General features: G+C 60.7%; 46 protein-coding genes (1 of these 46 running past the window's edge). 23 read left to right on the plus strand and 23 right to left on the minus strand.

Annotated elements, in window-relative coordinates:
* Together ACQ5BM_RS26155 and ACQ5BM_RS26160 are read left to right on the plus strand one after the other, a co-directional pair.
* A partial coding sequence (locus ACQ5BM_RS26155; protein ID WP_429817663.1) for an SIS domain-containing protein occupies positions 1 to 682 on the plus strand: 682 nt, incomplete at its 5' end.
* A gap of 167 nt (positions 683 to 849) precedes the next feature.
* Complete coding sequence (locus tag ACQ5BM_RS26160) at positions 850 to 1602, plus strand: DUF6270 domain-containing protein (protein WP_429817665.1); 753 nt, start codon at positions 850 to 852, stop codon at positions 1600 to 1602.
* 103 nt (positions 1603 to 1705) lie between these two features.
* On the opposite strand, the gene ACQ5BM_RS26165 is transcribed toward ACQ5BM_RS26160, so the two are convergent.
* On the minus strand, positions 1706 to 2506 hold the full coding sequence (locus ACQ5BM_RS26165; RefSeq protein WP_429817667.1) for a methyltransferase domain-containing protein: 801 nt from the start codon (positions 2504 to 2506) through the stop codon (positions 1706 to 1708).
* A 628-nt stretch (positions 2507 to 3134) separates the two neighbouring features.
* Here ACQ5BM_RS26165 and thiD point away from each other — a divergent pair.
* Positions 3135 to 3944: a bifunctional hydroxymethylpyrimidine kinase/phosphomethylpyrimidine kinase gene (gene thiD / locus ACQ5BM_RS26170; RefSeq protein WP_429817669.1), complete on the plus strand. Its 810-nt coding sequence runs from the start codon at positions 3135 to 3137 to the stop codon at positions 3942 to 3944.
* 155 nt (positions 3945 to 4099) lie between these two features.
* On the opposite strand, the gene ACQ5BM_RS26175 is transcribed toward thiD, so the two are convergent.
* The 9 genes from ACQ5BM_RS26175 to ACQ5BM_RS26215 all read right to left on the minus strand — a co-directional run bounded on the left by ACQ5BM_RS26175 (position 4100) and on the right by ACQ5BM_RS26215 (position 17006).
* Positions 4100 to 5401 (minus strand): glycosyltransferase family 4 protein, encoded by a 1302-nt coding sequence (locus ACQ5BM_RS26175; protein WP_429817671.1) that lies wholly within the window; start codon positions 5399 to 5401, stop codon positions 4100 to 4102.
* Entirely contained in the window at positions 5398 to 7617 is a 2220-nt protein-coding gene (locus ACQ5BM_RS26180; protein WP_429817673.1) for a hypothetical protein, read from the minus strand. The genes ACQ5BM_RS26175 and ACQ5BM_RS26180 overlap by 4 nt, the downstream gene beginning before the upstream one ends.
* A gap of 8 nt (positions 7618 to 7625) precedes the next feature.
* Positions 7626 to 8357 carry a hypothetical protein gene (locus ACQ5BM_RS26185; RefSeq protein ID WP_429817675.1) on the minus strand — a complete coding sequence of 244 codons (732 nt, stop codon included), beginning with the start codon at positions 8355 to 8357 and terminating at the stop codon, positions 7626 to 7628.
* A gap of 113 nt (positions 8358 to 8470) precedes the next feature.
* Positions 8471 to 9733: a glycosyltransferase family 4 protein gene (locus tag ACQ5BM_RS26190; RefSeq protein ID WP_429817677.1), complete on the minus strand. Its 1263-nt coding sequence runs from the start codon at positions 9731 to 9733 to the stop codon at positions 8471 to 8473.
* Positions 9730 to 10575 carry a class I SAM-dependent methyltransferase gene (locus tag ACQ5BM_RS26195; RefSeq protein ID WP_429817678.1) on the minus strand — a complete coding sequence of 282 codons (846 nt, stop codon included), beginning with the start codon at positions 10573 to 10575 and terminating at the stop codon, positions 9730 to 9732. The genes ACQ5BM_RS26190 and ACQ5BM_RS26195 overlap by 4 nt, the downstream gene beginning before the upstream one ends.
* The gene (locus ACQ5BM_RS26200) at positions 10572 to 12824 is read right to left on the minus strand and encodes a glycosyltransferase family 2 protein (protein WP_429817680.1); all 2253 of its coding nucleotides are present in this window, start codon (positions 12822 to 12824) and stop codon (positions 10572 to 10574) included. Before ACQ5BM_RS26200 ends, ACQ5BM_RS26195 begins: the two co-directional genes overlap by 4 nt.
* A gap of 68 nt (positions 12825 to 12892) precedes the next feature.
* Complete coding sequence (locus tag ACQ5BM_RS26205) at positions 12893 to 13552, minus strand: calcium-binding protein (RefSeq protein WP_334198563.1); 660 nt, start codon at positions 13550 to 13552, stop codon at positions 12893 to 12895.
* Positions 13553 to 13845: 293 nt separating this feature from the next.
* Positions 13846 to 15264 carry an HlyD family type I secretion periplasmic adaptor subunit gene (locus tag ACQ5BM_RS26210; protein WP_429817682.1) on the minus strand — a complete coding sequence of 473 codons (1419 nt, stop codon included), beginning with the start codon at positions 15262 to 15264 and terminating at the stop codon, positions 13846 to 13848.
* Positions 15261 to 17006 (minus strand): type I secretion system permease/ATPase, encoded by a 1746-nt coding sequence (locus ACQ5BM_RS26215; RefSeq protein ID WP_429817684.1) that lies wholly within the window; start codon positions 17004 to 17006, stop codon positions 15261 to 15263. The genes ACQ5BM_RS26210 and ACQ5BM_RS26215 overlap by 4 nt, the downstream gene beginning before the upstream one ends.
* A 232-nt stretch (positions 17007 to 17238) precedes the next feature.
* Here ACQ5BM_RS26215 and ACQ5BM_RS26220 point away from each other — a divergent pair, with 232 nt between their 5' ends.
* The 7 genes from ACQ5BM_RS26220 (at position 17239) to ACQ5BM_RS26250 (ending at position 27098) form a co-directional block, all read left to right on the plus strand.
* A complete protein-coding gene (locus ACQ5BM_RS26220) occupies positions 17239 to 17811 on the plus strand; it encodes a MarR family transcriptional regulator (protein ID WP_429817970.1) in 573 nt (190 codons plus the stop codon).
* Between the two features lie 45 nt (positions 17812 to 17856).
* Complete coding sequence (locus tag ACQ5BM_RS26225; protein ID WP_429817686.1) at positions 17857 to 19110, plus strand: glycosyltransferase family 4 protein; 1254 nt, start codon at positions 17857 to 17859, stop codon at positions 19108 to 19110.
* A gap of 176 nt (positions 19111 to 19286) precedes the next feature.
* The gene (locus tag ACQ5BM_RS26230; protein WP_429817688.1) at positions 19287 to 20759 is read left to right on the plus strand and encodes a DUF6212 domain-containing protein; all 1473 of its coding nucleotides are present in this window, start codon (positions 19287 to 19289) and stop codon (positions 20757 to 20759) included.
* Positions 20746 to 23427: a glycosyltransferase gene (locus ACQ5BM_RS26235; protein WP_429817690.1), complete on the plus strand. Its 2682-nt coding sequence runs from the start codon at positions 20746 to 20748 to the stop codon at positions 23425 to 23427. The genes ACQ5BM_RS26230 and ACQ5BM_RS26235 overlap by 14 nt, the downstream gene beginning before the upstream one ends.
* A gap of 38 nt (positions 23428 to 23465) precedes the next feature.
* A complete protein-coding gene (locus ACQ5BM_RS26240; protein ID WP_429817692.1) occupies positions 23466 to 24644 on the plus strand; it encodes a polysaccharide pyruvyl transferase family protein in 1179 nt (392 codons plus the stop codon).
* 152 nt (positions 24645 to 24796) lie between these two features.
* The gene (locus ACQ5BM_RS26245) at positions 24797 to 25969 is read left to right on the plus strand and encodes a polysaccharide pyruvyl transferase family protein (protein ID WP_429817694.1); all 1173 of its coding nucleotides are present in this window, start codon (positions 24797 to 24799) and stop codon (positions 25967 to 25969) included.
* Positions 25970 to 25976: 7 nt separating this feature from the next.
* A complete protein-coding gene (locus ACQ5BM_RS26250; RefSeq protein ID WP_429817696.1) occupies positions 25977 to 27098 on the plus strand; it encodes a glycoside hydrolase in 1122 nt (373 codons plus the stop codon).
* 37 nt (positions 27099 to 27135) lie between these two features.
* Here ACQ5BM_RS26250 and ACQ5BM_RS26255 read toward each other — a convergent pair whose 3' ends face one another.
* Positions 27136 to 27378 (minus strand): hypothetical protein, encoded by a 243-nt coding sequence (locus ACQ5BM_RS26255; protein ID WP_429817697.1) that lies wholly within the window; start codon positions 27376 to 27378, stop codon positions 27136 to 27138.
* Positions 27379 to 27735: 357 nt separating this feature from the next.
* Between ACQ5BM_RS26255 and ACQ5BM_RS26260 the strand changes: the two genes are divergently transcribed.
* Positions 27736 to 29190 carry a TrkH family potassium uptake protein gene (locus tag ACQ5BM_RS26260; RefSeq protein ID WP_429817699.1) on the plus strand — a complete coding sequence of 485 codons (1455 nt, stop codon included), beginning with the start codon at positions 27736 to 27738 and terminating at the stop codon, positions 29188 to 29190.
* A 108-nt stretch (positions 29191 to 29298) separates the two neighbouring features.
* On the opposite strand, the gene ACQ5BM_RS26265 is transcribed toward ACQ5BM_RS26260, so the two are convergent.
* The 9 genes from ACQ5BM_RS26265 to ACQ5BM_RS26305 form a co-directional block, all read right to left on the minus strand.
* Positions 29299 to 31662, minus strand: coding sequence for a polysaccharide biosynthesis tyrosine autokinase (locus tag ACQ5BM_RS26265; protein ID WP_429817701.1), 2364 nt, complete (start codon positions 31660 to 31662; stop codon positions 29299 to 29301).
* Positions 31663 to 31735: 73 nt separating this feature from the next.
* Positions 31736 to 32641 carry a UTP--glucose-1-phosphate uridylyltransferase gene (locus ACQ5BM_RS26270; protein WP_334198551.1) on the minus strand — a complete coding sequence of 302 codons (906 nt, stop codon included), beginning with the start codon at positions 32639 to 32641 and terminating at the stop codon, positions 31736 to 31738.
* 4 nt (positions 32642 to 32645) lie between these two features.
* Positions 32646 to 33662 carry a glycosyltransferase family 2 protein gene (locus ACQ5BM_RS26275; RefSeq protein ID WP_429817703.1) on the minus strand — a complete coding sequence of 339 codons (1017 nt, stop codon included), beginning with the start codon at positions 33660 to 33662 and terminating at the stop codon, positions 32646 to 32648.
* On the minus strand, positions 33662 to 34588 hold the full coding sequence (locus ACQ5BM_RS26280) for a glycosyltransferase (protein ID WP_429817705.1): 927 nt from the start codon (positions 34586 to 34588) through the stop codon (positions 33662 to 33664). Before ACQ5BM_RS26280 ends, ACQ5BM_RS26275 begins: the two co-directional genes overlap by 1 nt.
* A complete protein-coding gene (locus tag ACQ5BM_RS26285) occupies positions 34585 to 35583 on the minus strand; it encodes a glycosyltransferase family 2 protein (protein ID WP_429817708.1) in 999 nt (332 codons plus the stop codon). The genes ACQ5BM_RS26280 and ACQ5BM_RS26285 overlap by 4 nt, the downstream gene beginning before the upstream one ends.
* Positions 35580 to 36785: a glycosyl transferase family 1 gene (locus ACQ5BM_RS26290; RefSeq protein ID WP_429817710.1), complete on the minus strand. Its 1206-nt coding sequence runs from the start codon at positions 36783 to 36785 to the stop codon at positions 35580 to 35582. Before ACQ5BM_RS26290 ends, ACQ5BM_RS26285 begins: the two co-directional genes overlap by 4 nt.
* A 100-nt stretch (positions 36786 to 36885) precedes the next feature.
* Positions 36886 to 37668 (minus strand): glycoside hydrolase family 16 protein, encoded by a 783-nt coding sequence (locus ACQ5BM_RS26295; protein WP_429817712.1) that lies wholly within the window; start codon positions 37666 to 37668, stop codon positions 36886 to 36888.
* Positions 37669 to 37670: 2 nt separating this feature from the next.
* The gene (locus tag ACQ5BM_RS26300; protein ID WP_429817972.1) at positions 37671 to 38753 is read right to left on the minus strand and encodes an acyltransferase family protein; all 1083 of its coding nucleotides are present in this window, start codon (positions 38751 to 38753) and stop codon (positions 37671 to 37673) included.
* 449 nt (positions 38754 to 39202) lie between these two features.
* Positions 39203 to 40687, minus strand: coding sequence for a lipopolysaccharide biosynthesis protein (locus tag ACQ5BM_RS26305; protein ID WP_429817714.1), 1485 nt, complete (start codon positions 40685 to 40687; stop codon positions 39203 to 39205).
* Between the two features lie 122 nt (positions 40688 to 40809).
* Between ACQ5BM_RS26305 and ACQ5BM_RS26310 the strand changes: the two genes are divergently transcribed.
* From ACQ5BM_RS26310 to ACQ5BM_RS26320, 3 genes are all read left to right on the plus strand, one after another.
* A complete protein-coding gene (locus ACQ5BM_RS26310) occupies positions 40810 to 41775 on the plus strand; it encodes a glycosyltransferase family 2 protein (RefSeq protein WP_429817716.1) in 966 nt (321 codons plus the stop codon).
* Between the two features lie 89 nt (positions 41776 to 41864).
* A complete protein-coding gene (locus ACQ5BM_RS26315) occupies positions 41865 to 42812 on the plus strand; it encodes a polysaccharide pyruvyl transferase family protein (RefSeq protein ID WP_429817718.1) in 948 nt (315 codons plus the stop codon).
* Between the two features lie 414 nt (positions 42813 to 43226).
* Complete coding sequence (locus tag ACQ5BM_RS26320; RefSeq protein WP_429817720.1) at positions 43227 to 43667, plus strand: hypothetical protein; 441 nt, start codon at positions 43227 to 43229, stop codon at positions 43665 to 43667.
* A gap of 58 nt (positions 43668 to 43725) precedes the next feature.
* On the opposite strand, the gene ACQ5BM_RS26325 is transcribed toward ACQ5BM_RS26320, so the two are convergent.
* Together ACQ5BM_RS26325 and ACQ5BM_RS26330 are read right to left on the minus strand one after the other, a co-directional pair.
* The gene (locus ACQ5BM_RS26325) at positions 43726 to 44745 is read right to left on the minus strand and encodes a glycosyltransferase family 2 protein (RefSeq protein WP_429817722.1); all 1020 of its coding nucleotides are present in this window, start codon (positions 44743 to 44745) and stop codon (positions 43726 to 43728) included.
* Between the two features lie 218 nt (positions 44746 to 44963).
* Positions 44964 to 45236, minus strand: coding sequence for an exopolysaccharide production repressor protein (locus tag ACQ5BM_RS26330; RefSeq protein WP_429817724.1), 273 nt, complete (start codon positions 45234 to 45236; stop codon positions 44964 to 44966).
* A gap of 740 nt (positions 45237 to 45976) precedes the next feature.
* On the opposite strand from ACQ5BM_RS26330, the gene ACQ5BM_RS26335 reads away from it, so the two are divergent.
* The 4 genes from ACQ5BM_RS26335 (at position 45977) to ACQ5BM_RS26350 (ending at position 50320) form a co-directional block, all read left to right on the plus strand.
* Positions 45977 to 46657, plus strand: a complete 681-nt coding sequence (locus ACQ5BM_RS26335) for a sugar transferase (RefSeq protein WP_429817726.1) — start codon at positions 45977 to 45979, stop codon at positions 46655 to 46657.
* A gap of 74 nt (positions 46658 to 46731) precedes the next feature.
* Positions 46732 to 48003: a polysaccharide biosynthesis/export family protein gene (locus tag ACQ5BM_RS26340; protein WP_429817728.1), complete on the plus strand. Its 1272-nt coding sequence runs from the start codon at positions 46732 to 46734 to the stop codon at positions 48001 to 48003.
* 8 nt (positions 48004 to 48011) lie between these two features.
* Positions 48012 to 49295, plus strand: coding sequence for an O-antigen ligase family protein (locus ACQ5BM_RS26345; protein ID WP_429817730.1), 1284 nt, complete (start codon positions 48012 to 48014; stop codon positions 49293 to 49295).
* Positions 49295 to 50320: an acyltransferase family protein gene (locus tag ACQ5BM_RS26350; RefSeq protein WP_429817732.1), complete on the plus strand. Its 1026-nt coding sequence runs from the start codon at positions 49295 to 49297 to the stop codon at positions 50318 to 50320. The genes ACQ5BM_RS26345 and ACQ5BM_RS26350 overlap by 1 nt, the downstream gene beginning before the upstream one ends.
* Positions 50321 to 50371: 51 nt before the next feature.
* On the opposite strand, the gene galE is transcribed toward ACQ5BM_RS26350, so the two are convergent.
* The gene (gene galE, locus ACQ5BM_RS26355) at positions 50372 to 51358 is read right to left on the minus strand and encodes a UDP-glucose 4-epimerase GalE (protein ID WP_429817734.1); all 987 of its coding nucleotides are present in this window, start codon (positions 51356 to 51358) and stop codon (positions 50372 to 50374) included.
* 336 nt (positions 51359 to 51694) lie between these two features.
* On the opposite strand from galE, the gene ACQ5BM_RS26360 reads away from it, so the two are divergent.
* The 5 genes from ACQ5BM_RS26360 to ACQ5BM_RS26380 all read left to right on the plus strand — a co-directional run.
* Positions 51695 to 53335 (plus strand): TIGR04028 family ABC transporter substrate-binding protein, encoded by a 1641-nt coding sequence (locus tag ACQ5BM_RS26360; protein ID WP_429817736.1) that lies wholly within the window; start codon positions 51695 to 51697, stop codon positions 53333 to 53335.
* 75 nt (positions 53336 to 53410) lie between these two features.
* Positions 53411 to 54355, plus strand: a complete 945-nt coding sequence (locus ACQ5BM_RS26365; protein WP_429817738.1) for an ABC transporter permease — start codon at positions 53411 to 53413, stop codon at positions 54353 to 54355.
* Entirely contained in the window at positions 54352 to 55236 is an 885-nt protein-coding gene (locus ACQ5BM_RS26370; protein ID WP_429817740.1) for an ABC transporter permease, read from the plus strand. The genes ACQ5BM_RS26365 and ACQ5BM_RS26370 overlap by 4 nt, the downstream gene beginning before the upstream one ends.
* A complete protein-coding gene (locus ACQ5BM_RS26375) occupies positions 55233 to 56876 on the plus strand; it encodes a dipeptide ABC transporter ATP-binding protein (RefSeq protein ID WP_429817742.1) in 1644 nt (547 codons plus the stop codon). The genes ACQ5BM_RS26370 and ACQ5BM_RS26375 overlap by 4 nt, the downstream gene beginning before the upstream one ends.
* Before the next feature lie 29 nt (positions 56877 to 56905).
* Positions 56906 to 57671, plus strand: partial view of a putative FMN-dependent luciferase-like monooxygenase gene (locus tag ACQ5BM_RS26380; protein ID WP_429817744.1) — the 5' portion only. Its footprint extends 281 nt past the window's final position; 766 of the gene's 1047 nt are visible here — the first part of the coding sequence; it begins with the start codon at positions 56906 to 56908; its stop codon lies beyond the right edge, outside the window.

Genomic DNA, 57671 nt, shown 5'->3' on the forward strand with positions numbered 1-57671 from the left:
CGATGCGGTGTTCCCGATCCTTGCCGGTCCGGAGATCGGCGTCGCCTCGACCAAGGCCTTCACCTGCCAACTCGCGGTGCTGGCGTCGCTGGCGATCGGCGCCGGCCGCGCCCGCGGCATGGTCAGCGCAGAGGAGGAGCAGACGCTGGTTCGCTGCCTCGCCGAGATGCCGCGCATCATGGGCCAGGTGCTGAACGCCATCCAGCCGAAGATCGAGCAACTGTCGCACCAGCTCGCCAAGTACGACGACGTGCTCTATCTCGGCCGCGGCACCAGCTTCCCGCTGGCGATGGAAGGCGCGCTGAAGCTCAAGGAAATCTCCTACATCCACGCCGAAGGCTATGCCGCCGGCGAGCTGAAGCATGGGCCGATCGCGCTGATCGACGAGAACATGCCGGTTATCGTCATCGCGCCGCATGACCGCTTCTATGAGAAGACGGTTTCCAACATGCAGGAAGTGGCCGCGCGCGGCGGCCGGATCATCCTGATCACCGACGAGAAGGGGGCTGCCGCCTCGAAGCTCGACACCATGGCGACGCTTGTGCTGCCTGACGTGGACGAGGTCATCGCACCGATGATCTTCTCGCTGCCGATCCAGCTTCTCGCCTATCATACGGCGGTGTTCATGGGCACCGACGTCGACCAGCCCCGCAACCTCGCCAAATCGGTGACCGTCGAATGAAACATAACCCGAAGCATTTTCGCGGGCAAAGCTTCGCGAGAACGACTGGATTGGAAGCGAGGTTTGCGCCTGACACTAAATGTGGGTTGATATTCTTTAGCCGCACGTCTTAGTAAGTATATCTAACTATATTTGCACAATTGTAGCGAAATATTTTCAGGTGAATTTTGAGTAGGTCTATTTTTATCCTCGGAAGCTGCGTATCTCGTGATGCCTTTGAGTATCCCAGCGGGGAGCTATTTTTTATTTCCAAATATTTAGCAAGAACTAGCCTTGCTTCGCAGATCCTGAAAAAATTCTCCGATGAAGATGCGCTGCAGAGAATTCCCTCGAAATTTCAGAGAGATGTCGTCTTCGCAGACATGGAGAAAATTCTGTTTCGCTCGATCTGGGAAATACCATTTGACGCCCTCGTTATCGACTTTATTGATGACAGATTCCCCCTGTTGGTGTCAGAATGCGCTGGATTGACCGTGTCATCGGAATATGCCGATGCGAAAAGACGTGACGATGGAATAGTCGCGCTGCCCAGCGGAACAATCCTAGAGGGAAGATCCGGACCAAAGCTGGAGCTATGGCAGAAAGGGCTTGATCTACTTCTAGATGTGGTCTCAAGGGCAAGGCCAAACGCGCACGTCATTGTCAATCGAGTATACTGGGCGAGTGAAACCTATAGCGGGGAATCGCTGCCAAGTTGGATGGGGGATTGGAAGGTCGAAAATGCATTTCTGGATGAGTTGTATCGGCGCTGTGCACTTTTTCCCCAAGTGAAATTCATCGAATATGATGTTCCGTTCCGATCAGACCCCAATCACGTTTGGGGTCTGTCACCATTTCATTATGGTGCGCCGGTCTACATGGCGTTTCTAAGCCGCTTGCATAGCATGTTTGGTGACCAAGCAACTTTCAGCTTCCAGTAGAAGGGAATTTCGAAGCAACTGCAAATACTAGTGCCCCTTCAAGATGCGTCATGCTGGATTTAGGCAGATTTTTTCATCGTAAAGGCATTGTAATTAACGCATGTCATGGATTTCTATTCGTGGACGGCTTCTGTATACTTACGAACCGGCGGTCTACTTCGTGAACCACATCGTCCGCCACAATCTCAAATCCTGCTTCTGCGACCAGCGATGCAATGCTCTCGGCGCTGAAATAATACACACAACTGGCCTGTTCTTCAGAAATTTCACCCATGCCGTCACGAATAGTCGCGCGATGGCTGTTGTCTTCGGGCGGATGCAGCCAAAAATCTAGAACGGCTTTCCCGTTTGCGTTTAGAGCAAAATAAAACAACTGAAGAAGCCAGCGTACATTTTCCGCATTCTGGTGAATGAAGAAATGTCTCGATACAACCGTATCGATCGACGATTCGAGTTTTCTGATTCCATCTATGTTTGTTAGTTGAAGGTACGCAGTATTGTCTGGCGAAACGATTTTTGCCACGTGAAGGGCAAGGGGGGAATAGTCTATGCCAGTGTAGAAACTGGCTATCTTTGCGGCGGCCTTGCCAAATGCGCCCGGTCCACAGCCCACCTCTAGAATATGTTTATCAACGATGTCGGCCCCAGCTGTCCACGTCTCGAAAGCATACTCTCCAAAAGCCGACGCAAAATAGAAATCACGGGGCGAGTAACGCCGGAGCTCGTCTCTATCGATCCACAAATTTCGATCTCCACCCCTCATGTGTATGAAGAATTTATGCGCATAAGGCTCCTGAAAATACTCACACCATTCCCGATCCCATTTTGTCGCCATCCGAATCGCGTCGTTTCTAAATTTCCTTGTTTCGACTTTTAATTGTTTCGTTGTGGCTTTTTCAATCATCTCGCTCCCCCGTTACTACACCTCAATAGATGGATAGTCGGTTTGAGGCAGTGCGACAAGCGCGCTCGTCACTCCTACTCATAGGCCCTGTCGATTGAACTTCAATGCTCTTGTGCGGAGTGTTGGCGCTGTGCTTTGCGCAATGTTGCGTCGGGAACCGAGGCGATCGGGTAGCAATCCCATTCGGCTTCGCCCTTGAATCTTCTTCGATTCCGCATCAATTCCGGGTATTCGCAGTCGCTAGGCTCGCGCAGTTGACATCCGATCTCACGCCCTAATAGCATACATTCCGCCGAGGGGCGCACTTGACGGTGTTGAGGTGGCGATGAGCCAGACGCTTGAACCAGATCCGGCGTAGGAACGGCACGGGTATCCCCGCCATCCCCGCGTCTCCGCCGTTCATCTGGATCACCGCGATTTGGTTTTAGGAGAATCGTGGTGCCTGCATATAGTTTAGAATGTCGCGACGTAGAATTCCGGAAAGCGAGCCATCAACGCCCTCGCTCGATCATTCGGTTTCCTCGCTGATGACTGGAACACGCTCGGGAACAGGCGCGTGCCTGGGCGTCTGGCTGGTGAGCGCATTTGTCTACCTTGAGCGTACCTCTGATTTCCGGTGGAGCCAGACATGACAGCTATCGCCGTCACTATCGCAGGCTCGGATTCCGGTGGTGGTGCCGGCATCCAGGCGGATCTGAAGACGTTTTCAGCGTTCGGCGTTTATGGTGCGAGCGTGATTACCGCCGTCACGGCGCAGAACACACGTGGGGTCACCGCAGTCGAGGATATCTCTCCAGTTGTCGTCACAGCCCAGATCGATGCCGTGTTTTCGGATCTTGCAGTTGGCGCGGTGAAGATCGGCATGGTGTCGCGCCAGGAGACCATTGCTGCGATCGCGTCCGGCTTGAAGCGATACGGGCATTTGACCGTCATCGATCCGGTAATGGTCGCCACTTCAGGTGATGTTTTAATGCGCCAGGACGCAATTGCGACACTCAAGGAGGAGTTGCTGCCGCTTGGGCTCGTCGTGACGCCAAACCTGCCTGAAGCAGCATTGTTGACAGGACGCGCGATTGCCGAGAACGAGACGGAGATGGCGCGCCAGGCGGAGTTGCTCCTGAAGCTTGGTACGCGCGCCGTGCTGATGAAAGGCGGTCATGCCGAAAGCGACGAAGCGGTGGATATCCTCTTCAATGGGAACACCTCCTTGCGCCTGTCGCGCCCGCGGGTCGAGACGAAGAACGATCATGGCACCGGCTGCACGCTGTCAGCCGCAATCGCGGCTGGTCTCGCTCGCCGGCAGACGCTTGAGGACGCGGTTGTGGCCGCCAAGACTTATCTGCATGAGGCGCTTGTTGCCGGAGCCGCTTTGAAAATCGGGCGGGGGCGGGGGCCGGTGCATCACTTCCATCGGTGGTGGGGGCCGAGCGGCGATTAAACCCATTCCCGAAGCCTTGTGCCGGTTTGCCCGTTCAAGTTCATTAAGAAAACCAGGTCATTCCATTGCGGATAAGCAATGGAATGACCTTCGAGGCGGGAGTTCGTCCCTTGCGGGGTGCGGACGCGCGACGGGGGCGGCGCGCGCGTTTCCGTTCAGGCGACCGCGGCGCTGGCGTGAGCCGGCTGCTCCTCCTTGAGCAGTTTCCGGTAGAGCGCGACATGCTCACGGCCGCAGTCGACATGGCTCATCGGGCGCCTGAGGGTTCCCCGAAGGTTGTCCCAGGATCGCGGCGTGCTCAGCACGTCTATCATCCGATCGGCAAGGTCTTGTGCGCTTCCGGCCCGGAAATGATAGCCGTCCAGGCGGTCTCGAACCTTCTCGGCCATGCCGCCGATATCTGAACACAGGATCGGCCGGCCATGGTGCAGCGCTTCCTGGATGACGACTGGAGAATTCTCCCACCAGACGGAGGGCATCACCACCCAGTCGACCGAACGCATCAGCCGCGGCATATCCTGGTTTTGATAGGCACCGTAGAAGCGGACTCGCCGCCCTGCATCCTCGATCAGTTTCGCGACGCGGTCCTGATAGTCGGTCGGCTGGCGCTCGAGGTTGCCGCCAAAGATCATCAGCGTCGAATCGTCTCCCCAGATCTCCTCGGGTACGCGCGACACGGCGTCGATCAGCACATGCACGCCCTTGAAAGGGGTCATCTGTCCAAAATAGGCAAAGCGGTTGCGTCGTGCAGTCGGCGTTGGCAGTTCGCGCGCGGGTGTCTTTTCCCCCATGACGATGCCGTTTTCGATCACAAAGATCTTCTCAGCGGCGATACCCCACTCGACATAGCGATTGGCGAGAAAGGCGCTCGGGGCGATGAAGGCGTCGGCAAGGTTCAGCATGCCCCGGACGAATTGCTCGCGGCGAACGAAGCGCGACACCGGAATATCCGGGAAGCACGTGTGGCAGCTGATCGGCGAGGCGCCATTGCAAAGTTGACCCGAGGGGCGCTTCACCATTTGTCCGTGGTTGTGACAGATCGGCAGGTACTCATGAAAGGTCACGATGATGCGCGCTTTCGGGAGAGCGTCACGCACCGCATAGAGTGCTTCCAGCCCAAAGCCCATGACATGGTGGAAGTGGACGACGTCCGGTTTGATGTCTCCCACGAAGCGCAAGAGGTCCCGGCGGATCGCGTCGGTATCGCCATTGGACAGGAAGAAATGATCAAAGTCCTCGGCATGGTAGAGTACCTCGTCCATCGCCAGCCTTAGGCTCATCAGCGCCGACGCGCCGTGGCGCGGCACGGGATTGCCGACGCGGGCGAGGTAGATCGATTCGATGCCCGGCAGGCCGTTCAATGCCTTGTGCAATCCGTGGGATGCGATCTCGGCGCCACCGAGCGAATGGGTCGGGTGGCCGTGCGAAACGACCAGCACGCGGAGTTTTTCACTCATGCCGAAACCTCGTTGTGGGCCGTTCCTTCTGTTTCCACCGTCTGCATCCAGCGTCCCCGGAACAGGGTCTGATCGACACGCTCCACGTACTTGGCCGTGGCTGGCGAAACGGCGCCGGACGCCTCATCGGACCCGAGCATTTGAAGAGCAGGCAGCCAATAAGATTCGTAACCCCGGCGGCTCAGCGCCAAGGCGAGATCCAGCCCCTTGAGCGACGCGCCGAGATAGGTGGGCGAAACGCCAGTATCGTCGAGAAGTGCCGTGCGCGACATGATGCAACATTCGAGCGAGGCGGTCTGAACCCGCGTCAGCTTCAGGCGGTTCACGGCGCCGACCGGATAGCCGGCATAGCGGCTCGACTGAAGATAATCGGCACGGTCGAGCGCGGTGCTGCCGGCCCAGCGGATCGAGTGATCTTCGTAGGCAAGGGTCGGCGATATGATGCTTCCGCTTTTTGTCTCGTAGTTGGCAACAAGCGTCTGGTACCAACCGGGATTGGCGGGCGTAAGCGAGGCTGACAGCAGGATGACGGTCTCATTGTCGATCGCCTGCGCTGCGGCCCGCGCCAAGTCCGTGGCATCGCTTGAGCCATCGACGGAGACCAGGCGCAGCGGCAAGCGATAAAATTCCGCAAGCTGCCGGACACGGGCGGCGCGCCGGCGAAATTGTTCCGATTGCAGGACGAGCACGATTGGGGCCTGCCGCGTGTGCGGATCGAGCGCCAGAAGACCCAATAGCGGGGCAAAATCCTCCTCTGCATCTCCCACGGCAACAAGGATGGCAGCCCCCACCGCCTCGCCGTACCGGCCTATGTCGATGACGGTTTCGATCGTTGGTGCGTTCGCGCGCGCAGCGCCTAGGAACGGGACGATTTGCCGATCGACGATATCAGGCAAGGCCCAACTGGTCGGGTCGATGGCGTTCAGCAGCCGCAGCGCCGCATGCCTTGCCGAGAGCCGTGTCGGGTGAAGCGGCATATAGGCGCGGCTGGAATCGCGAAGTGTGACTTCGAGGTGAAGGGGTGCCGCCGGATCGCCGACGAGGCCATCCGCGAAAGCGATGAAACCGTGCGAACGGCGATGTCCGGATATCGCGCCCTTGAATTCCGGCCGGTCCACGAAGGCGTCTTCGACGTCCAGCCGTTCGGTGCGCGTCCACGTTCCATCAAGGCGCGCGTCGGCGCGCCCGCGGCGCAGCCGAACGCTTTGCACATGATCGTCAGGGTCGAGCATCCAGCCCGAGATCAGGAAGGTGCCATCGTCCCCCTGGTAGAGCGCGTCGACGCCGAGCCGGACGGGAAGCGGGAGGCTTGAGATCGTTTCTGTGCCGTCGAAACCGTTGGCCGCTTCGCGCAGGCGCAACAGCACCTGCGGTGCGCTTTGGCTCTGAAGCAGCATCGCGCGAATATGTCCCGGCGTTTCAAGCGGCCCGGCAACGAACTTGCGCTCGTGAACGGCCAGGTAGCGCCAGGCGCTGCGGCCGCGATAGAATATGCCCTGGATGTCGCGCGCTCGCGGCAGGTCGTCCGCCGATAAGAGGCCCAGAAAGCCTACGGCATCTTCCGGTGCATCGTTTCGTGGGAAAACCGCAATGTTGCAGTCGGCGACCGAGGTATTCTCGCCCCTGACGACGGCTCGGCAGACGCCCGCGGCCATGTCATGCGCCCAGCCCTTGAGCGCGATTGCAGCGTCGTTACTTTCGCCGAGCAGCTCGATATAGCCGTCTCTTGCGGTTCCGGCCTTCAGCAGGGTTGTGATTGCGTTAAGCTTCCTCGGATCGAGCGGCGGCTTCATCAACACGTCCACCAGGCGGCCAAGCACATGGACGACCTGCGGGCCGGCAAGCTCCTTCAGCATCGCTGCGACATCGCCCATCGATACGGTGCGCGGCGCAACGATGTAGCGTTTGCCGCCGCCATCGTTTCCGAAGCGCAGCGTTGCCGGCATGCCGCTCATGCCTTCGACTGGGATAAGGGCTGCGAAACCGTGTGTGGCGGATCCGTGCGATGCGGCAAGCCGCCAGCCGATGATCGAGGCGATCGCCTGGATCGTCGTGTCTTCGTCGATCTCCACCGGCAACTGATCTGCCAATGGACCGCCGGCGCCGATCACAAGCAACAGCGTTTCATCGATCGGGCACACCACGACCCGTCCGCTGCGCATGATCCGGGCGAGCGGCGCAGGGCTCTGTGAAAGGGAAAGCTCCGGATTGGGCATGAGACGCCTCAGGTCCGCAGAAGAAGCGTCAGGATCGCACCTGCGGTAAAGCCCGCAAGTACGAAGAGCAGCAGGAATGCCGGCTTCAAGTCGCCGTTTGAGCGTTGCTTCAAGGCATTGAGGCTCTTTTCCATGCCTGCGACGACCCCATCAAGACGCATCAGGTGCACGTCGAGATCGGTCAATCGCTGGGTGATTTCCGAGCGGAGGCTTGCGATATCTTCGCCGACTGCGACGAGTCCCGCAGCTTCGCCGTCCTCGCCATCGTCGAGCTTCTGCCGGATGGCCGAGCGCTGAGAGACCTGGAGTTGACGTTGTGCCGCCATCAGCACATCGAGCTTGTCGAGCACTTTGGCGAGCGGAGCGGCGATCAATGCCTCGGCTGCCTGTTCGTCGGGCTTCGGAACGCGAAGCGGCAGTTCGCCGCCCTTTTCCGTCGAGGCCATGACAATCAGTTCGCCGGCGCGTGCACTTGCCAATTCGGGGAGCGCGATCTCAAAGGCGTGGTTGCCATCGCCGATCCCATTTCGCTTGAGGTCGGGCCGGTTGCGGTCGGCGAGCGCCTCGGCAATCACCTTGCCGTCCAAAAGCACGCGAATAGCAAGCCTCTTCTCGGGCGTCTCGGGATCGAAGGCCCAGCCGAAAACGCGGCCTTGATCGATTGCGTCCACGCGACCCTTCAGTGGCTTTGCGTTGTTTTGTTCCGGTGCGACATCCGGTTTGTCGGCTGCTACAGACATGGTCTTCCTCTAAAGCACTGCCAGCAAAAATGCGTAGCGGTTTTGCGTCCGGAAATGCGTATAAACAAAGGCTTGGAGCGGGTTCCTAATGTTCAGTTTCCACTTTATCCGCTCTATGCCGCAGCGGTTCTTGCCGGCTCAATCGCGTCAATGAGCGCAAGATAGCGGCGTGCCGTGGCATCGATATCGTCGGGTTTACGGGCGTTCGCCGAGAGGCGGCGCCGAAGGTCAGGGTTCTCCGCAATGCGGCGCATGGCAGCGGCCAAGGCCCGGGGATCGTTGGGCGTAACGGTCAGGCCGCTTACCCCGTCCTGAACCATTTCGGCCATGCCGCCGATATTGCTCGCGATCACGGGCTTGCGCTGGGACTGCGCCTCGCCGATTACGAGCGGCGCGTTCTCCCACCAGATCGAAGGCACGATGGTGCAATCGACAGCGGCGATGAGGTCGGCAATATCCTCGCGCCTGTAGGCGCCGCGCTGCTGGACGGTAGGGGCCGTCTTCTTGAAGAGGCGCGCGATCTCGTCCTTGAAACTGTCGCTCTGGAACGGCGCGCCGCCGTGCACTTTGAGCTCGAAGCGAAGCCCCTCGTCGATCAGTTGCCGCGCAGCCTCGAGCAGGACGGTGGTGCCCTTCCAGGGATTGAGGTTGCCGAAGTAGCCAAAGATCGGCCGATCGTTGTCCTGTCGATCCTTCCTCGCCGGAACGTCTCGCCGCGGCAAGCCATTCGCGATAACGTCGATCTGCTCTCCGTCGAGGCCCCAGTCGATAAATCTCTGCCGCAGGAATTGGCTCGGCGACACAAAACGATCGACGGTGCGGAGCAGTGCCTTGATGTGCTGCTCGCGAAGCACGAAGCGGTCGAGCGGGATATCCTTGAAACAGGCGTGGCAGCGATCGGGCGTCGACTTGTGGCAAAGCTCCTTGCCGGTGGTGCGCACCATCAGCCCGTCATGGTGGCAGAGCGGATAGTAGTCGTGCAGCGTCATCACGACGCGGCACTCGGGCAAGGTCCGGCGCACGATGTGCGGAAACTCGGCGCCGAGCAGCAGCAGGTGGTGGATGTGGACCACGTCCGGCTGGAAATCGCGCAGAAGTTCGGTGAGATCGGGCACGACGCCATAAAGGTCGATCTGGCTCATGAAGAAGCGGTCGAAATGACCGGACCACAACAGCACCTCGTCGCCCTCGGAGCCGATCGCCTGGAAGCTCGTGCCTGGGCGCACCTGCCGGTGGGTCTGGTTGGTGGCGCCGAGAAAGAGCACGTCATGGCCGGCGCGCTGATAGGCTCGGAAGAGGTCGTGCGCGAAAATCTCCGTGCCGCCGGGATGGAGTGCCGGATGATTGTGCGCGGCGACCAGAATGCGCTTCTTCATCCCATTGCACCCCGGCGTTCGGCAACGAAGACATCCTGGTAGTGACCGGCATCCTGCCCGCGCCAATGGCCAAGTGATTTCAGGATGGTTGAAAAGCCCGCCCGTTCGAGCGCCCGATCGAGAAATCCGTCGTCGAAACCAACGGCGGCGAGCGGCGGCAGGCTCGGGACGAACCAGCAGGGACCGTCGCCGATGCGGTTGAAGCCGAGGCGCGGATCCCGCCTGCCGTTCTCGTTCTTTGCGGCGACGCGGTCGACCACGAATGCCGTCACGAAGAGCCGGCCGCCGGGCTTCAGCATCCGGCTGATCTCGCTGAAATAGACAAGCACTTCGTCCGGCGGCAGATGCGTGACGATCGACGTCATGATCGCGAAATCGAACGTGCGGTCCGGATAGGGCAGCTTCAGCGCCTTGCCGTTGATCTTGCCCATGGGATTATAGAGTTCGTGGGCAATGTCCACATGCTCGAACGTGAAGTTCGGGTAGACCGGCGTGACGGACTTGCGGCACCAGGCGACACCGCCTTCCACCGGATCGACGCCGACGTAGCGGGCGCGCTCGGGGTCAAGATACTGCGTCAGCGGGACCGCCATCCGGCCGATGCCGCTGCCGATGTCGAGCACGGAGCTTTCCGGCTGCAAGCCGCCCATGCGAATGAAATGGCCGAGAAATTCGGCGCCAACCGCCCGGTAGTTGCCGTCTCCGACGAAGACGCTGTTGCTGTCTGGCTGCGGCAGGAAACGATTGGCAAGGACCGTTTGAAGCATCCCGTCGATGCGGTCCTCGTTCAGCTGCCAGGCCGTTTGCAGGCTGTCTGCGTGGCGAAGTGCGGATTGGTTCATGCGGCGCTCCTGGCGGCAGACTTGAGACTGCTCGACGCTGCCGCCTCTTCGGCGCCGAGGTAGGCTGGCATCAGCGCACTGATGTCGTCGTTCCAGCGCTCGGTGTGCAGCCAGGCATTGTACTGGCTCGCCACACCGCGCGTGTAGTCCTGGCTGCGGCTGATCGATCGCCGCTCGAGATGGTAGAGACAGGCGGCCGGTTCATAGACGATGTCAAAACCGGCCTGCCGGATCTTGAGGCAGAGATCGCTGTCTTCGTAGTCGCCGATCACGAAGTCCTCGCAGTAGCCGCCGACGTGCTCCCAGACTTCCCGGCGCATCACCTGGCACGCACCGGTGATCCCTGGCACGCTGCGTGCTTGTTGCGCGGGCGCGTAAGCCCCGGGCATACCCTTGTAGAAATGATGGTTCAGCCAGATGCCTTGCTTGTTGCGGCCGAAATAGAGACCCGCATGCTGCAGCGATCCGTCCTCGAAAAGCAGCTTCGGACCGATCGCGCCGAGCGACTTCTGTTTGAGAACGGGGAGCGTGAGTGTCTCGAGCCAGCCCGGTCCGCAAGGCACGACATCCGAGTTGAGCATCACGACGACGGAACCGCGGGCATAACGTGCGCCGGCATTGCATGCTCGGGCATAACCTCCGTTGCGGTTCATCACCACGAGCTTCATCGAGAGCCCGTGCAACAGGTGAAAGCCGCCGAGCAGATGTTCCGTTTCGTCGTGGATCTCGGGAGAATCCAGCACATAGATGATCTCGGCATTGGCTGCGACAAAGGGGTCGGTGGCGAGGCCAGAGAGTTGGAAGCGCAGGAAATCGAGAACGCGGTAGAGTGGCACGACGATCGAGACCAGGGGCGCTTCCAGCATCGGACCGAAGTCCTTCGTCTGATCGACCCTGATCGTCTTCCCCAATCTTTCCTCCACGTCCTTGAGCGCGGGCGCCAGGATCGTGCGGAAAGCCGCATCGATGGCATGCTGAGGCGGGACCGCCCTTAAAATGCGGTTGCGCTGTGTGACGGGATCGAAGGGCTGCGGCTTCGGCACGAGCGATTTGACGGCGCCGGAAGCAAGCCGCATCTGGAACCGGGGCTGAAGCAGGGCGCCGAGCGGCTCGCGCATCGGCAGCCAGCTGACGAAGCCCGTTACGTCGGTCTTCGAGCCTTCCTCCGCTCCGCGGGCCCAGCCGGGGAATTCATACCAGTTGCCGTCAAGCGGAAGCGCCGTGCCGTCTTCCTGGAGATAGTCGATGCCGGCAAGCGCGCCGGACGGGTCACGCGTCCAGCCGCCGACAAGCAAGCCATCGGCAAGCGCAAGCGCCAGATCGATCTCTGCACCGGGATGGAGCGGGGATTTGCCGGCCTGGCGCGCCTGCAAGGGCGAACGAAGCTGCAAGTCGGTTGCGAGTGCCGTTCCACCCTCTGGCATTGCGGAGAGACACCTGACGACGAACTCCCGTAGTCCTGGGGCGGCGCCGTGCTCGGGCCACCACTCCTGCAGGCTTGGCGAGCGTGCACCGCGATCCGCCACCTCACGGATCGCAATCCCGCGCTTACCCATGATCATCAGGGAGAGCGCCTGCGGCGCACGCGGCGTTTCGATGACGAAGTGGCAGCGGCGCCAGCCGCGCTCCGCCCGACCGGTGACGGCAAACTGCTGCGGCAGCGGAAGAACTGCGTCCGCGCTCAACGCATAAATCGCGCTGATCTCGCCGAATTCGGCGCTTATGGTCGTTTCCGCCAGATATCGGCCATCGGCGAGACGGCAGGCAATCGCCGCAGGGCGCTGGCCAAGGTTCAGGGCGTGGATCGCGTCGTCGACAAGGCCGGTAAAGAACTCATCGCGGGAGAGCCTGAATGCGCTCCTCCAGACGGTGAGCAGGGTGTTGAGAAACTTGAAGCGCCCCTCCGGTATAAGGCCGGCGAACTGGCCCGCCATGTCGAGGAACGGAAGCTTGCCGGCTGGCTCGAGGACGACGGTTTGAAGGACATCGTGACCGACGGCGATCTCCGCAAGTTCGCGTTCGCTTCCCGCACGCATTGCCCAGAAAACACGTTGCCCGCCATCGGCGCGCGGAAGGGTCATGCTGACGAGGGGAACGAGAGACCGGGATGCATTTAGCGCGTATTTCGTTTTCGCCGGCAGTTCTGCAGGTGCGTCCCAGATCAACACAGCAACATCAAGGCTGAGCCTGAATGCTACAGCCGTCGTGAATTCCGCACTGAGGCTCCTGATACGGTCGTCTGCCGCCACGCGCTACTCCTGAAGGACGAAAAGGGAGGGCGCGCCCCACGGGAGGAAGCAGGGCGCACCGGTCAATCTCAATGGATCGTGAAGTAGTGGTTCGGGTTGGCCTGGATGTCTTCGGCATCGGCATTGACGAGCGTCAGAGTGTCGCCATGGCCGAAATCGATTACCACGTTGCCGCCAACCTGGGTGACGCGCGATGCCAGATCTTCCGGAGAAGAGATGTCGAGACCGTTGATGTCCTTCGAAACCTGCAGCAGGTCTTCGCCGGGCGTGAAGTCGAGGATGACGTCGTTGCCGCCACCGCCGTCAAAGACGAACACATCGCTGCCTTCGCCGCCAGCCATGACGTCGTCGCCGTGGCCGCCGTTGATGATGTCGTTGTCGGCACCACCGAACAGGATGTCGCTGCCGCGGCCACCCATGAGCAGGTCGCTGCCGCCGCCGCCAATGAGGATATCGTTCCCATTGTCGCCGTAGAGCAGGTCGTCACCCTGGCCGCCAAACAGGACATCGTTCCCGTTGTCGCCATGGAGAACATCGCTGCCCCAGCCGCCGAACAGGGTATCGCTGCCGTTACCGCCGAACAGCAGATCATCACCTTCGTCACCGAAGATGGTGTCGTCGCCATTGCCTCCGTTCACGAAGTCATCACCGCTACGAGCATGGATGAAGTCGTCAAAGCGCGAGCCAAAAAGGGCGTCATCATACGCGCCGCCTTCCAACGTGGCCATATGCTACTCCTCTTAGTTGTTGCTTACGCTCATCACTGGCCTGAAAACCTTGGATGAGCGCCGCGACATTGCACTGCAATAAAACAGAAGGCAACAGCAAAAACAAAAGAAATACAGATGTACTGTATTATTGTTTTCTACCTAGGATGTATCTTGTGTGTCATTTTGATGTTTATCCCCACGATATAAGGGGTAAGTATCTTTGGTATTACTTGGAATTAAATTCAAAATTAGAAGCAAAATGCCGGCGAAATTGAATTTCGCCGGCGGCTGCCGAATTTGGATCTCTTGCTTCAGTCTTCGCGAAATGCGCGGTTCAGGCTGTCCGCAATCGGTGAGACCATGTAGTCGATCGCCGAACGTGGCTTGTGGACGATCAAAACCTCGGCGGGCATGCCTGGGTAGAGCCGAATGTCAGGGTTGGCGCTAAGCGACGAGGGCGCAATGCGGGCACGCGCCACGTAGTAGGAGACATTCGATTTCTCATCCACCGACTGGTCGGCCGCAACATAGCTGATCTCGCCGTCAAGAGGCAGATGCGTGCGCTGGTTGTAGGCCGTCAGCCGAATCTGCGTCTTCGAACCGATGCCGATGCTGTCGATGTCGCGGGTGCCGACATGCATTTCGACGAGAAGCGGTTCGTCCTCGGGCACAATATCGAGCAGCGGCTGGCCGGCCGAGACGGCGCTACCCGGCGTGCGTAGCTGAATATTGGTGACGATACCCGCCTGCGGCGAGCGGATGTCGAGACGCGTCAGGACGTCCTTGGCGGCGACCAGTCGTTCTTCGACGTCGGAAAGCTCGAGCCGGGCCGTGGTGATTTCCCCGGCAATCTCCGACTGGAATTCATTCTCGATCCCGGTCAAGCCGAGCTCGGCGCCAGCTTCCGCCTTTTCGGCTTGGGCCTTGTTGCCCGCAAGCTCGCCGCGGGTTGCGGCCAGTTCGCTGAGCTTGGCGTCGATCTCGATCAGCTTCGAGCGCTGTGCGTATTCTTTCTCGACCAGTGTGGCGATTGATGTGCGCTGTTCGGAAATGAGTTCGATTTGGCGGTCGGTTGCGCGGATCTGCTCCGTGAGCGATTTCGCTTTTTCGGAAAACTCCTCGATCGTCTTGCTCTGAACCTCCAGGCGGCCGGTTTTGGCTTCGCGGCGCCTGTCGAAGAAGTTCGTTTCCGCTGTGATCGCATCTTCGGCCGTAGCGTCAGATGTGGCGGTCAGGTCGTTCGGAAAGGCGATTGATTGCGATCCCGTCTGCTCCGCCCGCAGGCGCGCAAGTTTTGCGATCAGGCCGATGCGGCGGCTTTGCAGCGCCTGAAGGTCAGAGCGTGCGCGCGTGTCCTCCAGCTTGAGCAACGGCTGCCCAGCCGCAACCCGATCCCCCTCCTGGACCAGGAGCCGGTTCAAGATACCGCCTTCGAAATGACTGACGGTCTTGCGTTTCGAATCGACCACGATGGTGCCGCTTGCGACCGAGGCACTGCTGAGCTCCGTCGAGAAAGCCCAGCCGAAGAAGCCGCCAAAGGCGACGAGAATCGTCGTGAGCCCTGCAAGGAACACGCCGCGCAGCGGAGCGGTAGCGCTGCTTTCCGCATCGATCTCCAGCCCGTGCAGCGGATGGGGCCGGTCGACGATGGCAGGCAGGTTCTCCGGGCCACGCGTTGTCACCGCGTTCTTTGAACCCTGCGCGATCGGCAGTTTTGGCTTGTTCGTCATGCGGTAGCGCCTTCCCGTCTCGGTTCGCCAGGAGTCATGGATGCGACAACGTCGGTGCGCGGTCCGAACTGGGTGATACGGCCGTTTTCGAGGACGAGCAGTTTGTCTGCCGCCTGCATGATGGTCGGCCGGTGGGCGATCATGATGACGATCGCGCCGTCGTTGCGGGCCTTTTCGATCGCGCGAATCAGCGCGCGCTCACCGATCGCGTCGAGGTTGGCGTTCGGTTCGTCGAGGACGATCAGGCGAGGGCGGTCATAAAGGCAGCGGGCGAGTGCTATTCGCTGCCGCTGACCGCCGGAAAGTGTCAGATGGCCGTCACCGACAGGCGTATCGTATCCAAGCGGCAACCGGCCGATCATATCGTGCACGTCGGCAAGGCGGGCGGCCTCGAGCACCTTTTGCGGCTCACCTTCCTCCATGCGCGAGATGTTGTCGCGGATGGTCCCTTCGAGCAGCGAGACCGATTGCGGCAGGTAGCCGGTCATCTGTCCGAACGAGGAGCGCTCCCAGAGATAGACGTTGTTGCCGTCGAGGAAGACGCCACCGGTGGTCGGCTTCAGAATACCGACGAGCAGGCGCGCGAGCGTCGACTTGCCCGCGGCCGACGGGCCGACAATGCCGAGCACCTCGCCAGGAGAAAGCGTAAACCCGATACCCTTGATGATCGGAACATCGAGGCCGGGAGCGGCGTAGACCAGCTTGTCGACGACGAGATCTCCCTGAGAACGCGGCTGCGGCATCGTCTGGCGTACGGCCAGATCTTCCTTGAGCGCCGCCTCGATGCGGCGCCAGCTCGCGATGGCGAGCACCCATTGGCGCCAGTTTTCGATCATCGAATCAAATGGGGCGAGCAGGCGTCCCGTCAGAATGGTTGTCGCCATCATCGCGCCGGGAGAAATTTCCTGCTTCATGACGAGGATTGAGCCGGTGGCCAGTGCGGCCGCCTGGATCATGAAACGCAGCGAACGGGTGATGGAGGCCATCGCCTTGCTTCGGCTGCCACTGACTTCAAGCGCATCCAGTGCGTGCAGTTGCGCCGCGCGCCAGCGGCGGGCGAGAGCCGGCAGCATGCCCATCGCCTCGATGGCCTCGGCATGGCGCAAGCTCGCACCAATTTTCGAGACGGCCTCGATATTGGCTTGATTGGCCTCTTTCATCATCCGGCGAGTCAGCAAATCAGTCAGCAATCCACAACACACGAGCAGGGCAATCGAAATGGCGCCAAGAAGGCCGAACATTGGGTGCAGCGCGAAGAGCACGCCAAGGAAGATCGGCGACCAGGCGGCATCGAGCGGCGCGCTGACGGCTGAGGTCGTGAGAAAGCTGCGCAGCTCCGCCAGGTCGCGCAGCGACTGGGTCGCGCGGGTCAACCCTTGATCGGCGGCCGCCTGAACGGCAGCCGTCAGCACCGGCAGGTTCAGCCAACGCACGACCGCACTGCCCATCGCCTGGAATGTCAGCGCCCGGATATATTCGAGCACGCCATAGATGATGAGCGCGCCGACGACCAGAATCGTCAGCATGGTGAGCGTGTCCATGCTCTGGCTGTTGAGAACCCGGTCGTGCACCTGCATCATGTAAAGCGGCGTCGACAGCTGCAAGATGCCGATGCAAGCGCTCAGCACCGCTGCATAAATAAGTGCCAAAACGAACACGCGGCGCGCCTTCAAAATAAGCAGCCGTGGATCATTTGCTCCATTTTGCGCCGTCTTTGGCCCAATTTGGTTCTTGCTAATCATATTGCCTCGTTTGCTGTCACGCGTGGCGATTTTCTGGATAAGTTCGTTGGGGTCTTGAGCGAGCTATTTTGTTTGTTATCACTTAAATCACAGTGTTGCCGTGACAAGTGTGACACAATAATGGTGGAATGCTCAAGATAATCATATTCGGGGGGAGTAAAGGGGGCCGGAAATTGCTTCAAAATTTGAAGCAATTTTTGAATATTGTAGTAATGCTTAGTTGGAGAGAGGGATGAATCAAAAGATTCTCTATCCGTTCGCAGACTTTGGCGGCGCTGTTGCCATCCGCCCCGGGGATGACGCAGTTGGTAGTGCCGCTGAACACGAAAATATTGGCCAGGAGAGCGAAGCCTCCGTGGTCACGTATTTCGAGCTGGCGCGGATGATGGAGCGAGCCAGCAGACGCTTTACCGGCCTGTTACGCGCCGAGCTGACGAAGCTTGGTGTCGACGATATCGGCCCGGCGCAAGCCATGGTCTTGCTCGCGATCGGCGATGCGGAAGTGTCCGTCGCGGAGCTTCTGGATCGAGGCCACTATGTCGGTTCCAACGTTTCCTACTATCTGAAACAACTGGGCGATGGGGAATACATCGACCGGGCTGCATCGCAGCGCGACCGGCGTTCGGCGCGCATCCGGCTTTCGGAGAAGGGCAAGAAGCTCTGCGATTCGCTCCGCAAAGCCGCCGGCGCTTATGAGCGGGTGCTCAGTCACGGCGATCAGGACCGACGCAATCTCGAAACCGCATTTCAAACGCTGCACCGGCTTGAGCTGGTTTGGGGGAATGCGACGCGCTACGGCATTTGAGCCGCAGCGCGAACGCTCTCCTTTCATCGGCAAAAGGCTAGGAACATGCACGTAGCATTTGTACACCGGCGCGGCTTCTGCCAGTTCGCCGCTCTCGCGGCCCATTTGGCGCAGACGGGAAACGAAGTAACCTTGGTAACGGAAACCGTGGATCAGCGGATTCCGTCCACCAGGGTCATTCGCCACAGGGCTGAGCCAGGACCACAGGCCAATGCGCAAATGGCAAGGCATTTGGGCGTCCCGGACCATCACGTCCGGATAGGTCATCGGGTTGCAGAAACCTTCGAAGCGATGGCCAAGCAAGGCCAGGTGCCCGATGTCATCGTCGGGCACACCGGCTGGGGCAGCATGATGTTCGTCAAGGACGTGCTGCCGAATGTTCCAGCACTCGGTTATTGCGAATTCTTCTACCGCGCCGAGGGGGCGGACATCGGTTTTGCCCCGGATGACCAACCCGATTCGGACACGCGAAAGCGGCTGCGTCTGCGCAACATGGCGCAGCTTCTGTCGCTGGAGGCGCTGGATGGCGGCATCAGTCCGACCCAATGGCAAAGAAGCCTCTATCCGGCAGAGCACCGCGGACGCATCGCCGTCTGCCATGAGGGTGTGGATACCCGTGTCTTTCGCCCGGATGCATCGGCCTCCCTCAAGCTTCCGGATGGGCGGGTTCTGAAGGCCGGCAGCCCGCCGATCGTCACTTTCGTCGCCCGTGATCTCGAGCCCTATCGCGGTTTTCCACAGGCGCTTGCCGCGGCTGCGAAAGTCGCACGCGAGCACCCCGACGCGCTCTTCGTGTTCGTCGGGGGTGATGGCGTCAGCTACGGCGCTCCGCCGCCGGGCGGAGGCTCCTGGAGAGACTATCTCCTCCAGACCCTGGATGTGCCGGCCGACAGGTTTTTGTTTCCGGGCGTCGTGCCGCATGCCGTGTTGCGGCAACTCTTCCAGATCTCTGCAGCCCATATCTACCTGACCTATCCCTTTGTCCTTTCCTGGTCGGTGTTGGAAGCCATGGCCTGCGGCGCACTGGTCATCGGGTCGGATACCGCCCCGATTAAGGAAGTGGTGAGTTCCGGTCGCAACGGCATGCTCGTGCCGTTCTTCGATACGGACGCGCTCGCGAGCGTCGTCTCCGAGGCGTTGCGGCATCCGGAAAAGTATACCGAGATGCGTGCGGCCGCCCGTCGGACGATCGAGCAGCGGTTCAGGCTGGGTGATTGCATCGCCCGACAGATGATGTTGCTGGATAAGGCAACAGGCAGTGCCTCGACCTCTAATATTTCACTGGTTTCATCTGCATAATACTTCAAAATCCGAAGTATTATTTCACGAGAAACACAAATATAACTTATTGTGCACTGCAAATAACCTTGGTATGATTTCCGTAGAAGGTTGAATTCGCCGATTTATTTCGTCTCGGCGAGTTCAACCTCAGAGGGAAGTTGTTCATTTTATGAAGGTGGCGCGTGCAAGAGTTGATGTCTTCTGGCGTGAGGTATTCGCAGGCGAAGCGAAAGCTGGTGGTGGCATCGGATCGCGACAGGGCGAGTGTCGCGGGTAGCGGCATCGAGCACCTGGTCCATTTCCTTCCCGCTGGGGATCGGGAGAAAACCACGCTCGAAAACGTATTCCCGCTGATCGGGCTCGCCTTCTCAAAAGAGGGGGAGGAGGACCTTGCGGAACGGCTCGTCTCGCTCCGTGCGCTGGGCACCGTGCCGGAATTCCCGGTCAAGCGGTTGAGCGCACACACGGCGACGGAAAGTGCAGCCCTCATTCAGGCGCTCGTCGATGGCGGTGTCGGGCGTCTCGCGCGCTTTTCGAGTGCAATCACCTCGGAACTTGCGCTGTTGCGCCGTGAGCGCGAAACGCTGCTCGAAAACTACCGTGCGCTCGAAGATGCGTTCCAGGCCCGTAACTGGGAGCCGGTCACCGAGGTCTTCGCGCATGACCCCTATGTCGATCCGAAGGATGAGGGCATCGGCCATCTGATCGCCAATGCCTTCGTCGAGCAGCTCTTGCCGGTTTCCAGCCATGGGGTGGCCGGCATTGCGCTTCACTTCAATTCGGTTCCGCGGGACGGCGGCGAACTGGTTGTTGTCCTGAGCTATGTCGAAAGCGGCGAGGGTGTGGCCGAATGGTCCGTGCCGTTTTCGCAGCTGGTCCCAACGTGGAATTTCTTCGCCCTGCCGCGCACCTGCGGTGGCGGTGCCAGAACCCTGCGGGTGAGGGTGTCGACGACCGGTTCTGAAACCATCGGCCTTTCACTCGGCTATCCCATTGCCAGCGAGCATTACACGGCGCGCTCTGAAACGCGTCACGCCGACCTCGACCTGCGTCCGCTCGCCTTCCGTATCTACACGGGTCTTCCCGGCGTCAAGCCGGCTCGCATGCCCAACATGATCGCGCCAACAGCGTTGCTCGACGGCCACTTCATCGAGGACTACCGCCTGTCGGTGGATCTCTTGAGCCAGATCGTCGATGTTTCCGTCACGCCGGTGGTTCCGGAGTTCCAGACGGTACGCTTCCTCGAGCACGAGCACGCAGTGGTCTGCCATCCGCTACCAAGCGGCGTGTCGGCCGGCGCCATTGGCCGCGCGGTGGAGCCCGGAACCATATCGTTTTCCGCAAGCGCCATCGTCGATCATCCGAAGGGGGCACCAGCGGCCGTCAGCTTCCTGCTTGCGCCCGCCAATTCGAACGCGCGCTCGGAAGTTGCCGAGCTCGCCCGCAAGGGTTCCGCCAAGCCTTCGGCCTTTTTCAGTGGCTGGCGCGAAGTGACGAACCAACAGCCGATCAACATCAATTTCCAACTGGACGAGCCGGTGCGCCAGCCCATGGATCTGATGATCCTCAGCCGTGCGGTCACCGACTCCGTCGATTTTTCCTGGCTCAAGGTGTCGGGCTTCCGGATGGTGAAGCAATCGGGTGGTGCATCTCATGTCCAGCAATAGCGATCCTCGCGACCTTATCGCAATTGCCATGCCGCTTTACGGGCACGCGGCACTGGCACTCGAGGCAATCGAATCCGCTTTGGCGTCGGTGCTTTCAGAGTGCCGGATCGCCATCGTCGTCTCCGTCGACGGCGATCCGCGGCACGAAACCTTCGATCAGTTGTTGTTGTTTTCTGCCGCCCATCCCGACATCCATGTGGTCTTTGGCCGCAATGCGGGGCCGGGCGGCGCGCGCAATCGCGCCATCGACTATGTGCTCGAAAACCTCTCCGAAGCGAAGGCGGTCTATTTTCTCGATGCCGACAACCGCGTTCTGCCGGGAACGATCGAAACCCTTTATCGGCAACTGCGTGACAGCGGCGCGGGCTGGGTCTACACCAACATCGATACCTTCTCGGTGAGCTGGCGGGCCCATTACGGCAACCACTATTCCAGACTGGTTCACTGCATCACCGACAACATCTGCGACACTGGCTCGATGATCTCCATCGATGTCTTCCGGGAGGGCGTTCGTTTCAACGACGACCGGCAGAACGGTTTCGAAGACTGGGAATTCTGGCTTTCCTGCGTCGAGCACGGTTTCGTCGGTACGCCTTGCCACGAGACGACTTTCGAATACCGGCTTCGCGCGGAAAGCCGCTTCAAGGAAGCCAATCGCGACCGGGCGACCTCCGTCAGCTTCCTCCGGAAGCGTCACAGGGCGCTCTTCCAACGGCCGATGCTCGTCGACTTCGAACACGAGGAATGCCCCCGCTATCTCTTCGCTCGCACCGAAGACGCGGCAATCTCGTTCTTCACCGACCCGACCAAACAGCCGAAGCGGTTGCGCCTCGACGACATCATTCCGGCCTTCTGGGCAAATACCGGCGAGCCGGACAACGTGCACTTTCCACCCTTCGTGATGGCCGGCAGCGGCGCGACGATCGATCTGCTCCTGCGCTCACGCATGTTGCCGAACGTGCTTTGTCATCTGGAGCGCTTGAGCGAAAAGGCCAACGTCGTCTTCGTCCATCTCGGCAACGACGCCACGCAGCGCAAGATCGAGCCGACCTTTCGCGACGCCGGATCGGAGCATGTCGGCCAGCCGGATCTCATCTTCATTTCGACCGCGCTTCTGCGCGACGTCATCCGCAACAATGCGCTCGACTGGTTCGCCTCAATCGGCAGCCAGCAGGTCTGGCCGACGTCGGCGGTTCTCAACGTGAGGTTCCCGTTCCCGCGGGCTCTGCCGCGCCGGACGCTGATTACGCCGCAACAGGTCATGATCAACTGCGTCAACGCGATCGCCACGAGCCCGCTGCGCCGCACTGCGGGCCGCCGCTGGACCTGGCGGCCGCCGCGCCTCATGCCCTATTCCGATCTGCACAAGGCCTTGCGTACGGAAATCGGCGGTTCGCCGGTATTGCCGCTCGGGCACAGCGAAGCCGGAAAGAAGACGGCGGCCCTGCTCGTGCCGAACGCCTCCTTCGGCGGTGCTGAGAAGGTCATCTATGCCGCTTCCCGCGAATTGCGCGCCGCCGGCTATGAGACACATCTGTTCGTGCTCGGCACCAGCCGGATGGACGTGATCGACGAATTCGATGCGAGCTTCGACTATGTTCACTTCTGGGATCAAGGCATCCCGGCCTGGGGTGGCTCCGGTTCGTTCCTTGGGCAAGACTTCATCGCCGAACATCATGAGGTCGACTGGGGCGCGCTGAAGGGGCAGCTTTCGGGCTTCGACCTCGTCATCAACAACCACGTCATGGCGATGCACCCGCTGATCGCCCGCCTGCGCTCAGAAGGCACGCGCACAGCCTGCTATCTGCACGTCGTCGACAACACGCCGTTCAAGCGCCCCGCCGGCCAGCCTTTCGCAGCGATCGCGCATGAGCATTGCTACGACGTCTTCCTGACCTGTTCGGAACAGCTCAAGTTCTATCTGCACAGCTTCGGTGTGCCGCTTGAGAAGATCTTTGCGGTTCCGAACGGTGCGAGCTTCTCGGTCCCGCCCAAGGTGCTTGCGGAGGTGCTGCAGGTGCGGCGGATCGAACGCAAGGATGATCGGTTGCGGCTCCTCTATATGGGCCGCCTCGACCAGCAGAAGGGCATCGACCGGCTTGCCGCGACGATTGCGGAACTGCGCGCAGCACATGTGCCGTTCGACGCGCGTGCAATCGGCGGCGAGATCCTCGCCGACGCCAGCTTCTCCTGGACGGACCGGCTCAAGGAGCTTGGCGTCGACGTGCGTCCGCCCGTCTTTGCCAGCCGGGATCTGATCAAGGCGCTCGGCTGGGCCGACGTGCTGGTCATGCCGTCGCGCTGGGAAGGTGCGCCCTTGATGATCGCGGAAGCACAGCAGCTTGGTTGCGTTCCGATCGCAACCGCCGTCGGCGCGGTGGACGAACTCATCGTCGATCGCGAGGACGGTATCCTGATCGACGCTCCTTCCGATCCGCAGGTGGTACGAGACATGGTCAAGGCAATCACTGAGGTTGCCCGCGACCGCAACCTGCTCGCCCCCATCATGGAAGGCTGCCTCAGAACGGCGGCGCGACGCGCCTGGCCCAATTCCTTCGCGGAATTCCTCGGCTGGTGCGACGGCGCCGTGAGCAATTCATCTCTTTCGCGCGCCAAGGTCATCCGTGCGCGTGAGGCAACCAATACCGGCGTTGCAGCAGCAGTTTGAGCGCGCCGGGCGACTATTCAACGAGAAGGGACATACGCATGCGTCCAAGAATCCTCCTGACGGGAATTCCTGGTCATTACACGCGCCTCGCCAATGGCGCGAATGGCCTGTCGGTTTCCTATTCGGAACGGCAAAAGCAGCCCGAATCCAAGGACGAGTTTCTTCAGGAGCTTCGCAACATCAGCAACACCGGTAACTATCTGATCGGTGAGGGGGCCTTGCGCGCCATCGCGCCGCACGCCAAGCAGATTCCGTTCTGGCACCTCTATAATTGCCACAAGAACGGCACCGGTTTCGAAGAGTTCAACAACAACTTCGATATTTGCGTCTTCACCTGCGCGAACCTCTTGCGCAAGGGACTTTCCGCGGATGCGGAGGCTGATGTTCTGAGCAAGCTCAAGATGCCGATCGTCATGCTCGGCATCGGCCACCAGAACCGCAAGGATCTGGAAACCGGCCTGCCGGAAGGAACGAGGCGGCTGCTCGACGTCCTGAAGGACCGTGAACATTATTTCCTGACCCGCGGCTATGAAACGGCCGGCTACCTGAAGGACCAGGGCTTCAAGTTCGTTCGGCCGACTGGTTGCCCTTCGGTCTACTTCGCGCCGAACAACATGCGCGCGTCGATGCGCAAGCTGCCGAACGTCAAGATCGGCCAGGCAAAGACCATCTTCTCGGGCTATCTCGGTGCCAATCACGATTGCATCGTCGATGCCCTGGCCTTGAACCCCGAGGGCGCGAAGCCGCAATATGTCATCCAGGACGAGTTCCTGCACTTCGACATGAAGGTCGAGCCGGATGCCGATGGCAGGGTTTTCGACTCCTGCTCGGGCAAGATGCTCGGCGATCTCACTTTTCCGGGCGCCGACCGCCAGAAGGTGCCGTTCGACGTGCGCACCTTCTTCGACACCAACCAGTGGCGCGCCTGGGCCTCGCACATGGACTTCAACTTCGGCCGGCGGTTCCACGGCTCGATCATCGCCATGCAGGCGGGCGTTCCCAGCCTGATGGTGGCGGTCGACGACCGCATGCGCGAAATGCTGGGCTTTACTGGTCTGCCGGCGGTCGACGTACAGGAGCTCGAAAAGGCGGAAAACCGCGCGCAGTTCGTCGCCGACCATCTGGCCGGTCTGAACGCGTCGGAACTGGTTGACCGCTACTCCGACCGCGAACGCAACTTCCGCACGGTGCTGCGCGAAATCGGTATCGGCCAGTAATCGCATCGGCCTCGGGTGCATTCGCACCCGAAGCATGAATGCGATCGATTTCATAATGTTCGGGCGGAAAGAGGAAGACCGCACATACATCTCCTCATTCCGCCCGCGCTCTTCGTCAACTCTGTCGGTCAGTCCACAACTCAGGTGTATCGATGCGTATCCTGCTCACCGGAATCCCTTCTTATCTCCAGCGTACCGTCTCGCGCGTTTCCGGTGCGACGGTTCATCACAAGCCTTACTTCGACGACATCCGAAGCAAGAAGGAACTGATCGACCAGGTTAAGAAGATCGCCAATACCGGCAACTACCTGATCGGCGAGGGGGCAGCTTACGCCCTGCGCGGACATGATGTGACCTATGTGCCCTTCTGGCACCTGGCCAACAGCCGCGGAGCCAATGACGTCTATGATGCGCTGAACAAGGAATTCGACATGTGCGTGTTCGCCTCGGCGAACCTCTTGCGTCCGGGATATTCAGCCGATCTCGAAGCTGATGTTTTCGAGAAACTCAAGATGCCCGTGCTGGTGATGGGCATCGGCATCCAGAAGCGTGAGGGGCTCAGGGAGAACCTGCCGGCCGGCACATTGCGTTTCCTCGAGGTGTTGAAGCAGAAGGAAAGCTTCTTCCTGACCCGGGGCTATTTCACCGCGGAGTTCCTCAGGGCCGAAGGCATGAAGTTCGTCAAGCCGACCGGCTGCCCTTCGCTCTTCTTCGCACCGAACGAGATGCGGCGCTCGCTGACTTCTCTTGCCAATGCGGATCTGGCATCGGCCCAGAAACTCGCTCTCGGTGGCTATCTCGGCAGCGTCGCCGACACGATCGTCGATGCCCACGCGCTCTTAAAGCCCGATGGCGTCGCAAGCTACGTCGTCCAGGACGAGGTTGTCGCCTATAACCTGACGCTTCCCGTCGACGACAACGCCCCGGTCTACGACCGCGCGAGTGGACGCATCACCGGCAAAACCGAGTACAAGCATCAGGAGAAGTGGCAGAGGCAGAACGAACTCCTGGTGTTCTTCGACACCAACCAATGGCGCGCCTGGACCTCGTCCCGCGACCTCTGCATCGGCCGGCGGTTCCACGGTTGCGTCATCGGCATGCAGGCGGGAACGCCGTCGCTGATGATCGCTGTCGACGACCGCATGCGGGAGATGCTCGAATTCATCGGCTTCCCCTATATCGAAGCCGGCGTGTGGAACCGTGAAGGTGACAAGCGCACCCATCTTGCCAACTTCCTGTCCAAGATCGACGCACAGGCCGTCACCGAGCGGTACTCGGCTTGCGAGGCGAACTTCCAAAGTGCGCTCAAACAGGTTGGGATCTAATCGCCACATGAAAAGGGCAGCGCCATGGGCGCTGCTTCTTGCCGCCCAGATTTCCTTGGCGGCGATCGCTTGCGCCCCTGTCGCGTTGGCCGAGGACGCGGGTTTGGCGCGCTACGGGGTCAACCGGCTCAACCTCGCCTGGCTCGACCGCGGGCAACAGGAGCGCGTTCTCAAGGAAATCGCCGACAGCGGCGCTACGCATGTGCGCCTTTCTCTATCGCGGCCGGTCGACAGAAGCATCGAGGCGGCCGCTATAGCCAGCCGGCTGGGACTGCGCATCCTGCTCGAGATCCAGCTTGCGAACACAAGCTACTATGGGGATGCGGTACGGCCGCGGAGCGGCCACGGGCGCATCTGGGATATCAACCGCCTGTCCGATCTGGATCTCGATCGGTATCGCGCAGGTCTTCGCGAAGCGATCGCGCGCCTCGATGCCCTCGGCGTCCGCCTCGAAGCGGTGGAACCTGGAAACGAGATCAATCTTGCCGGCTACAACGGTGACCTTGCCGTCTATCCAAAACCCGGTCAGCCGACGCCGCGAACCCTCGCCGATCTCAAGGATCGCGCAGCCTTTGAAGAAGGCCTGGACCGCTACGTCGAGGTGCTAAGGATCACCCGGGACGAGATGCGCAAAAGCGAAAAAAGCAGCGGCGCCGCCATCGTCTCGGCCGGCCTCTCCGACATCAGTGCCAAGGAAGCGGACCGACAGGGCATGGAGCGGCTTGATCCGGCTGAGGTGATCGCGCTTCTGCAGGCCCGAGGGATGGAGCAGCTTGTCGATGCCTATGGCATCCACATCTACCCCGCCCGCAAGGATCCGAAAGCGATCAGATCTATCGTCAGCAAGCTCCTCGATTTCTGCAAGCCGTCGGAGAGCGGCCGGCCATGCTGGGTGACGGAGTGGGGGATCGCCAACACCGCGCGTACTTGTCCTGTCGATGATCGTCAGCGTGAGGGGGCGATGGCGGCCATGCGCATGGTCTTTTCCGACTTTGCGAAGGCAAAGCGGCTGGATGCAGCCTTTTACTATGACTGGGACACGCAGCAAGCCTATCGTTTGTGGCGCTGTGGTTCACTAAGTCCGGCGGGTGCCATGGCGATCGCTCCGGAAACAGATGATCCTCGTTAGCGAGGCGCCCCAGTTGGGCGGGCTCCAACCAAGTCCGTCAGCGACGCGCAGCACGGCTCGCTGCGGGCTCGAGGCCCTTGCCGCGATATGTGACCGGAATGCCGAGCTCCTCGTGGGTCCGTGCCAGTGTCTCGAGCCAGGTCGCAAGCTCTTCCGGCACTTTCTCCTCGCCGGTCTCCATCGCCTCTATCCATGCCAGGTTGCAATGGAGGGCGCTCGCCAGATTGATCGGCGTCCAACGAAGAACAAGAAGGCATTGGGTGAAGCGGGCGGGTGTCATTGGTCGTGCTCAAGGTTGCATTGTGGAACGGATGAAGCAGGCTTTACACGCAGAAATAAGTCAAGGTGATGACTTGTCGCGCCCAAAAGCCCTGATCTTTTCGTGAGTTAGAATTGATTGGGCAAAATGCCGCAGAACGGTTGTGGAAACCGTAGTGTCTTGCCGCTTGCAGCGCCTCTTGGCGCCCTCGGCAGTGATAAAGTGCTGAGACTGTGCGACAAGTACGGGCCGTTTGGCCAATGGCCCACGCGCTGTGCTGGCGCGGCGGGTGCGAATCGCGCGTCTTTCGGATTGAATGCCAGCCTATCCCAACAGCCGATTGGGGCTTTCGGACAACAGCGCTGAGGCCGTCGACCATTGCATGCACCTCTCTACCAGTCCGCGATCAACATCGCCGCGAAGGCAGCGTTCTACCTGTCGCTGGCGATGCTACTTCCGGCGGCGGTCGATTTGGTCCACGGGCATCCGGATTGGCGGATCTTTGCCGTTTCGGCCTTCATCACCGGGGGCATATCGCTCCTGACGATGGCAGCGACTGAGGGCGGGGCGCCGCCGTTCAGCCGCAAGATGGGCTTCCTCGTCGTCAACTTGCTCTGGCTCGTCATTTCGCTCGTCGGAGCGGTGCCTTTCTGGTTCTCTTCGCTGAAGCTTGATTTCGCCAAAGCCCTGTTTGAATCCGTCTCCGGCATCACGACCACTGGCTCAACCGTCATCACCGGCCTCGACTTCGCACCCCCGGGCATTCTTCTCTGGCGCTCGCTGCTACATTGGCTGGGCGGTATCGGGATCGTGGCGCTCGGGCTCTTCGTCATGCCTTATCTGCGTGTCGGCGGCATGTCCTTCTTCAAGATGGAATCCTCGGATACCACCGAGAAACCCTTCGCCAGGATCGTCACCTTCACGCGCGCCTTCATCCTCATCTATGTGGTGCTGACCGTTGCCTGCACCATTATCTATTCCTATCTCGGCATGAGCCGCTTCGACGCGCTGAACCATGCGATGTCGACGATCGCGACCGGAGGCTTTTCCACCCACGACGCCTCGCTCGGCTACTTCAAGAGCCTGCCGATCCTCTGGGTGGCCACGTTCTTCATGACCTTGAGCAGCCTGCCGTTTTCGGTGCTCATTCTCTTCATCGTTCGCGGCCGGCTCGATACGCTGAAGGATCCGCAGATCATCGTCTTCCTGTCCTATCTGACGGTGCTCGCGCTGGCGGCAAGCCTCTATCAGCGGCTTGCCAACGGCGTCGCCGCAAACGACGCGCTTGCGCACGGGTTCTTCACCGTTTCGTCGATTCTCTCGACGACGGGCTTTGCCAGCGACGACTACATGCTGTGGGGAGAGTTCATCGTCGCGCTTGCCTTTGCCGCAACCTTCATGGGCGGTTGCTCCGGTTCGACGGCCGGCGGCATGAAGGCCTACCGCTTCATCATCATCTTCAATTCCATCCGTGCGGGACTCTTCAAGTTGATCTACCCGAATGCCGTCCACACGGTGCGCTACGGCAAGGGCCTCATCGACATCGATGTCCAGCGCACGGTCTTCATGTTCTTCACCGCCTACATGTTCATCTGGGCGTTCGGCAGTCTGGCGATGGGCGCCATGGGCTATGATCTCGTCACAGCCGCATCCGCCATTGCCACGGCGCTCTCGAATGTCGGCGCCGGGCTCGGGCCGATCATCGGACCGGCCGGCAATTTCTCGACCTTGTCGGATCCGGCGCTTTACCTGCTGTCGGTCATGATGCTGCTCGGCCGTCTGGAAATCCTGACGGTGCTCGTCATCCTGACGCCGCTGTTCTGGAGGGATTGAGCTCAGCGCCTATCGGTCGCGCACCGATCCGGCTCCCTTGATCCCAAAAGACGAAGCCTTGGACCGTCTCCGATCCGAGGCTTCGTTTACTGCCGGGCAGGGAGGTCGTCAGGCCGCCTCGGTCCTGCGATAGGTCCCGGCGTTTTCGACATAGTATTTCTCGAAACGATGGCGATAGTGCTCGGGGCCACCGAAGTCGCTGTATTTCGCCAGCTCGTTCATATCCGTCTTGTTGAGGATTACGCCAAGGATCTTGCCGTTGATCTGCGGTTCGGAATTGAGCAGGTCACGCACCAGACGCGACGGCGTGCGGCCCCATTCGGCGACATAGATGAAGCCATCGGCGAGCGGTGAAAACGCCTTGGCATCGACCACCGGAGCCAGTGCCGCAAGGTCGACAACCACGTAATCGAACGATTTGCGGGCATTGTCGATGAGTTCGGCCATCGCCGGTGAGGCGAGCAATTCGTGGCTGTCATAAGGCTCGCTCTTTGCGCCTGCTTCCCCACCAACCGGGAAGATCGCCAGTTTTGTCTTCTGGTCGATCTTGATGCCGGCGGGCCAGGAGGTTTCGCCGATCAACGCCTCGACGAGGCCGGTCTTCGGCGGCGGGTTGATCATTTGGCTGAGACCCGGCTTGCGGATGTCGGCATCGATCAACAACGTCTTCTTGCCGCTCGCCGCGAGCAGTGCGGCAAAGTTCGCCGCGATGATCGACTTGCCCTCGTCCGGAACGGCCGAAACGATACCGATCACGCGCGAGCCGTTGCCGTGTAGCATCCGGTCACAGGCGAGCTTGGCGTTGCGGAAGGTCTCGGCGAAAGAGGAGCGCGGCGCGTCGAGCACGATGCGACTGACCCGCTCGAACGGCACTGCGGCCTGTGTCGTCGGTAGCGGTGTCTTGCCCTTCATCAAGTGCGCGCGAACCCGGTCCGTCGTGGTCGGTTGACGCGGGCCGATCAGCGGAACGTAGCCGAAAGACCTGTGTCCGAGGATGGAGCGCACGTCGCTTTCCAGCCGGAAGGTCCGCTCGCGGAACTCCTGGAACGCGGCAAAGGCACCGCCTGCCATCATGCCGAGCACAGCCGAAAGCGCCAGGACCAAGGTCTTCTTCGGGCTTGAGGGCGCAGTCGGAACGCCAGCGGCGGAGATGACCCGAGCCTTGGCGATCGGGAAGGAGCGCTGCTGCGAGGCCTGCTCATAGCGATTGAGATAGGTCTCGTAGAGGGTCTTCAACGCTGCCGACTTCTGCTCGAGTTCGCGCAGATGGACGAGCGACAGGTTCGCATCCGAGTTGCGACCGGTGGTGCCTTCGATGTTTTCCCGCAAGGAAGCTTCGCGCGAGCGCGCAACCTCGTATTCGTTACGGTAACTTGCGGTCAGTTGCTGGAGCTCCTGGAAGATCTGACGGCCGATATCGGACCTTTCCTTGCGCAGCGATACCGCCTGGGGATGATCGGCGCCGAAGCTCTGCGTCACTTCCTGTTCGCGTTTGCTGACGGCGAGGTAGCGGGTGCGCAGCTCCCGGATGACGGAGTTGTCGCCCTCCTTGGCGGAAATCGTCGCATTCTTGACCGCGGTTTCGGGTCCCTGGTCGACGATCGCCTGGAACTGCTTGAAGCGCGCGGAAGCGCTTGCCGTGTCGGCTTGAGCGATGATGAGCTGGCTGTTGAGATCTGCCAGCTGCTGTTCGGACATGAGTTCGCCGCGGGCGAGCGTCAGGCCGTTCTCGCTGCGATATTTCTCGACCTCTAGCGAAGCGGCCTGCGAGCGTTGCCTCAGATCCGCAAGGCGCTCCTGCAGCCACACGGAGGCGCGTTCCGTCGCGTCGAAATTGGCGTTCAGCTGATCGTTGAGATAGGCGTCCGCATAGCCGCGCACGATTGCCGCGGCGAGCTGTGGATCGCTGGAGCCGTAGGCAAGCGAAATGACGGAGCTTCTGTTGACGCGTTCGACGGCCAGTCCCTGCTGGATGAGCGCGGCCGCCTTCTGCCGCCGGCCATTGCGCGCTGCTTCTTCCGAGATCTCGGGTCCAAAGAACGAAAAGACGCCGGTTACGGATCTCAGCCAGTCCTTGACGACGCCGAAGGGCGAGCGTGGCGGATTGAGAACCGTATCGTTGTCGTCGAGGTTCATCTTGTCGACGACCCGCAAGGCGAGTTCGCCGGATTTCAGGATCTCGACGGCGCTCGCCATCTGTGTGTCGAGCAACTGGCTGTTCTGTGGTGTTGCCTCTTCCTCGGCGTATTTCGACAGGTTTTCGTCGAGCAGGATCTGCGTCATCGACGTATAGAACGCTGTCGCGAAAACGAGATAGACCGTGCCAAGTGCCAGGAAAAGCACGACGAACGCGCCAACCAGCCTGGCACGGCGGACGATGACCGAGAAGAGCCGGTCAAGGTCGATGAACCTATCGGGTTCCTCCATTTCCCGCGGCACGACGCTGTTGAATGGGAGACTTCTTTGGTTCATTGGGTCGCTCTGTCCGTTTCCCTTTTGATCCGACGGTTTGGCGCCCCTTCTAAAAAGGGGGCGCCAAACAACTTTATGCCGCGCGGATGCGGCCTTCGTGAGACAAGACCATGTCCTTGACCGAGGCATAGACCATGTCGCCGAGGTCCGCGCGCGCGAGCGCGAAGGCGACATTGGCGGCGATGAAGCCTTCCTTGGACCCGCAGTCGAAGGTGCGCCCCTCATAGGGATGGGCGTGAAAGGCTTGATTTTGCGAGAGTTTCAGCATCCCGTCGGTCAACTGGATCTCGTTGCCGGCACCCCGTTGTTGATGTGCGAGAATGTCGAAGATCTCGGGCTGAAGAATGTAGCGGCCGTTCAGATAAAAATTTGACGGTGCTTCGCCGGCACGCGGTTTTTCGACCATTTTCGTGACTTCGAAGCCGTAGGGAACTGCAGCGCCCTTGCCGACAATGCCATATTTCGATGCGTCTTCCGGGGCGCATTGTTCGACGCCAACGACGTTGCCGCCGGTCTGGCGATAGAGATCAACGAGACCAGCCATGCAGCCGCGCGCTCCGTGACACAACATATCCGGCAGAAGCAGCGCGAAGGGCTCATCGCCGATCAAGTCACGCGCACACCAGACGGCATGGCCGAGACCGAGCGGCGCCTGCTGCCGTGTGAAGCTGACGGAGCCAGCGCGTGGCAGCATCTCCTCGAGTTCGGAAATCTGGGCATTCTTGCCGGAACGGGTCAGCGACGAGATGAGCTCCGGCGTGTCATCGAAGTGGTCCTCGATTGCCTGCTTGTTGCGGCTGGTAACGAAAACAATGTGCTCTATTCCCGCCTGGCGGGCTTCATCGACCGCATATTGCACGACCGGACGATCGACGATCGTCAGCATCTCCTTGGGGATCGCCTTTGTCGCGGGGAGGAACCGCGTTCCATTGCCGGCGACCGGAATCACAGCTTTCCTGACGGTCCTGATACGGTCCATAGCTTTATCCTTTGCGTACGTGGGGGCTATTGCCCGAGGTGGATCGTTCAGCCGCCACCGCAGGTGTGGCGGACTTCAATCGTGCGAACGGTGCCAGCAAGCGGCGCAGCCGCACGGCGATTGGCATCCTGAGATGCCGAAGCGCGCGGGGGTCGGAGAAGGCCACCTGTGCGGCCTCCACCAACGATCTGGATTTCAGATGATCGACGAGGCGCAGGAAGGCATGTGCCTCGTGCAGGCTCCTGTCGCGGCGACGCTGCATTGTCATCGCCTCGGCATCTATCGCGTGTTTTGCCAGGAAATCCCTGTCGGCCGCGATCATCGCCTCGATGTGGCGAAGTTCGAGGACGCGGGAGATCGAGCCCTCGCGAATGTGGTAGCAATAGCCGGCCGAGGGATCGATGACGCAGCGCCCGCCGCAAGCAAGCGCGGACGCCAGCAGGATGTAGTCTTCCCCGATCCGGATGGCTTCCTCGAAGCGCAGGCCGTGCTCGTCCAGAAAACGCCGCTCGAAAATCGGCTTCATATAGCCAAAATTATAGGTCGTGCGGAAAAGCACATTGGATTGAATGAACGCCGCAAGCGTCAGCACCCGGTGGTGCTCGAGCAAGGCTTCGGGGAACATGCGCTCGACGCGCCCGTCGAGGTTTACAACATCGATGTTGTCGACGGCAATCTGTGCGCCAGCGGTCGTCGCCAAATCGATCATGCGGGACAGCCGATTGGCGGTGATGGTGTCGTCCGCATCGAGAATGGCGATCCAGTTGCCGCGTGCGGCTTCAAGCCCGGCATTGCGCGCTCCCCCTGGCCCACGGTTTTTTGAAAGCCGCAACAGCCGCACGCGGGGATCGGCGATCTCTTCGACCACGGCTGAGGTACCGTCGGCAGAGCAATCGTCGACGACGATCACTTCCAGATCGACGTCTTCCTGAGCGAGCGCGCTCAAAATGGCGCGCCGGATCGTGTCAGCGGCGTTATAGGCCGCGACGACAAAACTGACCTCTGGTGGGGAAAGCGTCATCAGGCGGTCGCGGCCCCATATTGCTGGAGTTCACGTACGCCGAGAAGGCCACTGACGACACCCGCATGCATGATGGCGCGCAAGGCGTAGCGCGAACGGGCGACCGGCGATCCGAGAAGGAGCAGGCTCGCTGCAGCGCAATAGCCGGATTTGGCCATCGCCCGGGCGATTTCCACAACCTGCCTTGCGGGTTGGGCCGGCTCGCTCAACAGGCGGCCATGGGTCTGGCCGGAGCGGAAGCGGCGTTTGGCAAGCCAGGCAAGGCGTGCCCGCTTTTCCGGAACCGGCTCGAAAACCAGCGCATCCGGGGCATAGGCGAGACGTCCGCCGGCCGCATGCATATGGCGGAAGAACTCCGTGTCCTCGCCGCCGGTCCGCCCGAGCGCCAGGTTGAACCGCCTGCCGGAAAGGACTGGACGGGTGAGATCGAGCAGGACATTGCAGGTGTAGCCCGTGCGGATTTCGCCATTGACCCATACGGGGCGGGTCGAATGAAAGTCACCCCGGCGCATCCAGTTCGGCGCAGACAAAGCGTATTCGGCGCGAACCGGGCCGAGCACGACATCGGCCCCGGTCGCAAGCGCCGTGTCGAGCAATTGCACGAGCCACGTTCTCGACACCGTCTCATCGTCGTCGACGAAGGCGAGATAGTGGCCGGAGCTGTTGTCGAGGCAGGCATTGCGGGCGATCGAAATATTCGACGCCGGGCAATGCACATAGAGGATCTCGAAAGGCATCGTCGGGCGCATCTGGTTGACCAATGCCTCGGCACTCGGCGTCGTGTCGTTGTCGGCGACGATCACGCGGATCTCGACATCGGCTGGCACCGTGATGAGCGCCAGTGAATGCAGCGTCTCGGCAAGCTCCGGCCGGCGAAAGGTGCAGACCGCAATATCGATCCGCTTTCTGGCGTGCGTTCCCGTCATGGCGCCATCTTTCGGTTTCGTGAGGTGAGCAGTTCCCGCCAAAAGCCGGCAGACCAGGCGAAATGCATGACCATGGCCGACAGGGCCGCAAGCGGGCCGTAGGGGTTCCTTTGGCCAAGCGCCATCCACATGCCGTAGCCGATGCAGGCGGCAGCCCAGAGCGCCACCGGCACGACGGCGAGCCAGTTGATGACGGCGAGCAGAGCGCCGATCGCGACCGGCGCCACGGCAAGCGGCAGAAGCTGCCGGAGGTTCGGCCAGGCGCGGTGCTTCAGCACATTGCGCGCGCGCCCGCGTCCATAGGCGAAGTATTGGCGAAAGAGCGGGCCGACCTTGGCGCGCGGATAGTAGACCATGCTCGTCCGGTCGGTCATCCAGATGCGGTAGCCCGCCTGACGGAAGCGATAGTCGAACTCCGCATCTTCGTTGTGGCTGAAGATCTCGTCATAGCCGCCGATCGCCTGGAAGGCGGAGATCCGCATCAGTGCGTGGTGACCGTGATCGGCCCAGTGGCTCATCGCCCCAAGTCGATGCTTAGCGCCGCCATTGCCGAGCTTGGAATTCTGGGCGTAGGCCGTCGCCTTCTGGAAGGGCGTGAAGCCGACCGTCTGCATTGCGACGACAACCGAATCCGCACCGGTCTCAAGCGCCTCTTCGACAAGGCGCTCGCAGTAGTCGTCAGGATAGGTTCCGTGCGCATCGATCCGGATCAGATAATCGAAGGACGCTCCATATTCGGCGACCGCTAGATTGATCGCCGCACTCTGGATGCGCTTGGGATTGTCGAGCGCAAGGACCGATGCGTCCGCCGCAGCGAGGCGGGCAGCAATCTCGCGCGTGCCATCCGTGCTGCCGCCGTCGACGATCAGAATGGCGCCGTTGAGCCGTGCCGCCGACGGTCGCAATCCCTGAACCAAGCCCTCGATGTGCTCGGCCTCGTTGAGGCAGGGAATGACGATCAGGGTTCGTGTCGAAGCCAGCGTGTTGTTGCTCATGACAATCCGCCTTCGTTCTGGGGCGTTGGGGCGAGTTTCGGCGCAATTCGCGGCGGAGCCGCCGATGTCGCCGCCGAAAGGCAACGGACCAGGTTTTCACAGTCGCTGCGATTGAAGATCCAGGTATCGGCCGCGCAAGCCGCGATCCGATCGGATGCCTCGGCGTAGCGTTCGGAGTCGACCGAGCCGAGGAGGGCGGCGAGAGCCTCCGGCTCCGCTTCGTCGAGCAGCATGCCGAGGCCGCGGATCGCAAGGAACCTTGCCGTCTCGGTACCACGCAGCGCAATCGGCACGCGGCCGAAGCGGCAGCCCTCATAGAGCCGGTTCGGCAACAGCCATTTTGAGTTCTGGCCTTCCTCGAAGAAATCGATCGCCCAGGTGAGGTGCACGTCGGAATAGATCGCGCCCAGTTCTTCCGGGCTGCGGTAGGGCCCGTGGAACTCAATGAACGGCTCATTGCGGACGAAGCCGTCGAAGTCGTCGAACTCCGAATAGGCGGGCCGACCGCGCAGAACGATCTGGAAGCGACCTTCCATCCTGCGGGAAAAGGCCGACAGCAGTGCCAAGGACTTGCGGCAGCGCAGTGCTCCAAACCAGCCGATCCGCCACGGCCCGTCCCCTGGCGGCGTTGCTGCTGGAACGAGCGGCCGCGCCACGGTTTCGTCGAGCTCAAGCACCTTGTTTTCCAGCATCATGGTCGGCGCCGAGATGCCGGAAAGCGGGCGGAAATAGTGCTCGACGAAGGCTGGAGAACTGGTGATCAGCAGTCGTGCATCCCGACCGAGAAACGCCTCGCTCGCCCGTAACGTCTTGCCGGCGATGTCGCGGCGCAAAAGCAGACGATGAATATCGAGACATTCGTAGACGATTGGCACGTCGCCGCCGAAAACACTGACGGCCTTCCTGGCGATCGACAGCATGTCGAGATTGCGCGCAATGATCAAATCAGGACGTTCGACATTGCGTAGTGCCTGCCTGAGCGAAAGGCAGCTCCTGGCAATCGCACCGATTCTTTGGACGAAACGCCCGTCATGCGTTGTCCCGAGCTCAATGGGCTCGATGCCCTCGATTGCCGCCAGCGGGTTGGCGTCACGCCGGAAACCAGCAAGCTTGACCTTTGCGCCTCCGGCAAGAAGCATCAGGATGCGCCGGCGGACGGCTGGATCGGCAAGATCCTGTGCGAAATAAAGTACCTGCAGCATTTACACCCGGTTTTCTGCTCGGCCGTCGCCGAGCATGGTTTAGAACGTTGCACGTCGCGGTTTGAACGCGTCGCCTATGAATGCTGTTCCTCGCCTCCGCCTAGTTCGTTCGGCAGGCGACCGACTCGGCAAACTGGCATTTGTCTCCCGGCGCGGTGAATGCGATCCGATCGATCTGCATTGTCGAAGGCCCCTTGTAGGAGAAGGTGCCCATCCAATCCGAAAGCGTGTCGCTTCCCCAGAGGCTGAGGAAGATCTTTTGCGGGTTGGTGGGGATCTTCGCGGGGTCGGTGACTTCGTGGACCAGTTCGCCGTTGACGTAGTAGCGGATCCGCTCCTTTTCCCAGACGAAGGCGTAATCGTTGAACCCCTGGTTGGCACCGCCGGGCACGTCGACAAGCTTTTCGTTGCCGCCCTTGGCGGAGACATATTGGTTGATCTGAACCTTTGCGGGGTTCTTGCCGAGGACTTCGAAATCGATCTCGTCATGCGGCTTCTTGTCAGCCGGGCCGATATAGGTGAAGAAGGCCGAGTTCAGCCCCGAACCATCGGCCGTCTTGATGCGGGCTTCGTAGGTGCCGTAGCTGAAGCGCTTGCGCGTCTGGATCTCGCCGCAGACGTAGTCGCGCTTGCCAAGCTTTCCTTCGGCAAAGGAGAGTTCCGCAATGCCGTTCTCAACCTTCACCTGCTTCTTGGACCAGGTGCAGTTCTGGTGTGCCCCGTTGTTCCAGCCGTCTGAGACGTACCAGATGCCGGTTTCGAGGGTATCGAAGTTGTCGATGAAGGACGTTGCCTCTGCAGTGCCCGCGGCGTTTGCCGGGCCGGCAAGGCCAATGGCGACAAGGCTCAAAAGGGCAAGGCGGTGAGGTCCGGAAGATCTCATGGTCAGGTCCTTTGCTGTGGTGAGAGTTCGGCGCGCGCTTCCGCCGGCAGCGCCCTCGCGCCTCGGGTCGCTCCCGCTCGACTGCCGGTCAGGATTGCGGTCAGGTTCGGAAGCCAACGCCCGGCGAGGCCGTAGGCGGCGACAAGGATGGCGATCGTGATGAACGGAACCGTGTAGTAGAAGGCCGGGTAATATCCGAAACCGGTGCGGTTCCAGATCATCCAGAAGAGAACCAGCAGCGGATAGTGCGTACAGAAGATCCAGAAGCTGAGCCCGCCGCCGCGCGCCAGCGATGCCCCGAAGCTCGTGCGGACCAGGAACGCGGAAACCGCCCAGGAGCCGAGGATGCCGGACAACGCCGTCAGGCTGCGCAGCATGTCGACCCAGACAGGGAAGTCGGGTCCGTACGGGTAGAGCACGAGAGAAAGCAGCACCGAGGCGGCAAGAACGGTGATGGCGATCGGCCACGAAAAGCGATCGAGACTGCGAACGTCGACGCGATGCAGGCTCATGTAGATGCCGGCACTGAAACCAAAGAGGATCGACTTCTTCAGGAAGATCCCGTTTGGCAATGGCAGCACGACATAGGCGAACAGCAGGGCGAGCGTCTGCATCGGATAGCGCATGATCAGCCACGCCAGGACCGGCGAAAGCACGATGCAAAGCAGCAGATCCCTGAGGAAGTAGAGCGGAACGTTGATCGGCAGACCCTGGAGCGCCACGGCAAGGTTCAACCATTCCCGTGCGCTTGCACCCACGACATCGGGCAGGTAGCCGAAGCTGATACCCTTGCTTTGCGCAACGAAGGCGAGCGCAAGAAAAGCTATGTTCCAAAGCAGGAAGGGCAACAGGACGGTTCTTGCCTTTGTCTTCAGCGTCTTGCCGTAATCAAAATTGTCGAGGCCACGCCGGAACAGGAGATAACCGGAGATCGCGCTGAGACACGGGACGCCGACACGAAAGAGGCTGTCGCCGAGGAAGACGCGCAGCCAATCGAGCACACCATAGGTGCCAACATACGGGCTCGTCGCCGGATCATACGGCACGTGCACGAAGACGATGCCGGAGATCAGTACGATGCGCATCAGATTGATCCGCGACGAGATGTTCGCGTTCACATCCACGATGTCCGTCACCCCTATCTGCCAGCGCCATTTGCAGGCGACCGTTTCAACAGAGCAGACCAGAGCCCGCATTTCACTGTGCTAAAGGTAGGCTCGGGCGCGGATCAAAATATGGCGCCGCAGCAAACGAATCGGTCGTATTTTGTTGCGGCGCAGCATGGCGCGCGCCGCAGTTTCTAGGAAAATGTACCTATCTGACCGGCGGTGGCGAGGAAAAAAGCCTATGCCCTCGGCATTTACGGAATATTATCAAACGCTTATTTTCCGGATGCCCCTGCTTGCATAATTCGCGCTTAGGCGCGTTAAAATTGTGCATTTTTTCTCTTTCGTCAGGCGAAAAATGACCTGTGCGAGCGCGCACCAAGCCGAAATGCGGCGAGGGTGAGGCAGTTTGCCGCCCGTGAAATCGGTTATTCCGCCGCCGCGGGCATGGTCGGCGAAACATCGCGTTTGCGGATCATGCCGTAGAGTTTCAGCAACAATGGACGTTCCACCAGAAGCATCAGCACGAGATAGATCAGCCCGCCGACCGCGGTTCCGATAACCACCTGCACGACCGCGTTCGGGACAATCGCACCATAGAAATCCAGCAACAGCCTGACGGCAACCGCCATCGCGAAGGCGGCGATCATCGGCCTGATCGAGACCAGGAAGCTGCGGAAGAAGGGCAGGCGGTCGGCCCGGAATACCACCCAGGAATAGCCGACCAGCGTTGCCAGATTGACGATGCAGAGCGCAATCATGGCGTCCACGAGCGAGCCGCCGATCGCCCCATACGCGACCGCCGCGGTCGTCACGACGGCGCGGATCACCGCCCACCAGAAGAGGACGGTCCCCTGGCCGATCCCTTTCAGGTAGGGAATGTAGGTGCTGCAGGGTGTCAAAAGTCCCTTTGACAGTGCAAGCAATCCAAGGGCCGGCCAGGCTGCCGCCCATTGCTGGCCAAAAAGCACCAGCATCGCCGGTTCGGCGAGCGCCCAAAGGCCAAACATCATCGGCGCGAGCAGAACGGTGGTGACCTGTGTGCTCAGCATCAGCGCTTGTGACCGACGTTGACGATCTTCGCCCATATGGCTGAAGGCTGGAAAGAGCACGCCCATGACGGCCGAAAGCACGATCTGGTTGGGAATGCTGGAGAAACGGTTTGCCGCCGAATAGGCTCCGGCGTCCGAAAGGCCTAGGTACCGGCTGATCACCACCATCGGCGATTGGAAAGTGACGAAATTGGCCATTTCCGACCCCATCATGCCGAAACTGAACCGGCTGAGCGTAAGAACGCGGCGCGGGGAAAAGACCAATCGGGGCACATAGCCGGATACCGTATAGAGGCCGGCAAGGCGGATGAATGCGGAGACGAAAAGCTGCGCTAGCAGCGACCAGACGCCGAAGCCAAGAAGGGCTACCGCGACGGCAACAAGCGCCCCGACGGTCTCGGAGATCATGGTCCAGACGGCGTCCTTGCTGAAATTCATCCTGCGGGCAAGGAGCGAATAGGCGACGTCTCCGCCAAGCTGCAGCGGGATCAGCAGGCTCATGATCCGCAGCAGGTGGCCCGCCTCAGGCGCCCCGAGCAGGCTTGCGAGCGGATCGGCGAAGACAAAAAGCGCAAGCGCCATCAGAAGCGCGACCGCGAGATTGGCCCAGAAAGCGGAGTGGATGAGCTCCATGTCTTCGTCGCGCTGAATGATCAGCGCGGAGGCGAGGCCAGCACCGCCGATCATCGCCAGAAACTGCACGACAGTGAGCGCAACGGCCACCGTTCCGAACTCTTCCGGCGTCAGTATACGCGCCAGAATCGGCACCGTGACAAACTTCAGCCCGAAAGTACCTGTTTTTGAAAGGACGCTCCAGCCGACATTCCGTGTCACGGACTTGGCATTTACGGTTGAGGGCATAGCGAGCATCCTATGATGCCTTTGAAGGATTTCCGACAAAGGACTAGGGCTAGATATAAGGCCGCGACCCGGTGGGAGGAGACCACGCAATACTCTTTTAGAGAAACCGCAGGGGCGAAAAGATGGCGAAGCTGACTGTTATTATTCCGTACTATCAGAAGGAACCGGGTATTCTTCGGCGGGCGCTCGGCTCCGTCTTTGCCCAGACGTTCCAGGACTTCCACGTTCTGGTGATAGACGATCGTTCACCCTATTCGATCGATGAGGAGTTGAAACCGTTAACTGACGAGGAGCGGGCGCGGCTGACCGTGATTCGCCAGCCCAACAAGGGGCCTGGCGGCGCACGCAACACCGGACTGGACCATGTTCCTGACGATGCCGAATTCGTGGCATTCCTCGATTCCGATGATGAATGGACCCCGGACCATCTGAAAAACGCTTATGAAAGCATGAGCCGCTTTGGCGCCGACTGCTATTGGGCCTCGATCACCGGCGGTGAGGCGTTCTACTACCATTTCGATGTCGCCGAACTGACGGAAAGCCACAGCGTCGTCAGGCTGCAGGAAGCGCCGCTGGTCGTCGAAATTCCTGACCTTACCAATGTGATGCTCAGAAACTGGAGCTTCCTGCATCTCTCTTGCATGGTGATCGGGCGCAGCCTTTTCGAGAGGATCCGCTTCGATGCGGCGCTGAGACTGGCGGCGGAGGACGTGTTGTTCTTCTGCGACTGCATTCTCGCCGCAAGACGCGTCGTGCTTTGTGACGAAGCTGGCGCCGAGCGGGGCGAGGGCATCAACATCTTTCACTCGATCGACAACGATTCGCCGCAGTTCCTGCAGCAGCAGTTCAACACCTTCGTTGCTCTGGAAACGCTCGAGGGCCGCTTCTCACGCAAGCCCACGGCAATCGCATCGATCCGCTCTTATCAACATACGGCACGGCGTCAGGCGCTGTGGAGCCAGGCGCGCCGGCTCAAGCGACGCAAGTCGCCGCAATTCCGCTTGCTGGCGCGTTGGGTTCTGCGTGATCCCAAGCTCCTGCGAAGCGCACTGGAACTCGCTTTCGGCAAGTTTTCCCGCTCGCATTGAGCAACCGAGACGCTCCTTCGAGGAGGAACAACAAGACCTGCCTGTCGGTACCCGGACGTACCCAGCATTTTGTAAGAAGGGACTACCCCATGAACCCCTATTATTGGGAATCTCAGCACGGCAATTTCGGCGACGACCTCAATCTTTGGCTCTGGGATTTCCTGCTGCCGGGGTTGCGCGACGTTCGTGAGGATATCCTGCTGGTGGGCGTCGGCACGGTGCTCAACCGGGCGCTTCTGCCCGACGGCATCAGAAAGCTCGTTATCGGCAGCGGCTTCGGCTATGGCACCCTGCCAGACATGCATGACCCGAAGGAATGGGACATTCGTTGTGTTCGAGGCCCCCTGACCGCCGGGAAAATCGGCATCGCGCCCGAACTGGGCATTGTCGATCCCGCCGTGATGGTCGCCGAGATGCCGGAGTTCCAAAATCTGCCGAAGCGCCACAAACGCAGCTTCGTTCCGCACTGGGAAAGTGCGGTTGCCGGCATGTGGCCGGTCACCTGCGGTACGGTCGGCCTGCACTATATCGATCCGCGTGGCGAAGCGAAAAGCGTGATCCGTGAGATTGCCCAGTCCGAACTCATCATCGCCGAATCGATGCATGGGGCCATTCTCGCGGATGCTTTCCGCGTGCCATGGGTAGCCGTGACGACTTCTGACAGCATCAACAGCTTCAAGTGGAACGATTGGGCAAGCACCGTCGGTGTCCACTATCAACCCCGCCACGTACCGGTCTCGAGCCGCGCCGAAGCCATACTCAAGGGAGAGCGTTTCTGGGGTATGGGCTTCGAGGCACAGGCGCTGGTAGGAGCCCCGAACCTCCGTCCTCCCGGTCACGGTGTGATCGCGGTAGCAACAGAGCCGCGACAGACCTTCCTGCGCAGCGCCGCCAAGCAGGTTCTTGCCGCACCTTCGACGCTCGCACTTTGGCAGGCTATGCGGGCGACACCGCAATTGAGCAGCGACCCCAGACTTGCCGAGCGCAAGGACCGCTTTCAGGAGGTTCTGGCGGCCGTGCGGCGCGCATATTTCTGATGACACGGCCACGGCATTGGCGCGCCAGTGCTGATGCACGGAACTGATCGCCCATTCGACCAGGAGAGAAGGTCGACTGCCGCCGGTCCTGTCCGGATGGGCGCACCATGATGAGGATTCGAGTGCCGTCCTGTTGCCAAGCCGCGACGGCTGTTGCCTAAGCCATTGGTTTCGATCCAAAAAAATGAATCCGGGCAAAGATCAGCACGCGGACTCAGTCGCATCCATCCATTCAGGGATCGGATGCCGCAGGCACACTCAACAGAAGCGGCTTGTCGTGAGGGGCCAGCCCCGTCGAAAATCAGTTTACGGGCGCGGAACTAATGTCCGCCCGGGCTGTTCAGTTGTAACTTTGATACGACGCTGACGTATCCGGCCCACCGGGTCCGCGGCGACAATTGAGGAGCTCTCATCATGAAAATCTCGTCCAGCTTCCGTTCAGTCGCGGTCACCGTTATCGCCGCGGCGGGAATCAGCATTGCCAGCGCTGCGCACGCCGACTCCGGCAAGATCAGCTTCGCCATCTACAAGGCCGCTTTCTTCGTGGGTGGCGCCGGAGGCGAGGGTACGCTCACCTTCCATGGTCACCGCTACCCGATCACGGTTGGCGGCATTTCGGGCGGCCTCGCCTTTGGGGCTTCTAAGACCTATTTCCACGGCACCGTTCGCCACATTCGGCGCGCCCGAGATGTGACGGGGGTCTACGGCGCGGCAGGCGGTGGTGGTGCGCTCGGTAAAGGGGCCCAGGTGATTGTCATGACCAACGACAAGGGCGCCGAACTCGAACTCTCAGGCAAGCAGGTCGGCCTGCAAGTCAACGCCGATGTCAGCGGGATGACCATCACGATGAAGTAGGGAGTGTCACCCGTTCGCCAGCCCCCGGATAGGCCCCCGGATAGGCAGGAGTGGAAACTTAGCGATTGGACGCTTGGCCGTCCGCAGTTACGGGAAGGAGATAACGCAACCCTCCGGCGCCGCCGAGCGCGGCCGGAGCATCCGAGCGAGACCTCCTGAAGCGCTCGGTCTTGTCGGCAAGAATGCCGGCCGTGACGGCGGGAACAGCATCGGGTTGCCGCAGAAGGTAACCTATTGCGGCAACAGCGCCGCGTTCTCTCTTCAGATCAAGAAAGTGCCGGTGCTGATAACGGCTCCTGATATGTCGCTCGTGTCTTCGGATCGCGGCCTCCGCCGCGCTCTCCAGCCTGTTCGCCGCGAGGATAGTCCGGTCGGCCTCGTAGAGCCGTTTGAGATCCTCGGTGCGGTGACTGCCGCTCAAGGAATTGCTGCGAACGATTGCGGCATAGCCGCAACTGCGAATGACCTTGTAGCGCGCGCCCTTGGCCAAAGCGCTAAGATAGAGATCGTAATCTTCGCCCAGCCGAAGCGTTTCCTGGTAGCGGATGGAGTGAGCATCCAGAAAGTCGCGGCGCATCAACGGCTTCAAGAACCCGACCTCACCGCGCTTCATGCCGCGCCGGGAGATGTTGCCGTCGACGAAATCGATAAGGCCGAGGAGCCGAGGCTGCGGTTGAAAGTCATCGATCTTCCGGGCGACGTCGCTCGCTGCGGCCTCGTCCATGAAGGCGATGTTGTCGGCAATAAAGTCCCAATCATCCTCCGCGAGCAACCGGCCGAGGCGACCCGGCAGGAAGAAATCGTCGGCATCGAGGATAGCAAGCACCGGTGAACGACTGATCGAAATGGCATGGTTGCGCGCGGCTGACGGCCCACGATTGCTTTCGAAGCGGACGATCGTCAGGCGCCCGCTCAGGTCATCGGCTAAGCGCGCAGCCGCCTCGGTTTCATCCGTCGAGCCGTCGTCGATAACCACCACTTCGGCGCTTTCCGGCTCGGCCAAGGCCGATGCAACGGCTCGGGCGATGGTCGCCTCGGCATTCTTTGCGGCGATGATGACGCAGACGTCCGTGGTCATGAGGGCCTCCAGCATCGTGTCTTACCGGCAGCGCACTGGTCATTGCGTTCGCTGCGGCACTTCCGTTCAGCGTGGCCCGCTTCTGGGTCAGGTCGGCCACGTCACGTCGCCGACGATGGCGACGGCCGAACCATGCAGGGCGATCGTGTCGCAAACGCGTCAAAGATAAGATTTTCTGGTGGATCGCTGCCGTCAGCCGACTGCAAGTCCGGTCGGGATCAGCGATTGAAATGCCCGGGGCGATCAAGGCTACGCGGCGCTGCCTTCTCGTCGCTAGCCAATTGCATCAACGCGGCGGCCTGTCTTTCCTTTTCCCGCGTCTTCTTCCAGACGAGGTAAAGCACGGCCAGGAAATAGCCGACCTGCATCAGCACGGCGCATATGGCGGTCTGGAGAAGTGTCGACGCCAGTGAACCGTTTAGGAAGTAGGTAACGATCGCAAATACGGCGAGTGCGCCGAGCATGCTCGCAAGAACGCGTGGTGCGTACATAGCGCTACCTCGCACTCGGTAATGTCGACGATGTAGTCATCGGAGTTCGGCCTTTCCTCCTCAGAGTTCCACTATATTGGCAGCGCCCTTTCGCTTCAACCGCCAAAAGCCCGCATCCTGCTGCCACTCTGCCTCCAAAGTCTTTATGTCGCGTTTAGGACACCAGCATACGAATCAAATTGGCCGTTTTTCGATCCCGCGTCGATCCGGCCTTTGTGACTCCATGGCAATCCTAAGGCAATTCCTCCACCATCCGGCGTTTTGTCAGGCCCGCACCGCCCACTGGTTGCTGTTTGAATAACGATTGAGATCACCTTTTGTTACAAAATTAACTTTTGGTGTCTCGCAGCGCGTGCGGTGCAAAACCTTGTTGCAACGCAGCATTTCGCCGGAAAGACTGACGCCTGTCAATTTTCATCGGGGCTAAAACACGTGATTGCAGGTGAAGGCAAACATAACAGATACCAAGATATATTGGTTTGATCGCAACGCAATTGTGCGCCTTGAATACAATACACGAAAGCGCCGAACGTAAGACTTCGTCGTCTGATAATATATCGTCTCACGGGATGGAAATATTATATATTCCAAATCAGTGATATTCGTCATTTGGGCGCCTTGCGGGTGCCGGCCATTATTTTGCCTTCAAAAGACAAATTCTCACCACACACTCTCCCTTGAATAATGAGTGCTCCCTTTCGGGGGACCGACCATTCGCCAACGTAAATGGAGTCACCTCTATGAAGTCTGCGACTCGATCGGCCAATTCGCCGTTTTTCAGTGCCGCAGAGACTGCGGCGCTCAAGCCTGTGGGTGGTATTTCGAAGCGTGGCTTCGATATTTTTGCCGCTTCACTGGCGCTCGTCTTTCTGAGCCCGCTCTTTTTGATGCTGGTTGCGCTCGTCAAGTTCTCTGACGGCGGCAGCGTCTTCTATGGCCATCGCCGTATCGGTCACAACGGGAAGCCTTTCCGTTGTCTGAAATTCCGCACGATGCGGGCGGACGGCGACCGGATTCTGCAAGAGCATCTTAGAAACAATCCAGCCGCTTACGAGGAGTGGCGTGCGACACGCAAACTGCAGGATGACCCCCGGGTCACCGTCGTCGGCAGCGTGTTGCGCAAGCTGAGCCTCGACGAACTGCCACAGCTCATCAACATCCTGCGCGGTGAAATGAGCATCGTCGGCCCCCGGCCGGTGGTGCAGGATGAGCTGGAGCTCTATGACAGTGCTGCCGTCTACTACCTGCAATCGCGTCCCGGTCTGACCGGCCTGTGGCAGATCAGCGGGCGCAACGACGTTTCCTACGCGGCTCGCGTCGCGTTCGATACCCACTATGTCCAGAACTGGTCCTTGCTCAGCGACGTCTCCATCGTCGTGAAGACCATTCCAGCCGTTTGCTTCTCGCGCGGCAGCTACTGACGATCAGCGCTTTGACTCCCGCCCGACCCAACAAGGTCGGCCGCGGGATCGGCGTCTTTTAACGGGAAGCTCATATGAACAAACATGCTCCGTCAGGGAAGTCCCGGATTTCCCGCAAGGTGTCTCGTTTCCTTCACCACACCGTCCTGGCCGGCGCTTTGGTCTTCGGGGCCGCGCAGGTCCGAGCCGAGGAATATCAACTTGGCACCATGGACAAGCTCAAAATCCGCGTAGCCGAATGGCAGACCGCTGAAGGCGCGGTGCGCGATTGGTCGGTCATCACCGGTGAATACACCGTTGGGCCGTCCGGCGCCCTGTCGTTGCCGTTCATCGGCGATCTACCGGCGGCCGGCAAGACGACCGCCGAGGTCGGTGAAGCGATCGGCGAGAAGATGCAGACCCTGTTTGGCCTGCGCGATCGCCCATCCGCCTCCGTCGAACTCGCACAATACCGCCCGCTCTATCTATCGGGCGAGGTCGAAAAGCCAGGCGAATATCCATACGCACCCAATCTGACGGTGCTGAAAGCGATAAGCCTCGGCGGCGGGTTGCGTCGCTCCGAAAGCGGTCAACGCTTCGCCCGCGACTACATCAACGCTCATGGCGAATCGAGCGTACAGACGGCCGAACGCAACAGGCTGCTGATCCGGCGCGCGCGGCTTCAGGCGGAGATTGCCAACAAGCAGGACATCGAGTTGCCGAAGGACCTCCAGGGCGTGCCGGGCATCGACAAGCTTCTTGCGAACGAGACGGCCCTGATGAACTCGCGCGACCGGAAGCAGAAGCTGCAATTGAAGTCACTCGCCGACTTGAAGTCGTTGCTGGAAAGCGAAATCCAGTCGCTGACAAAGAAGTCGGAAACACAGAACCGCCAGATGGAGCTGGTGGTGGAAGATCGCGAGAAGGTCGAGAGCCTGGCCGAAAAGGGGCTGGCGCTCAGCCAGCGCAAGCTGTCGCTGGAGCAGCGGGTAGCAGAACTACAGGCGGCTTTGCTCGACATCGACACGGCCTCGCTCAAGGCGAAGCAGGATGCCAGCAAGGCGGCACAGGACGAGACCAATCTTCGCAACGACTGGGACGCGCAATTGGCGCAGGATCTCCAGAACACCGAAGCCGAACTCGACACGCTGCAGCTGAAGCTCGGCACCAGCCGCGACCTGATGGCAGAAGCGCTGTTGCAATCGGCAGAAGCGGCACAATCGAAGAACAATACGGAAGATGCCGTCATCGCCTATTCGATCATCCGCGAGCGTGACGGCAAGCCGAGCGAGATCCCTGCCGATGAAAACACGGCGGTGTTGCCCGGTGACGTCATCAAGGTTCAAGCCAACCTCGCGACGCAGTAGGATCCGCCGTGAAAATTGCGAAGTCGAGCTTGATATCGCCTGATCGCAACGGCGCCTATGGCACCGTTGCGATTGCGCTGTCGTTTTTCGTCTTCGCCTATTCGTCACGCTTCGGGCAGGTGTCGATCCTGCTCTATTACGGACTGTGGCTGCCGCTTGTCCTTGTCGATTACCGTCGCGTGCTCGGCAACTACGGCAGGCGTCTCTGGATCCTCGGCTTTGCCGTCTTTGCCTGCCTGTCGGTCTTCTGGTCGGCAGCACCGGCGATGACGGCCCGCACCGGGATCCAATATCTGTCGCATGTGGTTTGCGCCCTGATCGCCATGAGGCTCATCGACATCAGAACGCTGACGCGCGGTGCGATCGCGGGGACCGGGATCGTACTCGTTTATTCGCTGCTTTTTGGCGTCTACCATCTGGATCCGCTCGACGGCACATACAGCTTCGTCGGCGCCTTCGCTTCGAAGAACCAGTTGGGTTTCTACGCCTCGCTCGGCATCTATTTCGCTTTCATTGCGCCTGTCGCCCTTGGGGAGCGACGCCTGTGGCTCTTCGCATCCGCCGCAGTCGGACTGCTTGCGGCCTATTCGTTGCTCGCCTCGCAATCGGCCACTTCCGTCTTGACCACCGCCGTGATTATCGGGCTCTGGCTTGGCATGCGCGTCGTCGGGCTGCTCTCGCCCGGCCACCGCAAGGGTCTGTTTCTTGCTGCCGTCATCTGCGGCGCGTTGGTTGCGGTCGCGGGTATCTACGGTGGCGGCGTCGATCTGGTGCTCGGCCTTTTCGGCAAGGATTCGACGCTGACCGGGCGCACCTATCTCTGGCAGCAGGGTATTGAAGCAGCCATGGCCTCGCCTTTGGTGGGCGTTGGCTACCAGGCCTATTGGGTACAGGGCTTCTCGGAGGCCGAGCGCCTTTGGGAAGAGTTCTACATCGCGACGCGCTCAGGGTTTCACTTCCACAATACCTACATCGAGGCGATCGTGGAAACCGGTGCTATCGGGCTTGTGCTGTTATCGGGCATTCTGCTGACGACGGTGCTCGGCCACGTCAAGCGCCTCCTGACTGAGGACGATGACACCCAGTCCTCGGTGCTCTTCGGCGTCGCGATGTTGCTGCTGGTGCGCTCTTTCGTCGAGATCGACATCATGAACCCCTATCACGTCGGCTCGTTCCTGCTCTATTTCGCCGCCGGCAAACTGACATTGCCGATTGTCCGGCCTGAATTGCGCCCGGCCGAGGTCCGTAGCGCGCGGATCGCACCGCATGGCATGCCGCAGTTGAGGTACTGATGGATCGAACCACAGGGGGCGTGAAGGCCACAATCTACGGCATCCAGTATCTGCGCGCTTTTGCGGCGCTCGGCGTCGTCATCTTTCATGCGGCCGAACGCACGGGACATCATTTCGCGATCGGCGCTGCCGGCGTCGATGTCTTCTTTGTCATCAGCGGCTTCATCATGTGGGTGATCAGCGAGCGCCGGTCGATGTCGCCGTTATCCTTCCTGCGAGACCGCGTGCAAAGGATCGCGCCGGTCTATTGGTTGGCGACGATCGTGATGGTCGTTGGCGGCCTTGTCGGGCTCTTTCCCAATCTTGTGCTCAGCCCCGTTCACGTGATGGCGTCGCTGCTGTTCGTCCCGATGCCATCCCCAAGCACCGGCGAGGTCTGGCCGGTTCTCGTCCAGGGGTGGACGCTCAACTACGAGATGTTCTTCTACGCCCTCTTTGCCTTGACCCTGTTTGTACCGCGGTCGCGGCGACTGCTGGCGATCACCGCCTGCTTCCTGCTGCTGGTGGGCCTGGGCTATGCCATCGACAGCGCCAACACGCTGTTCGTCACCTACACGCGACCGATCATTCTCGAATTCGTGGCCGGCATGATCATAGCCGAGCTTTGGCTGCGGGGCAGGGTGCCAGGAACCAAGGCCGGCTTGGCGCTTGTCGCAATCGCGATTTCGGGTTTTGCGGCGCTGGCTGTGTTTCGTCTGCCCTTCGACGAATTCGTCCTTGGCCCCTTGGCCGTCATGCTCGTCTTCGGCACATTGGCGCTTGAGCACCGTGGCTGGTTTCGCGGGCGCGGGATGCCGATGCTTCTCGGCGATGCGTCCTATTCCATCTATCTCTGGCATACCTTCGCCATATCGGTTGTGGTGAAGGTCTGTGCCAGGGCAGGTGTCGACCTGGCTCTATCGGCGTTCCTCGCCGTCTTGGCGGGAACGGCATTGGGTGTCGCAGCCTACATTCTCTTCGAAAAACCGCTGACGCGACGTTTGCGCTCGCGGGTCGTGTCGAAGCCACTACAGCAGGCGGCCTAGCTTAAGTCTTTTGGTGCGGCGACCGAAGCGCCGCACCGGTTCAGCGCTTTATTAGACGCCCTGGTTGCGACGCGAATGCCAGTTCCAGGCGGTGCGGGTGATGTCCGACAGATCGTATCGCGGGACCCAGCCGAGAATGTCGCGTGCCTTGTCGTTGTTGGCGACCAGTGTCGTGGAATCGCCTTCGCGACGCTCGACCAAATCAATGTTGAATTCGCGGCCGGAGACATCGGCGATCGCCGTCAAAAGCTCCTTGACGGTAGTGCCCGTGCCCGTGCCGAGATTGAGTTCGACGCTGTCGCCGCCGGAAAGCAGGTATTCGACCGCGCGCACATGCGCATCGGCCAGATCAAGCACATGGATGTAGTCGCGGACACAGGTGCCGTCGCGGGTGTCGTAGTCCGTGCCGAAGATCTTGAAGCTTTGGCGGCGGCCAAGGGCTGCGTCGATCGCAAGCGGGATCGCATGCGTCTCGGGCTCATGCCACTCGCCGATGCGGCCTTCCGGGTCAGCACCGGCTGCGTTGAAGTAGCGAAGGATCACTGAACGAAGCCCCTTGTACTGGCCATAGTCCTTCAGCGCCTGCTCGCATACCCACTTTGTCCGGCCATAGGGGTTGATCGGCGCCTGCCGGTGCTGCTCGTCGATCGGAACGCTTTCCGGCAGGCCGTAGGTTGCGCAGGTCGATGAGAAGACGAAGGCTTCGACGCCGGCCGCGAGCGCGGCAGAAAGCAGCGTCAGGGTGCCGATGACGTTGTTGTCGTAAAAGGAGACCGGGTCCTTGACCGATTCACCGACCTCGATCATCGCGGCGAAGTGTAGGATCGCGCGCGGCTTGTGGCGGGCAAGCACGTCGTCGAGCCGCTGGCGATCGCGGATATCACCCTTTTCGAGCACGCCCCATTTGACGAATTCCTCGTGACCATTCGACAGGTTGTCGTAGACGACGGGTTCGAACCCCTTGTTGGCAAGTTCGAGGCAGGTGTGCGAGCCGATATAGCCGGCACCGCCGACGACGAGAACTTTGTTGCTTTCCATGATGCTTTTCGATCCCTGGGAGGTTCAAAGGAATTGCCGAGATTTTTCAACGGATAATGACAGGATTGTCAATGCCGGCCGCAATCAAGCACGCGTCCATGTCGCGTGTGTGGCGGGCGGGCTGAGCGGCGGCTTTTCCACAAGGACAAGCCACTCCATGGCATGTCGAGATCGGCGCGAAAGTCCGCTCCGGGGACAATTATCTCAGCCTGGCCCGTGAGCGAGATGCTTCTTTCCCATCCGCCAAAACATATAGCATATTAATTTACTAGATTTAATTGATAATGGCCGCGACAGTCGTACCATTGCCTTCGGATTTTTGAAGGAAGGCTTCTCATGACGACGAAACTCAAACGGCTTGCGCTTACCTTGGCGATGCTCGCAGCGACCAGCTTGGCCCACCCGGGTGCCCGGGCCGAAGGCACGGCGGAGCCGGTCAAGGGCGGGACACTGATCTATCTGGAGCAGCAGGCCCATACCAATCTCTATCCCCCCGCAGGCGGTTTCTATCCGAACGGTGGTATCCTCAATCAGATCACGGACAAGCTGACCTATCAGAACCCGAAGACGCTCGAGATCGAGCCGTGGATTGCCGAATCCTGGACGGTCAACGCGGATGCAACCGAATACACGTTCAAGATCCGCCCCGGCGTCACCTTCTCTGACGGCACGCCACTTGACGCGGCAGCGGTCGCCAAGAACTACGACGTTTTCGGCCTCGGCAACAAGGCGCTGAAGCAACCGGTTTCCGAGGTCATCAACAACTATGAACGAAGCGAAGTCGTCGACCCGCTGACCGTGAAATTCTACTTCAAGAAGCCATCGCCGGGCTTCCTGCAGGGAACATCGGTGATCGGTTCCGGCCTCGTGGCGGCAAGCACGCTCGCGCTGCCGTTCGAAGAACTTGGCGACGCGACCAAGATCATCGGCTCCGGTCCCTTCGTGGTCGAGAGCGAGACGATCGGCAAGGAACTGAAACTCAAGGCGCGTGAGGAGTACAATTGGGGGCCGGCGAAGCTCGAGCACCAGGGGCGAGCCTATCTCGATGGCATCACCTACATCATCACCGGCGAGGATAGCGTCCGCATCGGTGCGCTGCTTGCAGGCCAGGCCGATTTCATCCGCCAGGTCCAGGCCTATGACGAGAGCCAGGTCGAGGCGCAGGACTATCAGATCTATGCGCCATCGACACGCGGCGTGAACAACAGTGTGGTTTTCCGACCCGACAATCCGTTGGTGGCTGATGTCAAGGTGCGCCAGGCGCTGCTGCATGCGACCGACACCAAGGAAATCGTCACGACGCTGTTTTCGGCCAACTATCCGCAGGCGACCTCGATCATCGCGTCCTCGGCACTCGGCTACAAGGATATCTCGGCCAAGCTCGCTTTCGATCCGGAGAAGGCCAAGGCGCTGCTCGACGAGGCCGGCTGGTCGGTTGGTTCTAATGGCCTGCGCCAGAAGGACGGCAAGGAGCTGGTCCTGACTGCCTATGAATCGCTGCCGCAGCCGCAGAACAAGGAAACGCTGCAACTCGTCGCCCAGCAATGGGGCAAGGTGGGCGTGAAGCTCAATGTGCTTGCCGGCGACAGCGGCAGCAAGACGGTCGACGATCTCGATCCTCTGAAGACGCCGGTCTCGCCAGCCATGGTCGGCCGCGCCGACCCCGATGTGATCAAGAGCCAATACTATCCGAAGAACCGTGACGTACTGCGCCAGAAAGGCGGGCTCAGCGACAAGGTCCAGAGCTTCGTCGACGACAGGCTGAACGGTCTGCTCGAGGCCCTGGCCTCCGAACCGAACCGCGAAAAGCGGCTGGCGATTGCTGGCGAGATCCAGGATTACGTCGTCGACCAGGCCTATGCGATCCCGATCTTCGAGGAGCCGCAGGCCTATGCCGGTGCCCCATATGTCCAGGGCGTCGCCTTCGAGGCTGTCGGTCGTCCGAGCTTCTACAGCACCTGGCTCGCCGAGCATTGATCGACCCGCGGCCACCGCGGACCGCGGTGGCCGCCACTCCCGACAACTGGATATCTGGGTGCAGAGGAACGGATCATGTCCGCCTATTTGCTCAATCGTGTTGGACAGGCGCTCTTCGTCCTGTGGGCCGCTTTCACGATCTCCTTCGTGTTGCTGCAGGCGATGCCCGGCGACGCGATCCTCATCAAGTTTCAGAACCCCGATCTTGGGCTGACCGCTCAACAGGTTGCCGAGATCCGGGCATCCTATGCGGCCGATAGCCCCGTTATCGTCCAGTACGCACACACGATCGGCAAGTTCCTGACCGGCAACTTCGGCTATTCCGTTCAGGCCGGTGTTCCGGTGAGCAGTCTGCTTGCGGCTCATCTGCCGGCGACGTTGAAGCTCGCCACACTTGGCTTCCTCCTTGCCTTAGTGCTGGCAAACCTCATTGCCTTCCTTTCCAGCCTGACGCCGTTCGCCTGGCTGCGCGGCGCGCTGCAATCCGTTCCTTCACTCTTCATTTCGATCCCCACTTTCTGGCTGGGGATCATGCTGATCCAGATCTTTTCCTTTCGCCTGAAGCTCGTACCGGTCATCAATCCGGGCCCATGGCAGGAATTGATCCTGCCAGTCATCACGCTGGCGGTGCCGATCTCCGCACCGCTCGCCCAGGTGCTCGTGCGCAACATCGACGACGTGATGACGCGACCCTTCGTCGGCGTTGCCCGCGCCAAGGGCGCCAACCGCCAGTGGATACTCTGGCGGCACGTCGCGAAGAATGCACTCCTCCCGACATTGACCATCGCCGGCGTGCTCTTCGGCGAACTGATCGCCGGGGCCGTCGTGACGGAAACCGTCTTCGGGCTCAACGGCATCGGTGGTTTGACCGAACGCGCCGTCGGCAGCCAGGACGCCGCCGTCCTTCAGGCCATCGTCGTGCTCTCGGCGCTCGCCTTCGTGATCATCAATCTCGCCGTGGACCTGCTTTTCCCAGTGCTCGATCCGCGCCTGAGAACAAAAATCGGAGCCGCCGCATGACCACTTTCGATACACTTCACGAGGACGCCTCCGCGGACGCAAGCCGGCAGCGCCAAGGACAGCGCTCTCGTGCGGCCTCGACGCTCCACCGCGTGCCTCCGGGACTGGCCTTGTCCTGGCTGATCTTGGCGACAGTTTTCCTCTGGGCGGTCGTCCCCTCGCTCTTCACGGGCTACAACCCGCTCGAGGGGGTGGGGGGCGCGCAATTGAAACGCCCGACCGCAGAACATCTGCTGGGGACCGATGCACTCGGACGAGATCTCTACGCCCGCATCGTCCATGGTGCCGTGCATTCGCTGACCGGTGCCTTCGTCGCGGTTGGCCTCGGACTTATCGTCGGGACCGGGCTCGGCGTCGTCGCCGGCTCGGTCCGGCGTCGCTTTGACGACGCGATCATGCGCCTCGTCGACGTTTTCCTGTCAATCCCGCCACTGTTGCTTTCACTCAGCATCATCATCCTGCTTGGGTTCGGCACGGTGAATGCGGCCATTGCCGTCGGCGTTACCTCGGTCGCTGGTTTCGCCAGATTGGCGCGCGCCGAAGTCGTCCGTGTGCGCCGCAGCGACTATGTCGAAGCCGCCTTTGGCAGCGGCGGTACCTTTGTATCGGTGCTTTGGCGGCACATTCTGCCGAACTCGCTGACGTCGGTTCTTGCCTTCGCATCGCTGCAATTCGGCTCAGCGGTCCTGCAAATCTCGACCCTCGGCTTTCTCGGCTATGGCGCGCCACCGCCGACGCCCGAATGGGGGCTGCTGATCGCAGAAGGACGCAATTACATCTCGACGGCCTGGTGGCTGACGACGGCTCCCGGCGTCGTGGTCGTTCTCGTCGTATTGGCCGCCAACCGGGTCAGCCAATCCTTTGGAAGGGCCGCCGCATGACCGTAATTTCCAATCAAGTGCCGCCCGTTCTCGAAGTCGAGGGGCTCTGCATCGCCTATGATGATGGGACTGCGCCGCGCCGCGTCGTCCAAGATGTTTCCTTCCGCATCAATCCTGGCGAAGTCATTGCTCTTGTCGGTGAATCCGGCTCGGGCAAGACGACCACGGCGCAGTCGATCATCGGTCTGCTCGCCGCCAACGGCCGCGTGGAGCGCGGCAGCATCAAGCTCAACGGGACAGACATCGCCCGGTGGACCGATCGGCAACTGCAGACGGTACGTGGCGCCAGGATCAGCCTGGTGCCGCAGGACCCGGGAAACTCTCTCAATCCGGTCAAGACCATCGGGGCGCAGATCGGCGAGATCTTCCGGATTCACGGGGCGCTGCACCCGGACGAAATCGACCGCCGCGTCATCTCGCTGCTCGAGCGCGTGGGGCTGAGCGAGCCGGAACTGAGAGCACGGCAGTATCCGCACGAGCTATCGGGCGGCATGCGTCAGCGCGTATTGATCGCGATCGCCGTCGCCCTGAAACCGCAATTGATCATCGCCGACGAGCCGACGAGTGCACTCGACGTCACGGTGCAGAAACGCATTCTCGATCTCATCGATGAATTGCGAGCCGAGTACGGCACCGCCGTGCTCCTCGTGACCCACGATCTCGGCGTCGCGGCTGACCGCGCTGATCGGATCGTCGTCCTCCAGAACGGGCGAATTCAAGAACAGGGCGCGGCCGGCGCCGTTCTTAAGGCTCCGCGCAGCCCTTACACGAGAGAACTGCTTGCGGCTGCACCGTCCTTTGCGCGGCCGGTGTCCAGGCCACCACCGGAAGCGCATTCAAGCTCCCCAGGCGTTCGGGACGATATTGTCGTGGTGGACGGTCTTGTTCGCGAATTTGCCGGCGAGGGAAGCAGCCGGTTTCGCGCCGTCGACGATCTGAGCTTTCGCGTCCGCCGCGGGTCGACCCACGCAATCGTTGGTGAATCCGGCTCGGGGAAGACGACGACCATCCGCAGTATCGTTGGCTTCGACAAACCAACTGCGGGGCGGATCGACATCGACGGGACAGATCTCTCGCGCCTTGCTGGTGAGGATCTCCGGCAGTTTCGACGCAAGATCCAGCTCGTCTACCAGAACCCCTACGGATCGCTCGATCCGCGCCAAAGCATCCTGCAGATCGTGACGGAGCCATTGCTCAATTTCAGCAGGCTCAAACGTACCGATCGCGAGGAGAAGGCGAGGGCGATCCTCACCCGTGTCGGGTTGCCCGAAGACGTGCTCGCACGGCGGCCGCACGCGCTTTCCGGCGGTCAACGCCAGCGGGTCGCGATCGCCAGGGCGCTTGTGCTCGATCCTCAGGTGCTGGTGCTGGACGAAGCCGTATCCGCACTGGATGTGAGCGTCCAGGCGCGCATTCTCGCACTGCTCCAGGAACTGCAGAGCGATCTCGGCCTCACCTACCTCTTCGTGTCCCACGACCTCGCCGTTGTGCGCCAGATATCCGACACCGTTTCCGTCCTGAAGGATGGCCGCCTCGTCGACGGTGGCTCGGTTTCGGAGGTCTTCGAACACCCGAGAAGCGCGTACACGCGCGAACTGATCAACGCCATTCCCGGGCAAAACCGCCGGGCCGCGGCCTGAGGCAGCGGGAACGAAAGACAGGACTGACCATGACAGAGACGACCCCACGCAAGCGCCTTGGCTTTTTCACGCGCCTGCTCGACGATGTCCCCGCCGGCACTCGCTATTACTATGCCAAGGAGCAGATCGTCGCGGCCGAGCGCTTCGGCTTCGACACGGCCTGGGTGGCGCAGCACCATTTTCATGCTGATGAGGGCGGCCTGCCCGCGCCCCTTGTCTTCCTCGCTCATGTGGCCGCCGAGACGACGCGCATCCGCCTTGGCACGGGCGTCATCACCTTGCCGCTCGAAAACCCGATACGGGTGGCGGAAGATGCAGCGGTTTTTGATTTGCTTTCCGGCGGCCGGCTGGAGGTCGGCTTCGGTACAGGCGGAACGCCGTCATCCTTCACCGCCTTCGGCCTTGAAAGCGCGGAGCGTGGTGCGGTCTTTGGCCAGCATCTGCAAATCGTGCTTGATGCCTGGGCCGGCCGAGCGCTTGCCGGCGGGGATCGTCTCTATCCCGCAGCTCCGCAACTGCTTAATCGTATCTGGCAGGCGACCTTCTCGGTCGCCGGCGGCGAGCGCGCCGGTCGCGCTGGCGACGGCCTGATGCTTTCGCGCACGCAGCCGCGAACGCAGGACAACCCGAATGCCACATTGGCGGAACTGCAGAACCCGATCATTGACGCCTATCTGCATGCGCTACCCTCCGGTCGCGCGCCGCGCATTCTCGGTTCCCGCAGCCTTTTTGTCGCCGATAGCCGCGCCGAAGCGCTGCGGCTGGCGGAGATCGGATTGAACCGCGGTGCAGAAC

Source organism: Ensifer sp. B1-9 (genome assembly GCF_050474445.1).
Taxonomy (GTDB): Bacteria; Pseudomonadota; Alphaproteobacteria; order Rhizobiales; family Rhizobiaceae; genus Ensifer.

Excerpts from the sequence above, each read along its gene's own strand:
- ACQ5BM_RS26165 (WP_429817667.1), bottom strand. The coding sequence starts at position 2,506 with ATGATTGAAAAAGCCACAACGAAACAATTAAAAGTCGAAACAAGGAAA.
- thiD (WP_429817669.1), top strand. The coding sequence starts at position 3,135 with ATGACAGCTATCGCCGTCACTATCGCAGGCTCGGATTCCGGTGGTGGT.
- ACQ5BM_RS26175 (WP_429817671.1), bottom strand. The coding sequence starts at position 5,401 with ATGAGTGAAAAACTCCGCGTGCTGGTCGTTTCGCACGGCCACCCGACC.
- ACQ5BM_RS26180 (WP_429817673.1), bottom strand. The coding sequence starts at position 7,617 with ATGCCCAATCCGGAGCTTTCCCTTTCACAGAGCCCTGCGCCGCTCGCC.
- ACQ5BM_RS26185 (WP_429817675.1), bottom strand. The coding sequence starts at position 8,357 with ATGTCTGTAGCAGCCGACAAACCGGATGTCGCACCGGAACAAAACAAC.
- ACQ5BM_RS26190 (WP_429817677.1), bottom strand. The coding sequence starts at position 9,733 with ATGAAGAAGCGCATTCTGGTCGCCGCGCACAATCATCCGGCACTCCAT.
- ACQ5BM_RS26195 (WP_429817678.1), bottom strand. The coding sequence starts at position 10,575 with ATGAACCAATCCGCACTTCGCCACGCAGACAGCCTGCAAACGGCCTGG.
- ACQ5BM_RS26205 (WP_334198563.1), bottom strand. The coding sequence starts at position 13,552 with ATGGCCACGTTGGAAGGCGGCGCGTATGATGACGCCCTTTTTGGCTCG.
- ACQ5BM_RS26210 (WP_429817682.1), bottom strand. The coding sequence starts at position 15,264 with ATGACGAACAAGCCAAAACTGCCGATCGCGCAGGGTTCAAAGAACGCG.
- ACQ5BM_RS26215 (WP_429817684.1), bottom strand. The coding sequence starts at position 17,006 with ATGATTAGCAAGAACCAAATTGGGCCAAAGACGGCGCAAAATGGAGCA.
- ACQ5BM_RS26220 (WP_429817970.1), top strand. The coding sequence starts at position 17,239 with ATGAATCAAAAGATTCTCTATCCGTTCGCAGACTTTGGCGGCGCTGTT.
- ACQ5BM_RS26225 (WP_429817686.1), top strand. The coding sequence starts at position 17,857 with ATGCACGTAGCATTTGTACACCGGCGCGGCTTCTGCCAGTTCGCCGCT.
- ACQ5BM_RS26230 (WP_429817688.1), top strand. The coding sequence starts at position 19,287 with ATGTCTTCTGGCGTGAGGTATTCGCAGGCGAAGCGAAAGCTGGTGGTG.
- ACQ5BM_RS26235 (WP_429817690.1), top strand. The coding sequence starts at position 20,746 with ATGTCCAGCAATAGCGATCCTCGCGACCTTATCGCAATTGCCATGCCG.
- ACQ5BM_RS26240 (WP_429817692.1), top strand. The coding sequence starts at position 23,466 with ATGCGTCCAAGAATCCTCCTGACGGGAATTCCTGGTCATTACACGCGC.
- ACQ5BM_RS26245 (WP_429817694.1), top strand. The coding sequence starts at position 24,797 with ATGCGTATCCTGCTCACCGGAATCCCTTCTTATCTCCAGCGTACCGTC.
- ACQ5BM_RS26250 (WP_429817696.1), top strand. The coding sequence starts at position 25,977 with ATGAAAAGGGCAGCGCCATGGGCGCTGCTTCTTGCCGCCCAGATTTCC.
- ACQ5BM_RS26255 (WP_429817697.1), bottom strand. The coding sequence starts at position 27,378 with ATGACACCCGCCCGCTTCACCCAATGCCTTCTTGTTCTTCGTTGGACG.
- ACQ5BM_RS26265 (WP_429817701.1), bottom strand. The coding sequence starts at position 31,662 with ATGAACCAAAGAAGTCTCCCATTCAACAGCGTCGTGCCGCGGGAAATG.
- ACQ5BM_RS26270 (WP_334198551.1), bottom strand. The coding sequence starts at position 32,641 with ATGGACCGTATCAGGACCGTCAGGAAAGCTGTGATTCCGGTCGCCGGC.
- ACQ5BM_RS26275 (WP_429817703.1), bottom strand. The coding sequence starts at position 33,662 with ATGACGCTTTCCCCACCAGAGGTCAGTTTTGTCGTCGCGGCCTATAAC.
- ACQ5BM_RS26280 (WP_429817705.1), bottom strand. The coding sequence starts at position 34,588 with ATGACGGGAACGCACGCCAGAAAGCGGATCGATATTGCGGTCTGCACC.
- ACQ5BM_RS26285 (WP_429817708.1), bottom strand. The coding sequence starts at position 35,583 with ATGAGCAACAACACGCTGGCTTCGACACGAACCCTGATCGTCATTCCC.
- ACQ5BM_RS26290 (WP_429817710.1), bottom strand. The coding sequence starts at position 36,785 with ATGCTGCAGGTACTTTATTTCGCACAGGATCTTGCCGATCCAGCCGTC.
- ACQ5BM_RS26295 (WP_429817712.1), bottom strand. The coding sequence starts at position 37,668 with ATGAGATCTTCCGGACCTCACCGCCTTGCCCTTTTGAGCCTTGTCGCC.
- ACQ5BM_RS26300 (WP_429817972.1), bottom strand. The coding sequence starts at position 38,753 with ATGCGCATCGTACTGATCTCCGGCATCGTCTTCGTGCACGTGCCGTAT.
- ACQ5BM_RS26305 (WP_429817714.1), bottom strand. The coding sequence starts at position 40,687 with ATGCCCTCAACCGTAAATGCCAAGTCCGTGACACGGAATGTCGGCTGG.
- ACQ5BM_RS26310 (WP_429817716.1), top strand. The coding sequence starts at position 40,810 with ATGGCGAAGCTGACTGTTATTATTCCGTACTATCAGAAGGAACCGGGT.
- ACQ5BM_RS26315 (WP_429817718.1), top strand. The coding sequence starts at position 41,865 with ATGAACCCCTATTATTGGGAATCTCAGCACGGCAATTTCGGCGACGAC.
- ACQ5BM_RS26320 (WP_429817720.1), top strand. The coding sequence starts at position 43,227 with ATGAAAATCTCGTCCAGCTTCCGTTCAGTCGCGGTCACCGTTATCGCC.
- ACQ5BM_RS26325 (WP_429817722.1), bottom strand. The coding sequence starts at position 44,745 with ATGACCACGGACGTCTGCGTCATCATCGCCGCAAAGAATGCCGAGGCG.
- ACQ5BM_RS26330 (WP_429817724.1), bottom strand. The coding sequence starts at position 45,236 with ATGTACGCACCACGCGTTCTTGCGAGCATGCTCGGCGCACTCGCCGTA.
- ACQ5BM_RS26335 (WP_429817726.1), top strand. The coding sequence starts at position 45,977 with ATGAAGTCTGCGACTCGATCGGCCAATTCGCCGTTTTTCAGTGCCGCA.
- ACQ5BM_RS26340 (WP_429817728.1), top strand. The coding sequence starts at position 46,732 with ATGAACAAACATGCTCCGTCAGGGAAGTCCCGGATTTCCCGCAAGGTG.
- ACQ5BM_RS26350 (WP_429817732.1), top strand. The coding sequence starts at position 49,295 with ATGGATCGAACCACAGGGGGCGTGAAGGCCACAATCTACGGCATCCAG.
- galE (WP_429817734.1), bottom strand. The coding sequence starts at position 51,358 with ATGGAAAGCAACAAAGTTCTCGTCGTCGGCGGTGCCGGCTATATCGGC.
- ACQ5BM_RS26360 (WP_429817736.1), top strand. The coding sequence starts at position 51,695 with ATGACGACGAAACTCAAACGGCTTGCGCTTACCTTGGCGATGCTCGCA.
- ACQ5BM_RS26365 (WP_429817738.1), top strand. The coding sequence starts at position 53,411 with ATGTCCGCCTATTTGCTCAATCGTGTTGGACAGGCGCTCTTCGTCCTG.
- ACQ5BM_RS26370 (WP_429817740.1), top strand. The coding sequence starts at position 54,352 with ATGACCACTTTCGATACACTTCACGAGGACGCCTCCGCGGACGCAAGC.
- ACQ5BM_RS26375 (WP_429817742.1), top strand. The coding sequence starts at position 55,233 with ATGACCGTAATTTCCAATCAAGTGCCGCCCGTTCTCGAAGTCGAGGGG.